General features: G+C 58.5%; 56 protein-coding genes and 1 pseudogene (2 of these 57 running past the window's edge). 30 read left to right on the top strand and 27 right to left on the bottom strand.

All coding sequences use genetic code 11. The annotated features are described in order from the left end of the window. On the bottom strand, positions 1-110 hold the 5' portion of the coding sequence (locus tag OQ460_RS06265) for a CsbD family protein (RefSeq protein WP_410020998.1). Its footprint begins 76 nt before the window's first position; 110 of the gene's 186 nt are visible here — the first part of the coding sequence; its start codon is at positions 108-110; its stop codon lies beyond the left edge, outside the window. Between the two features lie 199 nt (positions 111-309). Here OQ460_RS06265 and OQ460_RS06260 point away from each other — a divergent pair, with 199 nt between their 5' ends. Then, entirely contained in the window at positions 310-687 is a 378-nt protein-coding gene (locus OQ460_RS06260) for a hypothetical protein (protein WP_410020997.1), read from the top strand. A 56-nt stretch (positions 688-743) separates the two neighbouring features. Here the strand turns inward: OQ460_RS06260 and fadD1 are convergent, their stop codons facing one another. Continuing rightward, positions 744-2,435, bottom strand: coding sequence for a long-chain-fatty-acid--CoA ligase FadD1 (gene fadD1, locus OQ460_RS06255; protein ID WP_410020996.1), 1,692 nt, complete (start codon positions 2,433-2,435; stop codon positions 744-746). Positions 2,436-2,820: 385 nt separating this feature from the next. Beyond that, positions 2,821-4,509, bottom strand: coding sequence for a long-chain-fatty-acid--CoA ligase FadD2 (gene fadD2 / locus OQ460_RS06250; RefSeq protein WP_410020995.1), 1,689 nt, complete (start codon positions 4,507-4,509; stop codon positions 2,821-2,823). A gap of 210 nt (positions 4,510-4,719) precedes the next feature. Here fadD2 and OQ460_RS06245 point away from each other — a divergent pair, with 210 nt between their 5' ends. Continuing rightward, complete coding sequence (locus OQ460_RS06245) at positions 4,720-5,664, top strand: alpha/beta hydrolase (RefSeq protein ID WP_410020994.1); 945 nt, start codon at positions 4,720-4,722, stop codon at positions 5,662-5,664. A 68-nt stretch (positions 5,665-5,732) separates the two neighbouring features. After that, entirely contained in the window at positions 5,733-6,203 is a 471-nt protein-coding gene (locus tag OQ460_RS06240; RefSeq protein WP_410020993.1) for a MaoC family dehydratase, read from the top strand. Between the two features lie 55 nt (positions 6,204-6,258). Here OQ460_RS06240 and OQ460_RS06235 read toward each other — a convergent pair whose 3' ends face one another. After that, the gene (locus OQ460_RS06235; RefSeq protein ID WP_410020992.1) at positions 6,259-6,726 is read right to left on the bottom strand and encodes a ferritin-like domain-containing protein; all 468 of its coding nucleotides are present in this window, start codon (positions 6,724-6,726) and stop codon (positions 6,259-6,261) included. Between the two features lie 207 nt (positions 6,727-6,933). On the opposite strand from OQ460_RS06235, the gene OQ460_RS06230 reads away from it, so the two are divergent. Next, the gene (locus OQ460_RS06230; RefSeq protein ID WP_003213031.1) at positions 6,934-7,170 is read left to right on the top strand and encodes a DUF3820 family protein; all 237 of its coding nucleotides are present in this window, start codon (positions 6,934-6,936) and stop codon (positions 7,168-7,170) included. A gap of 11 nt (positions 7,171-7,181) precedes the next feature. Further along, on the top strand, positions 7,182-8,354 hold the full coding sequence (locus tag OQ460_RS06225) for an aminotransferase class V-fold PLP-dependent enzyme (RefSeq protein ID WP_410020991.1): 1,173 nt from the start codon (positions 7,182-7,184) through the stop codon (positions 8,352-8,354). 140 nt (positions 8,355-8,494) lie between these two features. On the opposite strand, the gene OQ460_RS06220 is transcribed toward OQ460_RS06225, so the two are convergent. From OQ460_RS06220 to zwf, 3 genes are read right to left on the bottom strand one after another with little or no spacing between them, the layout of a single operon-like run. Further along, positions 8,495-9,160 carry a bifunctional 4-hydroxy-2-oxoglutarate aldolase/2-dehydro-3-deoxy-phosphogluconate aldolase gene (locus tag OQ460_RS06220; RefSeq protein ID WP_410020990.1) on the bottom strand — a complete coding sequence of 222 codons (666 nt, stop codon included), beginning with the start codon at positions 9,158-9,160 and terminating at the stop codon, positions 8,495-8,497. A 17-nt stretch (positions 9,161-9,177) separates the two neighbouring features. Beyond that, on the bottom strand, positions 9,178-9,891 hold the full coding sequence (gene pgl, locus OQ460_RS06215; RefSeq protein ID WP_410020989.1) for a 6-phosphogluconolactonase: 714 nt from the start codon (positions 9,889-9,891) through the stop codon (positions 9,178-9,180). Then, positions 9,878-11,344 carry a glucose-6-phosphate dehydrogenase gene (zwf, locus tag OQ460_RS06210; RefSeq protein WP_410020988.1) on the bottom strand — a complete coding sequence of 489 codons (1,467 nt, stop codon included), beginning with the start codon at positions 11,342-11,344 and terminating at the stop codon, positions 9,878-9,880. The genes pgl and zwf overlap by 14 nt, the downstream gene beginning before the upstream one ends. A 218-nt stretch (positions 11,345-11,562) precedes the next feature. On the opposite strand from zwf, the gene OQ460_RS06205 reads away from it, so the two are divergent. Further along, the gene (locus OQ460_RS06205) at positions 11,563-12,423 is read left to right on the top strand and encodes a MurR/RpiR family transcriptional regulator (protein WP_169851198.1); all 861 of its coding nucleotides are present in this window, start codon (positions 11,563-11,565) and stop codon (positions 12,421-12,423) included. Positions 12,424-12,538: 115 nt separating this feature from the next. Here OQ460_RS06205 and OQ460_RS06200 read toward each other — a convergent pair whose 3' ends face one another. From OQ460_RS06200 to OQ460_RS06155, 10 genes are all read right to left on the bottom strand, one after another. After that, on the bottom strand, positions 12,539-13,384 hold the full coding sequence (locus OQ460_RS06200) for a D-hexose-6-phosphate mutarotase (protein ID WP_410020987.1): 846 nt from the start codon (positions 13,382-13,384) through the stop codon (positions 12,539-12,541). A 101-nt stretch (positions 13,385-13,485) separates the two neighbouring features. After that, a complete protein-coding gene (locus OQ460_RS06195) occupies positions 13,486-14,832 on the bottom strand; it encodes a carbohydrate porin (RefSeq protein WP_410020986.1) in 1,347 nt (448 codons plus the stop codon). A gap of 84 nt (positions 14,833-14,916) precedes the next feature. Beyond that, positions 14,917-16,077: an ABC transporter ATP-binding protein gene (locus tag OQ460_RS06190; protein ID WP_410020985.1), complete on the bottom strand. Its 1,161-nt coding sequence runs from the start codon at positions 16,075-16,077 to the stop codon at positions 14,917-14,919. A gap of 2 nt (positions 16,078-16,079) precedes the next feature. Beyond that, positions 16,080-16,922, bottom strand: a complete 843-nt coding sequence (locus tag OQ460_RS06185) for a carbohydrate ABC transporter permease (protein WP_410020984.1) — start codon at positions 16,920-16,922, stop codon at positions 16,080-16,082. Further along, positions 16,915-17,823, bottom strand: coding sequence for a carbohydrate ABC transporter permease (locus OQ460_RS06180; protein WP_410020983.1), 909 nt, complete (start codon positions 17,821-17,823; stop codon positions 16,915-16,917). The genes OQ460_RS06185 and OQ460_RS06180 overlap by 8 nt, the downstream gene beginning before the upstream one ends. Before the next feature lie 165 nt (positions 17,824-17,988). Then, positions 17,989-19,275, bottom strand: coding sequence for an ABC transporter substrate-binding protein (locus OQ460_RS06175; protein WP_410020982.1), 1,287 nt, complete (start codon positions 19,273-19,275; stop codon positions 17,989-17,991). Positions 19,276-19,379: 104 nt separating this feature from the next. After that, the gene (locus OQ460_RS06170) at positions 19,380-20,639 is read right to left on the bottom strand and encodes an AGE family epimerase/isomerase (RefSeq protein WP_410020981.1); all 1,260 of its coding nucleotides are present in this window, start codon (positions 20,637-20,639) and stop codon (positions 19,380-19,382) included. A 123-nt stretch (positions 20,640-20,762) separates the two neighbouring features. Beyond that, entirely contained in the window at positions 20,763-21,605 is an 843-nt protein-coding gene (locus tag OQ460_RS06165; RefSeq protein WP_410020980.1) for an ATPase, read from the bottom strand. A gap of 120 nt (positions 21,606-21,725) precedes the next feature. Further along, on the bottom strand, positions 21,726-22,724 hold the full coding sequence (locus OQ460_RS06160; RefSeq protein WP_410020979.1) for an NAD-dependent epimerase/dehydratase family protein: 999 nt from the start codon (positions 22,722-22,724) through the stop codon (positions 21,726-21,728). A 103-nt stretch (positions 22,725-22,827) separates the two neighbouring features. Further along, a complete protein-coding gene (locus OQ460_RS06155) occupies positions 22,828-23,718 on the bottom strand; it encodes a LysR family transcriptional regulator ArgP (RefSeq protein WP_410020978.1) in 891 nt (296 codons plus the stop codon). Positions 23,719-23,813: 95 nt separating this feature from the next. Here OQ460_RS06155 and OQ460_RS06150 point away from each other — a divergent pair, with 95 nt between their 5' ends. The 10 genes from OQ460_RS06150 to OQ460_RS06105 all read left to right on the top strand — a co-directional run bounded on the left by OQ460_RS06150 (position 23,814) and on the right by OQ460_RS06105 (position 33,940). After that, the gene (locus OQ460_RS06150) at positions 23,814-24,416 is read left to right on the top strand and encodes a LysE/ArgO family amino acid transporter (protein WP_410020977.1); all 603 of its coding nucleotides are present in this window, start codon (positions 23,814-23,816) and stop codon (positions 24,414-24,416) included. Between the two features lie 186 nt (positions 24,417-24,602). Then, on the top strand, positions 24,603-25,199 hold the full coding sequence (locus OQ460_RS06145; RefSeq protein ID WP_210014206.1) for a superoxide dismutase: 597 nt from the start codon (positions 24,603-24,605) through the stop codon (positions 25,197-25,199). Between the two features lie 562 nt (positions 25,200-25,761). Then, a complete protein-coding gene (locus tag OQ460_RS06140) occupies positions 25,762-25,983 on the top strand; it encodes a hypothetical protein (protein WP_410020976.1) in 222 nt (73 codons plus the stop codon). Between the two features lie 221 nt (positions 25,984-26,204). Further along, a complete protein-coding gene (locus tag OQ460_RS06135; RefSeq protein WP_410020975.1) occupies positions 26,205-28,256 on the top strand; it encodes a putative bifunctional diguanylate cyclase/phosphodiesterase in 2,052 nt (683 codons plus the stop codon). Positions 28,257-28,417: 161 nt separating this feature from the next. Continuing rightward, entirely contained in the window at positions 28,418-29,761 is a 1,344-nt protein-coding gene (locus OQ460_RS06130) for an imelysin family protein (protein ID WP_410020974.1), read from the top strand. Between the two features lie 181 nt (positions 29,762-29,942). After that, positions 29,943-31,397: a TrkH family potassium uptake protein gene (locus OQ460_RS06125; RefSeq protein ID WP_410020973.1), complete on the top strand. Its 1,455-nt coding sequence runs from the start codon at positions 29,943-29,945 to the stop codon at positions 31,395-31,397. Positions 31,398-31,680: 283 nt separating this feature from the next. Then, complete coding sequence (locus OQ460_RS06120) at positions 31,681-31,992, top strand: Mpo1-like protein (protein ID WP_410020972.1); 312 nt, start codon at positions 31,681-31,683, stop codon at positions 31,990-31,992. Positions 31,993-32,182: 190 nt separating this feature from the next. Next, the gene (locus OQ460_RS06115; protein WP_410020971.1) at positions 32,183-32,311 is read left to right on the top strand and encodes a hypothetical protein; all 129 of its coding nucleotides are present in this window, start codon (positions 32,183-32,185) and stop codon (positions 32,309-32,311) included. A gap of 82 nt (positions 32,312-32,393) precedes the next feature. Further along, on the top strand, positions 32,394-32,576 hold the full coding sequence (locus tag OQ460_RS06110) for a hypothetical protein (protein ID WP_410020970.1): 183 nt from the start codon (positions 32,394-32,396) through the stop codon (positions 32,574-32,576). Between the two features lie 164 nt (positions 32,577-32,740). After that, positions 32,741-33,940: an MFS transporter gene (locus tag OQ460_RS06105; protein ID WP_410020969.1), complete on the top strand. Its 1,200-nt coding sequence runs from the start codon at positions 32,741-32,743 to the stop codon at positions 33,938-33,940. Here OQ460_RS06105 and arfB read toward each other — a convergent pair. The 3 genes from arfB to OQ460_RS06090 form a co-directional block, all read right to left on the bottom strand. Next, positions 33,937-34,350: an alternative ribosome rescue aminoacyl-tRNA hydrolase ArfB gene (gene arfB / locus OQ460_RS06100; protein WP_339530897.1), complete on the bottom strand. Its 414-nt coding sequence runs from the start codon at positions 34,348-34,350 to the stop codon at positions 33,937-33,939. The two genes, OQ460_RS06105 and arfB, sit on opposite strands and share 4 nt — an antisense overlap. A gap of 73 nt (positions 34,351-34,423) precedes the next feature. After that, entirely contained in the window at positions 34,424-35,608 is a 1,185-nt protein-coding gene (locus tag OQ460_RS06095; RefSeq protein ID WP_410020968.1) for a hypothetical protein, read from the bottom strand. Between the two features lie 192 nt (positions 35,609-35,800). Then, on the bottom strand, positions 35,801-37,222 hold the full coding sequence (locus OQ460_RS06090) for an amino acid permease (protein WP_410020967.1): 1,422 nt from the start codon (positions 37,220-37,222) through the stop codon (positions 35,801-35,803). Between the two features lie 657 nt (positions 37,223-37,879). Here OQ460_RS06090 and OQ460_RS06085 point away from each other — a divergent pair. Continuing rightward, positions 37,880-38,017, top strand: coding sequence for a hypothetical protein (locus OQ460_RS06085; protein WP_003175756.1), 138 nt, complete (start codon positions 37,880-37,882; stop codon positions 38,015-38,017). 73 nt (positions 38,018-38,090) lie between these two features. Beyond that, on the top strand, positions 38,091-39,050 hold the full coding sequence (locus OQ460_RS06080) for a leucyl aminopeptidase (protein WP_410020966.1): 960 nt from the start codon (positions 38,091-38,093) through the stop codon (positions 39,048-39,050). Between the two features lie 130 nt (positions 39,051-39,180). On the opposite strand, the gene rluB is transcribed toward OQ460_RS06080, so the two are convergent. The 6 genes from rluB to OQ460_RS06050 all read right to left on the bottom strand — a co-directional run bounded on the left by rluB (position 39,181) and on the right by OQ460_RS06050 (position 44,096). Continuing rightward, positions 39,181-40,428 (bottom strand): 23S rRNA pseudouridine(2605) synthase RluB, encoded by a 1,248-nt coding sequence (gene rluB, locus OQ460_RS06075; RefSeq protein ID WP_410020965.1) that lies wholly within the window; start codon positions 40,426-40,428, stop codon positions 39,181-39,183. Between the two features lie 144 nt (positions 40,429-40,572). Continuing rightward, entirely contained in the window at positions 40,573-40,764 is a 192-nt protein-coding gene (locus OQ460_RS06070) for a DUF1289 domain-containing protein (RefSeq protein WP_410020964.1), read from the bottom strand. Between the two features lie 64 nt (positions 40,765-40,828). Further along, entirely contained in the window at positions 40,829-41,758 is a 930-nt protein-coding gene (gene scpB, locus OQ460_RS06065) for an SMC-Scp complex subunit ScpB (RefSeq protein WP_410020963.1), read from the bottom strand. Between the two features lie 12 nt (positions 41,759-41,770). Then, on the bottom strand, positions 41,771-42,469 hold the full coding sequence (locus OQ460_RS06060) for a segregation and condensation protein A (protein WP_181883260.1): 699 nt from the start codon (positions 42,467-42,469) through the stop codon (positions 41,771-41,773). A gap of 120 nt (positions 42,470-42,589) precedes the next feature. Further along, a complete protein-coding gene (locus OQ460_RS06055) occupies positions 42,590-43,219 on the bottom strand; it encodes an L-threonylcarbamoyladenylate synthase (protein ID WP_410021937.1) in 630 nt (209 codons plus the stop codon). Between the two features lie 13 nt (positions 43,220-43,232). Further along, entirely contained in the window at positions 43,233-44,096 is an 864-nt protein-coding gene (locus OQ460_RS06050) for a PHP domain-containing protein (RefSeq protein WP_410020962.1), read from the bottom strand. 87 nt (positions 44,097-44,183) lie between these two features. Between OQ460_RS06050 and OQ460_RS06045 the strand changes: the two genes are divergently transcribed. From OQ460_RS06045 to OQ460_RS06020, 6 genes and pseudogenes are all read left to right on the top strand, one after another. Further along, positions 44,184-44,780: a septation protein A gene (locus OQ460_RS06045; RefSeq protein ID WP_410020961.1), complete on the top strand. Its 597-nt coding sequence runs from the start codon at positions 44,184-44,186 to the stop codon at positions 44,778-44,780. A gap of 1 nt (position 44,781) precedes the next feature. Further along, positions 44,782-45,081, top strand: a complete 300-nt coding sequence (locus OQ460_RS06040; RefSeq protein ID WP_410020960.1) for a YciI family protein — start codon at positions 44,782-44,784, stop codon at positions 45,079-45,081. Positions 45,082-45,262: 181 nt separating this feature from the next. Next, a complete protein-coding gene (locus OQ460_RS06035; RefSeq protein ID WP_410020959.1) occupies positions 45,263-45,940 on the top strand; it encodes a response regulator transcription factor in 678 nt (225 codons plus the stop codon). A gap of 176 nt (positions 45,941-46,116) precedes the next feature. Then, positions 46,117-46,578 (top strand): Spy/CpxP family protein refolding chaperone, encoded by a 462-nt coding sequence (locus OQ460_RS06030; RefSeq protein ID WP_410020958.1) that lies wholly within the window; start codon positions 46,117-46,119, stop codon positions 46,576-46,578. Positions 46,579-46,643: 65 nt separating this feature from the next. Beyond that, the gene (locus OQ460_RS06025) at positions 46,644-47,987 is read left to right on the top strand and encodes a sensor histidine kinase (protein WP_410020957.1); all 1,344 of its coding nucleotides are present in this window, start codon (positions 46,644-46,646) and stop codon (positions 47,985-47,987) included. A gap of 40 nt (positions 47,988-48,027) precedes the next feature. After that, positions 48,028-49,378, top strand: a pseudogene (locus tag OQ460_RS06020) (CoA transferase). A gap of 13 nt (positions 49,379-49,391) precedes the next feature. Here OQ460_RS06020 and arcD (OQ460_RS06015) read toward each other — a convergent pair. Next, complete coding sequence (gene arcD, locus OQ460_RS06015; protein ID WP_410020956.1) at positions 49,392-50,819, bottom strand: arginine-ornithine antiporter; 1,428 nt, start codon at positions 50,817-50,819, stop codon at positions 49,392-49,394. Between the two features lie 449 nt (positions 50,820-51,268). On the opposite strand from arcD (OQ460_RS06015), the gene arcD (OQ460_RS06010) reads away from it, so the two are divergent. The 6 genes from arcD (OQ460_RS06010) to OQ460_RS05985 form a co-directional block, all read left to right on the top strand. Next, a complete protein-coding gene (arcD, locus tag OQ460_RS06010) occupies positions 51,269-52,696 on the top strand; it encodes an arginine-ornithine antiporter (protein ID WP_410020955.1) in 1,428 nt (475 codons plus the stop codon). A 24-nt stretch (positions 52,697-52,720) separates the two neighbouring features. Then, positions 52,721-53,977, top strand: a complete 1,257-nt coding sequence (gene arcA / locus OQ460_RS06005) for an arginine deiminase (protein ID WP_410020954.1) — start codon at positions 52,721-52,723, stop codon at positions 53,975-53,977. 69 nt (positions 53,978-54,046) lie between these two features. Further along, positions 54,047-55,057, top strand: a complete 1,011-nt coding sequence (locus OQ460_RS06000) for an ornithine carbamoyltransferase (protein ID WP_410020953.1) — start codon at positions 54,047-54,049, stop codon at positions 55,055-55,057. A 98-nt stretch (positions 55,058-55,155) separates the two neighbouring features. Next, a complete protein-coding gene (gene arcC, locus OQ460_RS05995; protein WP_410020952.1) occupies positions 55,156-56,085 on the top strand; it encodes a carbamate kinase in 930 nt (309 codons plus the stop codon). A 42-nt stretch (positions 56,086-56,127) separates the two neighbouring features. After that, on the top strand, positions 56,128-56,490 hold the full coding sequence (locus OQ460_RS05990; protein WP_410020951.1) for a DUF5064 family protein: 363 nt from the start codon (positions 56,128-56,130) through the stop codon (positions 56,488-56,490). A gap of 209 nt (positions 56,491-56,699) precedes the next feature. Then, positions 56,700-57,479, top strand: partial view of a sigma-54-dependent transcriptional regulator gene (locus tag OQ460_RS05985; protein WP_410020950.1) — the 5' portion only. It continues 729 nt past the right edge of the window; 780 of the gene's 1,509 nt are visible here — the first part of the coding sequence; it begins with the start codon at positions 56,700-56,702; its stop codon lies beyond the right edge, outside the window.

Genomic DNA, 57,479 nt, shown 5'->3' with positions numbered 1-57,479 from the left:
ACGCCTTCAGCGCGTAACTTGTCGTTGTCCGTGGCTTTGCCGACGCCTTGCTTGATATTGCCGACAGCTTCGTTCGCCAAACCTTTTGCCTTATCCGCTGTACTGCCCATGGTATTTCTCCGTAAGAACAATCAAGGGTTTTTATCGTTACGTAGAATTGACCCAAGGCTTCAAGACAGAGTTTCAATTATTTTGCGCCAGGCATTTCATCACCCGGTAAAGGTTTGGCTTTATGTTTTGCTGCCAACCCACGAGAATGCCCGGCACATTCAGGCTCATACGCTGAATAACAGATCCCGTAGGAAGGTTATGAAACTCAATAAAACACAGGCCATCGCCCGCAGAAACCTGGAACTGGGCGGCGCCGTGCTCGGTGTCAACAACTGCCACTTCACCGACCTGGACCGCAAGCGCAATATCTGGTGGTTCGACCTGCCATTGGCGCGCATTGGTGTCGGTCAATACGAGTGGATTCACTTGTTGATGCACGACGCCGAATCCGACCGGTTGCTGCACTTGAAAGTGCCAACGGTGTACCTGCGCGAGAAACTTGAGGGGTTGGTGGTGCGTAATGCGAACAAGCGCAAGCCGGAAATCACCCTGGAGCTGAGCGCAGACAAGGATTCGTTCCTCAAGGACGTGCGCCCTACCGGCGCAGGTGTAAGCTTCGCGCAGTTTGCCCTGTAGGCGCCTCGCCAGCCAACAAAAAGCCCCGCAGTGCGGGGCTTTTTGTTGGGGCCAGGTTACTTTTTCAGACCCAGCTTCTTCAACTCTTCATCGCGCAACTCACGGCGCAAGATCTTGCCGACGTTGGTGGTCGGCAACGCCTCGCGGAACTCCACGGCCTTGGGCACCTTGTAGCCGGTGACATTGGCGCGCATATGTTCCATGACTTGCTCTTTGGTCAACGTCGCGCCCGGCTTTACCACGATAAAGAGCTTGATGTGTTCGCCCGATTTCTCGTCCGGTACACCGATGGCCGCGCATTGCAGCACGCCCGGCAGCCCCGCCAACACATCTTCCAGCTCGTTGGGGTAGACGTTGAAACCGGAGACCAGAATCATGTCTTTCTTGCGGTCGACGATACGCATATAGCCGTCCGGCTGGATGATCGCGATATCACCGGTCTTCAACCAGCCTTCGCTGTCGAGGATCTCGGCAGTGGCGTCCTCACGCTGCCAGTAACCCTTCATCACCTGCGGGCCCTTGACGCACAGCTCGCCGATTTCCCCCAGCGGCAACTCGACGCCTTCATCGGAGATGACTTTGCACAGGGTCGACGGCACCGGAATCCCGATGGTACCGATCTGGATGTTCTGGATCGGGTTGACGGTGGCGACCGGGCTGGTTTCGGTCATGCCGTAACCTTCGCAGATGGAGCAACCGGTGACCGCTTTCCAGCGTTCGGCGGCAGCCAGCTGCAAGGCCATGCCGCCGGACAGGGTGACTTTGAGGGCCGAGAAGTCCAGCTTGCGAAAACCTTCGTTGTTGCACAGTGCCACAAACAAGGTATTCAGGCCGACAAAGCCGCTGAACTTCCACTTCGACAATTCCTTGACCATCGCCGGCAGGTCGCGCGGATTGCTGATCAGGATATTGTGATTGCCGATCAGCATCATTGCCATGCAGTGAAAAGTGAAGGCATAGATGTGATACAGCGGCAGCGGCGTGATCAGGATCTCGCAGCCTTCGTGCAGGTTGGACCCCATCAGCGCCTTGCACTGCAGCATGTTCGCTACCAGATTGCGGTGGGTCAGCATTGCGCCCTTGGCCACGCCGGTAGTCCCGCCGGTGTATTGAAGCACCGCCACGTCATTGCTGGCGGGACTGGCGTCGATGACCGGCTGACCGTGCCCCTTGGCCAAGACATCGTTGAACTTGATCGCCTGGGGCAAGTGATAGGCCGGGACCATCTTCTTCACGTACTTGATGACGCTGTTGATCAACAGCCGCTTGAGCGGCGGCAGCAGGTCAGCCACTTCAGTGACGATCACATGTTTGACCGAGGTCTTGGGTACGACTTTTTCCGCCAGATGCGCCATGTTGGCCAGGCACACCAGGGCCTTGGCGCCGGAATCGTTGAATTGATGTTCCATTTCCCGCGCGGTGTACAGCGGGTTGGTGTTGACCACGATCAAGCCGGCGCGGATAGCACCGAAAACGGCGACCGGATATTGCAAGACGTTGGGCAACTGCACGGCGATTCGATCACCGGGCTGCAAGTCGGTATGCTGTTGCAGATACGCGGCAAAGGCACCGGACAGTTCGTACAACTCACCGTAGGTGATTGTCTTGCCCAGGTTGCTGAAAGCCGGTTTGTTGGCGAAGCGCTGGCAGGACTGTTTCAGTACCGCCTGAATATTTGGATACTCGTCTGGATTGATGTCTGCAGCAATCCCGGCGGGGTACTTATCCTTCCAAAAGTCTTCGATCATGGAAGCCCACTCCTCAGCGACGCGAATTCATTCACCGCATTTGATGCGATTATTATTGGTGTGTGTGTTCTAAGGTGAATCTGGCGCTTTCAAGCAGGCCTAGACGTCACAAAGCGCGCCGAGAGTAGCAGCTTTGCCAAGGGCCGCCTAGAGCCAAAAGAGGGCCCTACGGTCATAAACACGACTCAAGAATATCCAATGGTCATTTTTAGAGCAAAAATTCTATATCGCTGAAATCCGCTCTGGAATGGGCCTTACTGGGCGAAAAATAACAAATGAGGGAGCAGGCTTGCTCTCGAATGCGCTGAATCAGTCACCCGATATATCGACTGAACCAACGCATTCGCGAGCAAGCCCGCTCCCACACTTTTGAGCCTATTTCACTTCAGGCGATGTCGCGTAGCTCGCGGCGCAAAATCTTGCCCACCGGTGTCATCGGTAACGACTCTCGTAACACAATGTGCTTGGGTACCTTGTAACCCGTGAAGTTGGCCTTGCAATAAGCCTTCAACTCCTCAAGGCTCACCCCTTCGGCACGGGCCACCACAAACAGTTTCACCGCCTCGCCGGTACGCTCGTCCGGCACGCCAATCACCGCACAGTTGGCAACGGCCGGATGGCCCATCACCACGTCTTCGATCTCGTTGGGATAAACATTAAAGCCCGAGACAATGATCAAGTCTTTCTTGCGGTCGACAATACGGACATAACCATCTGTGTCGATTACCGCTATATCACCGGTCTTGAGCCAGCCTTCGGCGTCCAGGGTCTGGGCAGTGGCATCCGGTTGCTGCCAGTAGCCCTTCATCACCTGTGGGCCCTGGATGCACAACTCGCCGCGCTCGCCCAGGGGCAATTCGTTGCCGTCATCATCGATGACTTTCATCGCCGTGCCAGGCACCGGAATACCCACCGTACCCAGGCGTGACTGACTGCCATAAGGATTAGTGCTGGCCACCGGCGAAGTTTCAGTCAGCCCGTAGCCTTCGCCGATGGAGCAGCCAGTGATTTGTTTCCAGCGCTCGGCAGTGGCCTTGACCAGCGCGGTGCCACCGGAATTGGTGATCTTCAGGTTGGAGAAGTCCAGGGTCTTGAAGTCTGGGTGATCCATCAGCGCGACAAAGAGCGTGTTAAGCCCCAGCAGCCCGGAAAAACGCCACTTCTTCAATTCCTTGATAAACCCGCTGATGTCACGGGGGTTGGTGATCAGGACGTTGTGGTTGCCCGTCACCATCATGCACATGCAGTTCGCCGTGAATGCATAGATGTGGTACAGCGGCAGCGGTGCAATCATCACCTCCTGCCCTTCCTTGATCAGCGGATGGCCGTCATCGCCGACTTGCGACATGCAGGCACGCACCTGCTGCATGTTTGCCACCAGGTTACCGTGGGTCAGCATCGCACCCTTGGCCAGGCCAGTCGTACCGCCGGTGTATTGCAACACGGCTATATCGTCCAGGGTCACCGGATGCCTAGTGACGCTCAGGCCTGCACCCATACGCAATGCCCGCTTGAACGACACTGCCCGTGGCAGGCTGTAGGCCGGAACCATTTTCTTCACTTTGTCGACCACGGTGTTGATCAGCCAGCCCTTGGCGGCGGGCATGAAATCCCCCATCTTCGCCTCGATCAGGTATTCGATCTCAGTGTCAGCGGCCACTTCCTGGACCCGCGAACCGAACAGATTGAGATAGACCAGAGCACGAATGCCCGCGTCCTTGAACTGATGGCGCATCTCCCGCGGGGTGTACAGCGGGTTGGTATTGACCACGATCAGTCCGGCTCGCAGGGCGCCAAACACGGCAATCGGATAATGCAGGACGTTAGGCATCTGCACCGCAATGCGGTCGCCCGGCTTGAGATCGGTCTGGTGTTGCAAGTAACCGGCGAACGCCGCGCTCTGACGTTCAAGCTCGGCGTAGGTCAGCGTAATCCCCATGTTGCTGAATGCCGGACGATCGGAAAAGGCTTTGCAGGAACGCTCGAAAACTTCAATCACTGACTTGAACGCCGTCAGGTCAAGGTCACTGGAAACACCCTTTGCGCGTTTGTCATTCCAGAAATCAGGTTGCATTATTCTTGTCCCCTTACCTGAGTGTGCCCGGCCGCCTCCTGCTGTTTAAGAGAAGCGGAGCTTCGGGGACGTTAGCAGCTATGGCCAAACAGGCAAATACACAAAACCGTGTCATTGATTGTATGAATCTTGCACCTGAGGCCGAGTCTGATCAGACGGTTGTCCAAGCATGAGCTATACACTGCAACGACCCTGAGCAAAGGAAGCGCCATGAACCACTCCACTTTCTGGTTGGCCACCAACGACCGCAGCCGTTTGTTCGTCAATCAATGGCTGCCGGATGGCCCGCCCAAGGCGCTGGTCATGCTGGCCCACGGCATGGCCGAACACAGTGGTCGCTACGCGCGCCTGGCCCAGGCCCTGTGTGATGCGGGTTATGGCCTATACGCCCCAGACCAGCGCGGCCACGGCCGTACCGCCGACGAAGGTACCCTGGGGCTGTTTGCCGAGCGTGACGGCTGGAACAAAGTAGTGGGCGACCTGGCCAGTCTCAATCAGCACATCGGCCAGCAAGCACCTGGGGTGCCGATAATCCTGCTTGGCCACAGTATGGGCAGCTACATAGCCCAGGCTTATTTACTGCACCACAGCGCAAGCCTGCATGGGGCAATCCTCAGTGGCTCGAATTTCCAGCCAGTGGCGTTGTACCGCGCAGCACGCCTGATCGCCCGCGCAGAGCGCCTGCGCCAGGGCCCCAAAGGGCGGAGTACGCTGATTGAGTTCCTGTCGTTTGGCTCGTTCAACAAAGCCTTCAAGCCCAACCGCACCGCATTCGATTGGCTCAGTCGCGACCCGGTCGAGGTCGACCAGTACATCAACGACCCGCTGTGCGGATTTCGCTGCACCAACCAGCTATGGATCGACCTGCTAGGCGGCTTGCAGCAAATCAGCAAAGCGTCCAATCTCGCGCAGATCGACCACGGCCTGCCGATCCTGGTGATGGGCGGAGAATGTGATCCGGTCAGTGAAGGCAAGCGTCTCAGAAGTCTGTCCCAGGCTCTGCGAAACGCCGGTTGCCAGAATCTGCAATTGAACATTTATCCGCACGCGCGCCACGAAGTCTTCAACGAAACCAATCGTGATGCAGTCACCGCCGATGTGCTGGCGTGGCTGGCACAGACCGTGACCCGCCCCCGACAGGCGCGCTGCGAATGAAACAAGATATATTTTCGTTTAAAATCAATAAATTAAAATTATCGATTAGCCACAGGATGTACTCATAGATGACCCAGGTTACCAACACTCCGTACGAAGCCCTCGAAGTTGGCCAGAAGGCCAGCTACAGCAAAACCGTTGAAGAGCGCGATATCCAGCTGTTCGCCGCGATGTCCGGGGACCACAACCCGGTACACCTGGACGCCGAATTCGCCAAGGCCACCATGTTCAAAGAGCGCATTGCCCACGGCATGTTCAGCGGCGCCTTGATCAGTGCAGCCGTAGCGTGCGAGTTGCCTGGGCCGGGTACCATCTATATCGGCCAGCAGATGAGCTTCCAGAAACCGGTGAAAATCGGTGACACCTTGACCGTACGTCTGGAAATTCTCGAGAAACTGCCAAAATTCCGTGTGCGGATTGCCACTCAAGTATTCAACCAGCGCGACGAACTGGTGGTGGATGGCGAAGCGGAGATCCTCGCACCGCGCAAACAGCAGGTCGTGACCCTGACCGAACTGCCACCGATCAGCATCGGCTGATTTCGATCTTTAATGTGGGAGCAAGCCCCCTCCCACATTTGTTACCAAGCAGGACTTAAGACTGCGCGCGTGCCTGGTTACGCAAAGCTTTCACTTGATCGTGGTTGCGTTGTGCACCATGGAACTGACGTTCGACCAGATCACGAATCCCCACCAGGTTGTGCTTGTTGATCTTCTCGATCGCTTCCTTGTAGGCCTTCAATGCGTGGTCCTCACCGCGCTCGGCTTCATTCAACACAGCCTCTTCGTCCTTGCCGGTGACCATCGACTTCACGTCGACCCAGCCACGGTGCAGTGCGCCAGCAACGCTGCCGGAATCTTCCGGATCACCGCCCAAGGCGCGTACGGCAGTCTGCAGTTCAGCCGCAGCGGTAGCACAATCAGCCGAACGTTTTACGAAGAGCGCTTTTAGCTCGGGATGCTTGATGTCTTCAGCACATGTCTTGAAGCCTTCCTGACCGTCTTTGCTGGTCTGGATCAGGTCGTTCAGAACAGCGATCGATTCTTTGTTGATATCAGTCATGTTTCAATTCCTTATGCAGGTTGATGAAGGTTGCAATAGAGATTGCAGCAGCCATGCCAGGTTTATTGATAACAATAAATACCTATAAATCAATAGGTTAATAACAAATACCATCTTTATATACGCGCTATTTGCATGATCTGTCATTTGGCCTTCATGCAGAATGCCTGTATTTTCCCCAGGTCTTCACTCAAACACCCGAAGCCCATGAATCCCGAAAAACTTGAACTGCTGATCACCCGTGAAATGCCTTTTGGCAAGTACAAGGGCCGGATCATTGCCGACCTGCCCGGCCCCTACCTGAACTGGTTTGCGCGTGAGGGTTTTCCCCATGGCGAATTGGGCGGGCTGCTGGCACTGATGCAAGAAATCGATCACAACGGCCTGTCCGAACTGCTGGAGCCACTGCGCGCCAAACATGGCAAGCCCGCCCCCCGCCACTGAGAGAGCCTGTAATGGACAACGCTCGCAACGAACATCATTGGCAGGCGATCGCCCAAGGCTATGACCTGGAGCCCGGCCCGATCAACCTGGAGAACGGCTACTTCGGGCGCATGAGTCGTGCAGTGCTGGAGCAGTATCAAGAGCACGTTGCCTTTATCAATCGCAGCAACTCCGTCTATGTGCGTCAACGTTTCGAGCAGGGCGCGAATGTCGAGATCCGTCGCCAACTGGCCGAACTGATCGGTGCTGATCCAGAAGCTATAGCGTTTACCCGCAATGCCACCGAAGCCTTGCAATCATTGATCCGCAACTACAACCGTCTGCAACCGGGCGATCAGGTACTGATCAGCGATCTGGAGTACGACACGGTCAAGGGCGCAATGCGCTGGTTGGCCGGTCACCGGGGAGTGGAGGTAATCGAAATACCCCACACTCATCCGGCCACCTTCAACAGCCTTGTTCAGACTTATCGCGACACCTTCACCCAATACCCACGCTTGAAGCTGATGGCGCTGACCCACGTCACACACCGTACCGGCCTGGTGATGCCGGTCGAAGCCATCGCCACAGCGGCCAGGGAACACGACATCGACGTGATCCTCGACGGTGCCCACGCCCTGGGCCAGATTGAGTTCAACCTCGCCGAGCTTGGCATTCAGTTTGCCGGCTTCAACCTACATAAATGGATCGGCGCGCCGTTGACCCTGGGTTTTCTGTATATCGCCCCGGAGCGGCTGGCCGATATCGACCCGGACATGGGCGAGTTTCATTACCCCGCTACCGACGTGCGTGCGCGTACGTCCTACAGCACCCCTAATTTTCCGGCATTGATGACCTTGCCATGGGTGCTCGAAGAGCATCGGGCATTGGGTGGCGCGGCGGCCAAAGGTGCGCGGGTGCGGTACTTGCGCGATCTTTGGGTAGGCCAGGTGCGGACATTGCCGGGGATTGAGGTGCTGACCCCGGATGATCCAAGGTTGTATTGCGCGATTACCGCGTTCAAGTTTGTCGGGCGCGATCAACAAGTGATGACGCAGCGTTTGCTCCAGGATTACAACCTGTTCAGCACCACGCGCGTCGGCGCCTCGTTCGGCACCTGTATACGGGTGACGCCAGGGTTGGCGACCTCTACCGCGGACATCAATGTATTGGTTAGGGCGATTACCGAGTTGAACACAGGTTGAACATGTGTGCGGGCAAGCCCGCACACACATTTAGTTTTGTATTGGTCTCAGGTTTTCTATAGGCAAAAAAAAGCGGTACACCGACCAAGTGCACCGCAAAAATGCCGTTAAGCACAGCAACAACGATTCGATGAATCAGATCAATCCAGCAGCGCCAGCGCCTGGGCGGTAACTTCCTGGATGCGGGCCCAATCGCCGTTCTTGATCCACTCGGGATCCAGCATCCAGCTACCGCCCACGCACATCACATTTTTCAACGCCATATAGCTCTTGATGTTGGCTGGGCCGACGCCGCCAGTCGGGCAGAATTTCACTTCGCCAAACGGGCCGCCCAGAGCCTTGATTGCAGCAACACCGCCGCTGACTTCCGCCGGGAACAGCTTGAAGCGACGATAGCCCAGGCCATAGCCTTCCATGATGCCGGAGGCGTTGCTGATGCCGGGTAACAGCGGGATCGGGCTGTGTACCGAAGCTTCCAACAGGTCGCGGGTAATGCCCGGGGTGACGATAAATTGCGAACCAGCCACTTGCGCCGCTTCCAGCATGTGACGATCGAGCACGGTGCCGGCGCCGGTGCACAGCTCCGGGCGTTGCTCGCGCAGTACCTGGATGGCCTTGAGGCCAAGCTCCGAGCGCAGGGTCACTTCCAATGCCGTCAAGCCACCGGCTGCCAGGGCGTCGGCCAGCGGCAGAATGTCCTGTTCGCGGGCGATGGTGATCACCGGCAGAATTCGCGCCTTGGCGCAAAGACTGTCGATCAGGGCAATTTTATCCGCCATGGAAACGGTCGATTGAGGGCTCTTCATAGCGGCTGATCCTTGGCTCATGGGCACCAGTAAATCTCTAGAGTAGGTTGCAAAAACGCGCGAATCGGCATGGCAGCAACATCGTCACTGGCCAGCGCGGCGCTCAAGGTGGTCAATTTCGAACTGCCGGAGATCGACAGCGCGGTGTAGTGGGCGCTCGCCAGCAACGCGCGACTCATGCTCAGGCGCTGGTGCGGCACGGTGGGCGCCAGCATCGGCCAGCAACGGCGGGTGCCGTCGGCCTGCAAGGCTTCACCCAGATTCGGGCTATTGGGAAACAGCGATGCGGTATGGCCGTCATCGCCCATGCCCAGTACCAGCACGTCAATGCCTGGCAGTTCGGCCAGCAGGCGATCGGCCTGCTCGGCAGCGCCTTCCAGATTCGCGGCTGCGCTGTACAAGCTCAAGAACCTGGCCTTGGCCGCCGGCCCTTGCAGCAAATGCTTCTTCAGCAAGCCCGCATTACTGTCGGCGTGCTCTACCGGCACCCAGCGCTCGTCCGCCAGGGTGATCGTCACGTTGGACCAGTCCAGGTCTTGTCTGGCCAGATTCTCGAAAAAGGCCACCGGGCTGCGTCCGCCGGACACCACCAGCGTCGCTTGGCCGCGCGCGCCAATGGCTGCACGCAACTGTTTAGCTACGTCATTGGCCAAACCTTCGGCCAGCAGCACTGGAGAACGGTACTCATGGGCCGTTACACCCTGAGGCAGTTTCAATTCAGATATCGCCATACCACGACCTCCCATCCCGCGTGATCAGTGCAATGGAGCTCATCGGCCCCCAGGACCCTGCCGCATACGGCTTAGGTGCATCACCGGATTTCTTCCACCCGGCGATCAACTGGTCACACCACTTCCACGCGGCTTCGATTTCATCTTTGCGAACAAACAGGTTCTGATTGCCGCGCATTACTTCCAGCAACAACCGCTCGTAGGCATCGGGAATCCGCGCGCTGCGATAGGTGTCGGAAAAATTCAGTTGCAGCGGGCCACTGCGCAATTGCATGCCCTTGTCCAGGCCCTGCTCCTTGGTCATCACCCGCAACGAAATACCTTCGTCCGGTTGCAGACGGATAATCAGCTTGTTACTGATCTGCAGGCGCTGCTCGGGAGCGAAGATGTAGTGGGACGGTTCCTTGAAGTGGATGACGATCTGAGACAGCTTCTGCGGCATGCGTTTGCCGGTACGCAGGTAGAACGGCACCCCCGCCCAACGCCAGTTACGGATATCGGCACGCAGGGCGACGAAGGTCTCGGTGTCGCTCTGGGTGTTGGAATTCTCCTCATCCAGATAGCCCGGTACAGGTTTGCCGGCGCTGTACCCGGCGATGTATTGGCCGCGTACTACCTGGGTGGTCAGGCCTTCCGGGCTGATGGGCGCCAAGGCCTTGAGCACTTTTACCTTCTCGTCGCGAATACTGTCGGCGGAGAGATCAGCCGGCGGATCCATGGCGATCAGGCAGAGCAGTTGCAGCAGGTGATTCTGGATCATGTCCCGCAGTTGCCCGGCCTTGTCGAAATAGCCCCAGCGCCCCTCTATACCGACTTGCTCGGCCACGGTGATTTCTACGTGGGAGATGTAGTTCTGGTTCCACTGGGTTTCGAACAGGCTATTGGCGAAGCGCAGGGCAATCAGGTTCTGGACGGTCTCCTTGCCCAGGTAGTGATCAATGCGGTAGGTGCGGTTTTCCGGGAAGAACTGCGCCACGGCATCGTTGACCTTGCGCGAGGACTCCAGGTCCGAGCCGATGGGTTTTTCCAGTACCACCCGGGTGTTTTCCGCCAGGCCGACCTTGGACAGGTTCTCGCAGATCGCACCATATACCGCAGCAGGCGTGGCGAAATAAGCAATCAGGCGCTGCTCGGCGCTCGCCTGCTCGGCCAGGGCGACATAGTCGTCAGCTTTCATGAAGTCGACATGCAGGTAGGTCAGGCGCGCCAGGAAACGCTGGGCTACGGCTTCATCCAGTTCCTGGCCGACATACTTGCGCAGTTCTTTCTCGATATAGCCCAGATGCTGCTGCTCGGACCCGGCTTCACGGGCCAGGGCCAGGACGCGGGTATCGTCGTGCAAGAGCCCGGCGCCATCGAGTTGATAGAGGGCAGGAAATAACTTGCGCAGCGCCAGATCACCCAAGGCGCCAAACAGGGCAAAGGTGCAGGGTTCTACGGTTATCGAAGGCATGATGTTTGTTCTTTTATCAAGTTAAGCTACAAATACCTTTTTTCAAGGCATCACTCAAGGAAAAATGTAGTAATAACCACAACATTTTGCCGAAATACGCATTCCGAGTGGTGGTGTTCCGCTACGCTCAGTAGGATAGGCCACCGTAAAGGGCCGATCATCAGTTGGTTGCCGGCCTTATTTGCATCGTCGCCCGAAGGAAAGACTGAATGGACCGCGTGCGAAATCTTCTGGAACAGATCCGGAACCGCCTCGAAGAATTGAACAAGGCTGAGAAAAAAGTCGCCGAGGTCATCCTGCTCAACCCGCAGCAGGCGACCCGCTTCTCTATCGCCGCCCTCGCCCAGGCTGCTTCGGTCAGCGAACCGACAGTCAACCGTTTCTGCCGCTCGTTCGGCGTCAGTGGTTACCCTGAGCTCAAATTGCAACTGGCACAAAGCCTCGCCAGTGGCGCCGCGTATGTCAGCCGTGCGGTGGAGGCCGATGATAACCCGGAGGCCTATACCCAAAAAATCTTTGGCAGCGCCATCGCATCATTGGACAGCGCCTGCCAGGCCCTGGATCCAAACCTGATCAGCAAGGCCGTGGACCTGTTGATCCAGGCCAGACAGATCCACTTCTTTGGCCTGGGTGCTTCGGCACCAGTGGCCATGGATGCCTTGCACAAGTTTTTCCGGTTCAACCTGTCGGTAACCGCCCATGCCGATGTGCTGATGCAACGGATGATTGCCTCGGTGGCACACACGGGAGAGCTGTTTGTAATCATTTCCTACACCGGTCGCACCCGCGAACTAGTGGAAGTGGCGCGCATCGCCCGGGAAAACGGTGCATCGGTGCTGGGCGTAACCGCCGAGAACTCGCCGCTGGCCAAGGCCAGTACGGTGAGCCTGAATATTCCGCTGCCGGAAGACACTGACATCTACATGCCGATGACCTCGCGAATCATTCAGTTGACGGTGCTGGATGTGCTGGCGACGGGCATGACCTTGCGCCGTGGCGTGGATTTTCAGCCGCATTTGCGCAAGATCAAAGAGAGTCTGAATGACAGCCGGTATCCGGTTGGGGATGAGTTCAACTAAGTCTGACTCTCTGCCAGTAGTACCGCCGCCATCGCGGGCAAGCCCGGCCCCCACAGGGGAATGTATTCCAAATGTGGGAGCTGGCTTGCCTGCGATAGGGCCATTAGCGACGCGGCTAAACCCCAGCCCTGGCTTGAAGACTCAAATGCGCCCTCTCCCCCGGCGCCAAGCTCCCCCCCGCCATCGCGGACTCGACGCACACAAACCCCGACGCCTCGTTAAAACTCACCCCCAGCAACGGCCGGCTGCCTGGATGCCACACCACCGTGTCCGCACTGTCACCGGTATCGATGCACAGTTCACGCTGCCAGGCGTGGTCCTTGAGTTGCAGTTCTCCTTCGTGCTGAAACACCCGTTGGCAGCCACCCTCGACCCGCAACTCACCTTCCTGCTGACAGGTCTGACGACTCAACTGATCATAGCCGTGCGCTCCGTCGAGCCCAGACAGCGCTATCTCATCGACGTGACCAATACGCCAATAGGCGTGCAGCGCATGGCTCAATTGGCAAGGCAGTTCGTCCTGATGCTCGGTGCTCAAGCGCAGTTCCAGGGTCTCGCCCAGGCGTGCGTGCAAGTCCACCTGCCAATCGCACAGCTGCAATTGCCAGTGCAGGCGCACGCCGTCGTCGTCGGTGCTGCTGTCCAGTAGTTTCCAGTCAATCAGCCGCGCCCAGCCATGGGACGGCCAGGCATTTTCGCTCGGGTGGCGGCCATACCACGGCCAGCACACCGGTACACCGCCACGGATTGCGCCCACCTGCGGCCATTTCGCTGCGCACCACAACCACGGCTTTTGGCCCTTGGGCTGGAAGTGCAACAACTGCGCACCCTGGCGACTGAACACCGCCTGGCATCGCGGATGGTCGATCACCAACACGTCGCGCATCTGAAAGCGCTCCCAGGCGAACACCGGACGCTCGCGCAGGGATTTGAAAAAGCGTTGCAGCGGATGCTCATGCATGTGCCACGGTCCTGAAAATCATCAAGATGCGCGCCAAAAAAAACGGATAGCCATGGCTATCCGCAAAATGCGCACAGAGAGAGGAGCTTATCGCAACCGCGTTAGAACACCGACTGAATTTTCAGGCCGGCGACCAGCGCGTTGTCGACTTTATCCACGCCGCCAGGTTGGACAACGTATTGCAGGTTGGGACGCACAGTCAGCCAGTTGGTGACGTGGAAGCCGTAGTTGATTTCAAAGTTGTACTCGGTTTCGCGTATTGGCGAGAACAGCGGGTTGTCGTAGTCGCTCACGCCGTTGGATACATTGATCAACTGGGCGTTTTTCTTCACGTCATCGTTGACGTGCAGACGCGCGGCACCAATACCGACGTCATCTTTTGGACGCGCATCGAACGGACCTTTGTACACCAGCATGATCGACTGGTAGTTGTCGACAGTGTTGGTTTCCTTGTCGTGGAACGTGGCGTTGGCCGCGATGTTCAGGCCACGGGAAGCGTCGCCGTTATGGGTGGTGAGTTGCTGCTGGGCAACGAACCAGTAGCCTTTTTTGCTGCTGTGGGTGCGGTAGTCGGCACCGGTGGTGGCAGCATCGTTGCCGTTCACATCTTCACGTACATCAGGGGCATCGGCGGCGCTTTTGTAGTAACCCACACGGTATTCGCCCGGCAGGTTATTGACCTTCGGCGACCAGACCAACTCCACCGGAATCACGGTGCCCTTGGTGCCACTGCCGCTGAGCTTGAAGCCATTGCCGTGCTCCAACTGCGATGGGTTCTGGTTGTACGCACCGATTTGCGCATACAGCTCTGGAGTAATGTGGTACTTCACGCGGATAGCCGCCTGGCTGACTGGCCAGTTGTACCAGGTGTTCACATAGTTACCGACCTGGGAACCGCAGAACGACAGGTTCTGGAAGTCGCACGGGAAGGTGTTGAAGTCTTCACCCTCTCCGAAGTAACCCAGCTTCACGTCCAGCTTGTTGTCGAACATCTGGTGCTGGATCCAGAACTGGGTCAGACGCACCATGTGTCCTCGGCCATACACTTCTTGAGACGAGCTCAGGGTGCCGGCACGCGGGTCACCAATACGGTCATTGGAGATGTTCCGGCCATTACGGCTGGTCAGTTGGATCTTGGCCTGGGTGTTATCCCAGCCCCACAGCTTTTGCAGGTCCAGCGCTACGCCCAGACCGAACTGGTCAGCGTAACGACCGGTTTTGTCATCGTTGTAGCCGCCGCGGGCGTTGTAGCCGGCTTCCCCGACATAATCAGCCTTGATGTCGATCCCTTTCTCGATGAGCTTGGTCCGCTCACCGCCCCAATCGCCGGTCATCCATTTGGAATCGGCGCTGAATGCTTCGTCTGCCATCGCATTGGCGGACAAAACCAGGGCTGCTACCGCTGAAAGTTGGCAGATCAGCCGAGTGTTGTTGTGTTGCTTTTTCATCCCTACATCCTCGTCTTTATTGTTATTAAACTGTTTTTATTTAACGCAGGTTACTTTTTTATCTAAAACAACAGGTTATCTGCTTCAACGGCCCTTGAAGAGGGCCACATTGTCGGCATGCCCCTGTGCCGGCAATGAAGAAGCGGTGCCCAGCCGTTCGCCGGTCTTGGCATCAAACAGCAACACCTTGGCCGGGTCGAACTGCAGGGTCAGGGTCTCGCCCACTTGCGGTGCCACATCGGGCGCCAGGCGACAGCAGACCTTGGTGTCATTGAGCTGGACGAACACCAGCGTGTCCGGCCCGGTAGGCTCGGTGACCTGGACTTGCGCACGTATGCTCGATGAGCCGTTGCCCTCGCCCGCTGCCAGGGCGATTTGCTCCGGGCGCAGGCCGAGGATCACGTCACGGTCTTCAAGACCTGCGTCGCTCATGCTCAATGGCAACTCACAACGCGCCTGGCCGCTGTCGAGCAGCGCCACCAGGCGCCCGTCCTTGCGCTGCAGGCGCAGGGGAATGAAATTCATCGGCGGCGAACCGATGAAGCTTGCGACAAACTGATTGGCCGGATTGTTGTAGATTTCTTTTGGCGTACCAAATTGCTGGATGATGCCGTCCTTCATCACCGCCACTTTGTCGCCCAGAGTCATCGCTTCGATCTGGTCGTGGGTCACATAGACCGTGGTGGTTTTCAGACGCTGGTGCATCAGTTTCATTTCGGTACGCATCTCCACCCGCAACTTGGCGTCGAGGTTGGAGAGTGGCTCGTCAAACAAGTAGATCTTGGGTCGACGCGCCAGTGCGCGCCCCATCGCCACGCGCTGTTGCTGGCCGCCCGAGAGCTGGCCCGGCTTGCGATTGAGCAAATGTTCGATCTGCAACAGCTTGGCAACCCGCGCCACTTCCTCGTCGATATCTGCCTGGCTCATCTTGCGAATCTTCAGACCGAATTCGATGTTCTCGCGCACGCTCATGGTTGGGTACAGCGCATAGGACTGGAACACCATGGCGATGTCGCGATCCTTGGGGCTCATGCCGCTGACGTCCTGGTCACCGATCATGATCGCGCCACCGGTAATGTTTTCCAGGCCGGCGATGCAATTCATCAAGGTCGATTTGCCACAACCCGACGGGCCGACCAGGATCAAGAACTCACCGTCCTTGATCGACAGTTCAATGTTCTTCAGGGTGTCCGGCAGGCCGGCACCGTAAGTCTTGTTTACATTGCGAAGTTCGAGCGTTGCCATGATTACCCCTTGACCGCGCCAGCCGTCAGGCCGCGCACGAAATACTTGCCTGCGACCACATAGACCAGCAGGGTCGGCAGCCCGGCGATCATCGCCGCCGCCATATCAACGTTATATTCCTTGGCCCCGGTGCTGGTGTTGACCAGGTTGTTCAGTGCCACGGTAATGGGCTGCGAATCGCCGCTGGAGAACACTACGCCGAACAGGAAGTCGTTCCAGATCTGAGTGAACTGCCAGATCAGGCAGACCATGATGATCGGCGTCGACATCGGCAGAATGATCCGACGGAAAATAGTGAAGAACCCTGCGCCGTCCAGACGAGCCGCCTTGACCAGCGCATCCGGAATGCTGACGTAGTAGTTACGAAAGAACAGCGTGGTAAACGCCAGGCCGTAGACCACATGCACAAGCACCAGGCCGGTGGTGGTACTGGCCAAGCCCAGCTTGCCAAGGGTGAACGAGGCCGGCAGCAATACGGTCTGGAATGGCAGGAAGCAACCGAACAACAGCAGGCCGAAGAACAACTGCGAACCGCGAAAACGCCACATCGACAGCACGTAACCGTTCAACGCACCGATGGTGGTGGAGATCAGCACCGCCGGGATGGTGATCATGAACGAGTTCCAGAAGTAGCCATTGACCGTGGTCCAGGCCTTGACCCAGCCAATGCCACTGACCACCGTGGGCCAGCTCAGCAGGTTGCCGGTACTGATGTCTTCCGGCGTCTTGAAGCTGGTCAACAGCATCACCACCAGCGGCACCAGGTACAGCAGCACAGCCATGAGCAACACCGCATGGATCGCGATGCGGCTCAAGCTGATGGAAGGTTTGGCGAGACTAGTCATTACGCTTGGTCCTCAGCTCGGAATACAGGTAAGGCACAATGATCGCGAGGATCGCGCCGAGCATCAGAATCGCACTGGCCGAGCCCATGCCCATCTGGCCGCGACTGAACGTGAAGGAATACATGAACATTGCAGGCAAGTCGGACGAGTAGCCCGGGCCACCGGCTGTCATCGCGGCGACCAGGTCGAAACTCTTGATCGCGATGTGTGCAAGGATCATCACCGCACTGAAGAACACCGGACGCAGACTAGGCAGCACCACCTTCCAGTAAATGCGCGGCAAGCTCGCACCGTCGATCTGCGCGGCACGGATGATCGATTGATCGACACCCCGCAGGCCAGCCAGGAACATCGCCATGATGAAGCCGGAGGCCTGCCAGACAGCGGCGATCACCAGGCAATACACCACACGGTCCGGATCGATCAGCCAGTCGAGACGAAAGCCTTCCCAGCCCCAATCGCGCATCAATTTGTCCAGGCCCATGCCCGGGTTGAGCAACCATTTCCAGGCTGTACCGGTGACGATCATCGAGAGCGCCATCGGGTACAGGTAAATAGTGCGGATAAAACCTTCACGGCGGATACGTTGGTCGAGAAACACGGCCAGCAGCACGCCGATCACCAAAGTGATGCCGATGAACATGCCGCCAAACAGCGCCAGGTTCTTGCTCGCCACCCACCAGCGGTCGTTGTTGAACAACCGTTCGTATTGCGCCAGGCCAACCCATTTGTAGGTAGGCAGGAACGTCGAGTTGGTGAACGACAGAACGAACGTCCACAAGATATAACCGTAGAAGCCCACCAGTACGACAAACATGCTGGGTGCCAGTACCAGTTTCGGTAGCCAGCGCTGCAGTGCATCGAACGGCGAGGCTTTGCTGAACACAGCAACAGAACTCATGGGAAAATCCAGTACAGGGAAAAAGGGCCGTCAAATTAACTTTGCGGGGCTGGCTCTATGTGGGAACAGGCTTGCTCGCGATGCTGGCGCCTCGGCGTATCAGTTACACCGCGGTGATGCCATCGCGAGCAAGCCCGCTCCCACACAAGCCAGACCTCACGTTCGTTATTTGGCAGACTTGATCGCCGCGCCAAGTTTCTTGGCGGTATCGGCCGGGTCGGCTTTCGGGTCGTTGATGTAGTTGGTCACGACGTCAAAGAACGCACCCTGTACGGCCAGCGTGGTCGCCATGTTGTGCGCCATGCTCGGCTGCAGGCCGCCAGTCTTGGAGTCCGCGAGGAAGTCCTTGGCAGCAGTCTGAGCGCAACTGTCGAAGCCGTATTTGCCCATATCGGCCAGCATGTCATTGCGAACCGGGATCGAACCTTTGTTGATGCTGAAGACTTTCTGGAAGTTCTCACCCAGCACAACCTTGGCGATATCCTGCTGGCCCGCCGAAGTGCCTGCATCTTTCTGCTTGAACACCGCCAGGGAGTCGATGTTGTAGGTGAAAGCCTTATCGGTGCCCGGGAAAGCTACGCACTCGTAGTCCTTGCCGGCAACTTTGTTGGCGGCGGTCCACTCGCTCTTGGCCCAGTCACCCATGATCTGCATGCCGGCCTTGCCGTTGATGACTTTGGCCGCTTCCAGGTTCCAGTCCTGGCCCTTGCCGTCGGCGTCCATGTAGGTCGCGACTTTCTTCAGCTCGGTGAGAGCCTTGACCATTTCCGGGCCGGTCAGCGCGTCATTGTCCAGGTCTACCAGGGCTTTCTTGTAGCCATCCACCCCCATGACCGAGAGCACGACAGCCTCAAACACAGTGCTGTCCTGCCACGGCTGGCCACCGTGGGCCAAGGGAATGAAACCCGCAGCCTTGAGTTTGTCAGCGGCTGCGTAGAATTCTTCCAGGGTGGTCGGGTTCTTTTCGATACCGGCTTTCTTGAAGACCTGCGGGTTGATCCATAGCCAGTTGACCCGGTGGATATTCACCGGCACAGCCACGTAATCACCGTCGTACTTCACGGTATCAGAGACTTTCTTGTCGAGCAGGCTGTCCCACTTCTCGGCTTTGGCAACGTCCTTCAGGACGTCGGTATCGAGGAGCCCGGTGGATGCCCACTCCTGGATATCAGGGCCTTTGATCTGGGCAACGCCGGGTGGATTGCCGGCAACCGCGCGGCTTTTCAGCACGGTCATGGCAGTGGCGCCACCACCACCTGCAACGGCTCCGTCTTTCCAGGTAAAGCCGTCTTTCTCAACTTGGGCCTTCAGGACATCCACTGCCGCCTTCTCACCGCCAGAAGTCCACCAATGCACAACTTCAACCGTACCTTTCGAGTCGGCGGCAATAGCACTGAGGGGAAACAACGAGGCAATGGAAATAGCGACGGCGAGGCGATTAATCGCGTTCATCTGAGTACCTTTTCTTGTTGTTATGCATGCAAGTCTAGAGCTTGCGCTGCACGGATTTTAAACAGGGATCTTTGACCAGCAGGTAACAAAGGGATGGGCAAATGTCACCAAACGGTGACATTTGCCCCTGCAGCCAACGCGCTGGCCATGCTTGGCGCCAACGGCAAGCCGGGCAGCAATACCGCTTGCCAGGCGTGGTACAGGTCAGGCTTGCCACCCCAGATGTTGCTGCTGGGTTGGTTATGCAGGTTGAGTTCGTGGTGCCAACTGCCATGGACGCGGTCGATGAAATGAGTTTCGCAAAACTCCCAGAAGCGCCGGTACCAGATTTCGTAATGCAACTCGCCCGTGCGCTTTAGCAGCGCCTGGGCAGCAGCGCTGGCCTCGGCGTGAGTCCAATGCAGACGTTCGCGTACCACCGGGCGCTGATTCCAGTCCAGGGTGTAGACGATGCCGGGCGCGCCGTCCACGGCCCAGGCGTATTCACAGGCGCTGGCAAACAAACCCTTGGCGTCGCTCAACAACCAGTGCGGTGTCGCCAGCCCAGCCTGCAGGCGCGCGGCTTCCAGGTGCAACACCAGCCGCGCCCACTCGAAACCGTGACCTGGGGTGATGCCATAGGGGCGGAAGCCATCGGCGGGGTTGTCTTCGTTGTAACCGGGCAGCGGTTGCCATTGGCGGTCGAAATGCTCGATCACCATGAACTGATTGCCCGCTGCATGGCCGTGGATCACTCGCTCGACAATACGCAGTGCACGGTCCAGCCAGCGGGTATCCCCGGTGACATCCGCGAGGGCGAGAAAGGCCTCGGTGGCGTGCATGTTGCTGTTGGCGCCGCGATACGCTTCTTCGCCGGTCCAGTCCTGGGCGAAGGACTCAAGCATGGCGCCCTCCTCTTCACTCCAGAAAAACTGATCGATAATGTGGATCGCGTCATTTAACAGGGTCTGTGCCCCGGGAGCCCCGACCACCACCGCAGAACTGGCAGCCAGGGCCACAAAGGCGTGCAGATAGGCGGCCTTGGTGCTGTTGCCATCCTGGGCGCATGGCGCGGCGAACCAACCGCCATGCTTGCTATCGCGCAACGGGCCGGCCAGTGCCGCCACTCCGTGGGCTACCAAGTCGGCATACCCCGGCAATCCCATGGCATGGGCCATGGCAAAGCTGTGGGTCATGCGGGCCGTGTTCATGGTTTCGGCGCGGGCATCGGCGGGCAAGCGGCCCTGATCATCCAGGTTGCCAAAGCCCTCAGGCAGCCTGGAAGCCCTGGCGAACATCAGCAGGCGCTGCCCTTCGGCGCCAAGCCATGTGTGATGGGCAGGTGCGTTCAGCCAACTGCTGGCAGGCAGTAGTTGCATGGTCATGATTGGCCCTTATTTGTTTTTGTGGGATGACGGAAGTCTAAACAAGCGCCAGGCCAGGCCACGTAACGAAGGGGGTGATAAATGTCACCAGGCGGTGACATTCCAGGATACGAGGGCCATCAATCATTGCCCGAGGGAAGCGCCCGTCGCCGACGCACCGACCTTGCGCTGCAAATTCTGCATCTGGGTCTGCAAGGTGGTGATATTGCGAGTGGTCTGGATGCGGAACACATCAAACTCTTTATTCGTAGGGCCCTCGGTGGCGGCGCGATTATCCAACTCGCTCTTGACCACCAGCAGATCCTGCTCCAGACGGGCGATAGCAGTGGCCGGGTTGCCCTGCTTTTTTAACGCCCCTACATCGGTCCCAAGAGTCTTGACCTCGGTGTTGAGCCTGGCCGTTTCGGCCTGCGCGGCCTTGAGCGTGGTCAACTCACCGATCAGTGTCTGAACCTGCGCTTGCAACTGCGTATTGACGCTCGCCAGTTCCGTTGTGCTTGCACTCATTTGTGCCAGGCGCTTGTCCAGGTCAGTGGCCTGCCCGGCCACGCCCATCTGCTGTTTGCCTTGCTCAAGCAACTGGGTTTCCAACTGCTTGATCTGCATCTTCAATGCTTCACTGCCGGTACTGACGCTGGCCTCACTAGCCACCACCTTGCCGGAAATAGCCTGCAGGCGTCCGGCGGCCTCCTCGCTGATACGCGCAAAGCTTTCCTGGGTCGCCACCAGTTGCTGTCCCATCAAGGAAATCTGCTGGAAACTCCACCAGGCCAGACCGGCGAAAGCAAACAGCAGCGCCCCCACCAACGCCCATAAAGGACCGGTACTGGCACTCTTGACCTTCACCACAGGTGCGGGACGCGAGCGCACGGACGTGGCAGGAGTTGGCACAAAATCATCGTCATTGCCCAGGTCCGCGCGAAGGCTCGGTACCGTGTCGAAGTCATCATTAGCATCGTTACGCATGAATCAACCTTAAATCCTGAGGTAGCCACATGGAAAGCCAAGCGGCGCGAGTATAAACCCCTTGCATGTCGCGTTGATTGATCCGCAATCGGATAATCGGTTGCGCATATGTTGCCGATTCTAACGCCCAGCCGGCTCCTGGGCCTTCCACCAATGGCAGAACTCGTCAAGGGCCGTCCACAGGCTGACCTTGGGCTGATAATCAAGGTAATGCCGGGCACGGCTGATATCGAGGGTGAAATCCTTGTTCATCACCTGCATCCCCAACCGCGACAGCGACGGCTCCGGGCGCCCTGGCCACAATGCGCAACACGCCTCATTGAGCGCCGCAATGCTGTAGGACAAGCCGTAGGAGCGATAACGCGTGACCTGAGGCATCTGCATTTGCCGCATGACATAGTTGACAACATCCCATACCGGCACCGGCGTGCCGTTACTGATGTTGTAAGCCTTGCCCAGCGCCGAGCCGGTGGCCAGCAGGCTGCTGAGCAACGCTTCGTTGAGGTTGTGGATGCTGGTGAAATCAACCTTGTTCAAACCATCGCCGACAATCGCCAGGCGATTCTTGCGCTGCATGTTCAGCAAGCGCGGAAAGATACTCATGTCACCAGCACCCGTGACAAAACGCGGACGCAGGGCCAGCACTTCCAAACCAAATTCCTGGGCGCCGAAAACCTTTTGCTCGGCCAGGTACTTAGTGGCTGCATAAGGGTGCTTGAAGCGTTTGGGGACTTGTTCCTCAGTCAGGCCAAGGTGATCGCGCCCATCAAAATAAATCGAGGGTGAGGACAAGTGCACCAGTCGCCCGACCCGTTGCTTGAGACATGCTTCGACGACGTTCTCTGTTACCAGCACGTTGCCTTGGTGAAATTCCTGATAACGCCCCCAGAGCCCCACGGCACCGGCGCAGTGCACCACGGCTTCGACATCGCGGCACAGATCGCGAACCAGGTCAGGTTCAATCAAGTCACCCTGGATAAACTCGGCACCTCGCCGAATCAGGTGCTCGACCCCTTCTGCCCGCCGCCCGTTGACCCGCACGTCCAGGCCTTGCTCCAGGGCGAAACGCGCAAAGCGCCCGCCGATGAAGCCGCTTGCGCCGGTGACCAGAATTTTCATGGTGCCTCCTTCGGATGCAGCTCCAAGCGTCAAGCTACCAGCTGCAAGTTAAAATCGATCCGCAAGCGCTAACTTGCAGCTGGTAGCTTGACGCTTGGCATTGCTAATGCGGCACCAACAATTGGCCGGTAGCCCGCGCCAGATGCTCGGTCAACAAGCCGAGCAATTGCCCGCCGCTGCGCCAATGATGCCAGTACAACGGCACATCGATTGGCTTATCTGGCAATAACTCAACCAGAACGCCCTTCTGGAGTTGGTCGCGAACCTGTAATTCCGGCACCAGCCCCCAACCCAGTCCGGCTTCGGTCAAGCGGATAAAACCCTCGGAAGACGGGCATAAATGGTGCTCGAAACCGCCATCGACACCCAGCGATGCCAGGTAGCGATGTTGCAGGAAGTCGTCGGGACCAAACACCAATGCCGGAGTACGGGCCAATTGATCGGCCCGTACTCCGTCCGGAAAGTGCCGGGCGACAAACTCCGGACTGGCCAGCGCCCGGTAGCGCATGGCGCCCAGCAACAAGCTGCGGGCTCCGGCGACAGGACGCTCGCTGGCGCACACGCAGGCCGCCACTTCACCGGCACGCATGCGCTTGAGGCCAACAGTCTGGTCCTCCACTACCAGATCCAGCAATAAATTCTGGTCTGCGCAAAAGTCGCTTACCGCCTGTGCCCACCACGTGGCCAGGCTGTCAGCGTTCAAGGCAATGCGCAGACGCTCGGGCAGGCCCTCCTCATCCAGGGCCGGGACCTGGCTTTGCAGATCTCGCTCCAGCAACCGCACCTGTTGCACATGATTAAGCAGGCGCCGGCCGATCTCCGTCGGCGTCGGTGGCGTTACCCGTACCAGCACCGGCTGCCCGATTCGCGCTTCAAGTAATTTGATGCGCTGGGATATGGCCGATTGCGAGACACCGAGCACCTGGGCGCCGCGTTCGAAGCCGGCCTGTTCCACAACCGCCGCCAGGGCAGAAAGCAATTTATAGTCGAACATCAGTTTCCCTAATGAGCGATCAGCAATATTTGTTTTTCTTATACAGCTTCACTCGCGACAATCGCCAGTATTGATTGGCAAGCAGAGTAAATTTTATGTGGCAGAGTTATGTGAACGGCCTATTGGTCGCCTTGGGACTGATCATGGCTATCGGTACACAAAACGCCTTTGTCCTGGCGCAAAGCCTGCGTCGCGAACACCATTTGCCGGTAGCGGCCCTGTGTGTGGTGTGTGATGCATTGCTGGTCGCTGCCGGAGTGTTTGGGCTGGCAACTGTACTGGCGCACAACCCGGTGTTGCTGGCGATTGCTCGCTGGGGTGGCGCGGCATTCCTGTTGTGGTATGGCGCCCTAGCGCTGCGCCGTGCCTGCTCGCGGCAAAGCCTGGAACAAGGAGAGGGGCAAAAGGTGCGTTCGCTGCGTGCGGTGATGCTCAGCGCCCTGGCCGTCACCCTGCTCAATCCCCATGTATATCTGGACACCGTGCTGTTGATCGGCTCTTTGGGTGCCCAGCAAACCGAGCCCGGAGCCTATGTGGCAGGCGCCGCGAGCGCTTCATTGCTGTGGTTTTCCGCCCTGGCCCTCGGCGCGGCCTGGCTGGCACCCTGGTTGGCACGGCCGGCCACCTGGCGTTTACTGGACCTGTTGGTGGCGTTGATGATGTTCTTTGTGGCTTACCAATTGATAAGCACCAGTTGACTGATTTGAAGAGCAGCCAAAAGTCTTTGGAACCTCTATCCCACACAGTTGTTGCGTGGTTTTGCCGCCCCCCCGGTGCTATGATCCTGCACCTGCGCCGCAAAGAGTACAAACTCCCCGGCGCTTGTCTGGCCGCCCGTGATCGGCCTTGCGCTCACCGCAACTGACCTGATTAGGAGAATTATCATGGCTTTCGAATTGCCGCCGCTGCCGTACGCACACGATGCCCTGCAGCCGCACATCTCCAAGGAAACCTTGGAATATCACCACGACAAGCACCACAACACCTATGTCGTGAACCTGAACAACCTGGTGCCTGGCACTGAGTTCGAAGGCAAGACCTTGGAAGAGATCGTCAAAACCTCTTCGGGCGGTATCTTCAACAACGCCGCTCAAGTCTGGAACCACACCTTCTACTGGAACTGCCTGGCGCCAAACGCCGGCGGCCAACCGACCGGCGCATTGGCGGAAGCCATCAACGCAGCCTTCGGTTCGTTCGACAAGTTCAAGGAAGAGTTCACCAAGACGTCCGTCGGCACCTTCGGTTCCGGTTGGGGCTGGCTGGTGAAAAAAGCTGACGGTTCCCTGGCCCTGGCCAGCACCATCGGCGCCGGCAACCCGCTGACCAGCGGCGACACTCCGCTGCTGACCTGCGACGTCTGGGAACACGCTTACTACATCGACTACCGCAACGTGCGTCCAAAGTATGTAGAAGCGTTCTGGAACCTGGTCAACTGGAAGTTTGTTGCCGAGCAGTTCGAAGGCAAGACCTTCACTGCCTAAGCAACCCTTGCAGTAGAAAGAGCCCGGCAATTGCCGGGCTTTTTCATGGGTCCGGAACTGAACGACTGAATGCTGCCACGAAGGCGGGGAGAGGAATTCACCTCTTTCCCATGTCGGAGAAATTACGATGGCTATCATGGCACTCGCTGCAGTCCTACCTATGCTTGGTGACCTTTCCAAAACCATTGGAGATGCTGCCAAGTCTGCGTCCCCGCTCGGTCAAGTCATGAATGGCCTCGGCGGAGCGAAAAACCAAGGCGTGAACTTCGCCAACCCGCAAGATGCTTCAAAATCCCCCATGAAGTATTGAGGCACAACGTTATCTTGCGTACATAAGGCAGCGTTGCACCAGATAGGCGGATGCCCGTCCGCCCTATCCCGCCGTCCCCTCCAATCATGCTTTTATCCGGTACAGACTGCGCTTTCCCACAAACTGGATGCCGGGCTAATGTGATCGATTGAACAATCAAACCAATGCAGGAAGGACGGAACCCGCTGACATGAATTTGCCACGCAGCAAGTGAGAGAAACAACTCTTTCAGTTCATGTAGGAGAGTCCATAATGGATCCGTTATCGATAGGTATGTCAGCCGCTACAGCACTCCTGCCACTGGCAGAAAAAGGCCTGGACCTTGCGGGAAAAGGTCTTGACTTGGCGGGAAAAGGCCTGGATTTGGTAGGTAAGATGCTAGATTTAAAAAAGCCTGCCGGGGAGGGGGATCCCGGAAAAATCTGCAAAGATGTCCACCAGAATAATTCCATTAAAATTACTTACAACGCATAAAATATTCGACGACCCTTCGCGAGATGCCAAAAAGGCTATTGCCTTCACTCCCGCGCACGGTACACGAGGGCGGTGAATATCCCCGCCCTCTTCCTTCCCAGCCACCCGCCACTCAACAGCTTCCAGATTTCTCAAGCCCCAATGTTCCTTTGACTGCCATCACCAGATTGCCAATACTCATGGCATCTTGAGGCTACCCGAATGGAACAAGGAATGACCCTTTGAAGCTGGAACTCAAAAACAGCTTGTCGGTGAAGTTGCTCCGAGTTGTGCTGCTTTCGGCATTGATCGTCGGAGTGGTACTGAGCGCGGCCCAGATTGTCTTTGACGCCTACAAAACGCGCCAGACCGTGGCGGCGGATGCCCAGCGCATCCTGGATATGTTTCGCGACCCTTCCACCCAGGCGGTCTACAGCCTGGACCGCGAAATGGGTATGCAGGTCATAGAAGGCCTGTTTCAAGATGATGCCGTGCGCGTGGCATCCATTGGTCATCCCAACGAACCCATGCTCGCGGAAAAGCACCGCGATCTGCAGCAATCCTCCAGTCGCTGGCTCACCGACCTGATCCTCGGCCAGGAACGCACATTCACCACTCCACTGGTTGGACGCGGGCCCTACAGCGAATACTACGGTGACCTGAGCATCACCCTCGACACCGCCGTGTATGGCAAGAGCTTTATCGTCAGCTCCGTGATCATCTTCATCTCCGGCGTCTTGCGCGCCATGGCCATGGCCCTGGTGTTATACCTGGTCTATCACTGGCTGCTGACCAAGCCGCTGTCGCGAATCATCGGGCACCTGAGCTCAATCAACCCCGACCGCCCAAGCGAGCACAAGATCCCGCTGCTCAAAGGCCATGAAAAAAACGAACTGGGCCACTGGATCAACACCGCCAACCAGCTGCTGGCCTCCATCGAGCGCAACACCCATCTGCGGCACGAAGCTGAAAACAGTCTGCTTCGCATGGCCCAATACGATTTTCTGACTGGCCTGCCGAACCGCCGCAAACTTCAGGAACAACTGGACAGAATCCTCATCGATGCGGGACGTAGGCAACGCCGGGTCGCAGTGTTATGCGTAGGCCTGGACGATTTCAAAAGCGTCAACGAGCAGTTCACCTATCAGGCGGGCGACCAACTGCTGCTGGCCCTGGCTGATCGTCTGCGCGCCCACAGTGGCCACCTCGGCGCCCTCGCCCGCCTGGGAGGGGATCAGTTCGCCCTGGTCCAGGCAGACATCGAGCAACCCTACGAAGCGGCCGAACTGGCACAAAGCATCCTGGATGAGCTGGAAGCCGAATTTGCCCTTGAACACGAGAAAATCCGCCTGCGGGCCACCATTGGCATTACGTTGTTTCCCGAAGACGGCGACAGCGCCGAGAAACTGCTGCAAAAAGCCGAGCAGACCATGACCCTGGCCAAGAGCCGCTCGCGCAGCCGTTACCAGTTCTATATCGCCAGCGTCGACAGTGAGATGCGCCGTCGCCGCGAGCTGGAAAAAGACCTGCGCGACGCCTTGAGACGCGGTCAGTTTCATCTGGTGTATCAACCGCAAATCAGTTATCACGACCACCGTGTAGTCGGAGTTGAAGCACTATTGCGCTGGCAGCACCCGGAACACGGCCTGGTGCCGCCTGACTTGTTCATCCCCCTGGCAGAACAGAGCGGCACAATTATTTCGATTGGCGAATGGGTGCTGGACCAGGCTTGTCGGCAACTACGTGAATGGCATGACCTGGGGTTCACCGCTTTGCGCATGGCAGTGAACCTGTCCACGGTGCAACTGCACCATGCCGAGCTGCCGCGAGTGGTCAACAACTTGCTGCAGATCTACCGCCTGCCCCCCCGCAGCCTTGAGCTGGAAGTGACCGAAACCGGCCTGATGGAAGACATCAGCACTGCCGCCCAACATCTGCTCAGCCTGAGGCGGTCAGGGGCACTGATTGCCATTGATGACTTCGGTACCGGTTACTCATCCCTCAGTTATTTGAAAAGCCTGCCCCTGGACAAGATCAAGATCGACAAGAGCTTCGTCCAAGACCTGCTGGATGACGACGACGATGCCAGCATCGTGCGGGCGATCATCCAACTGGGCAAGAGCCTGGGCATGCAGGTGATCGCCGAAGGGGTGGAAACTGCCGAGCAGGAAGCATATGTCATCGCCGAAGGCTGCCATGAAGGTCAGGGCTATCACTACAGCAAACCACTGCCGGCACGGGAACTGGTGGCCTATCTGAAACAATCCGAACGCGATAACGCCGCGATCCTGTAGTGCCATGATGGCCAGCCGAGGCGCGCCCTTGGGCCGTCGGCACCTGAATATGAAATTTTTGCTGCGTTAACCCTTTACAGAAAATGCAAATCTTTCGCATTATGTTGCAGTTTTGCGCACTCCAGTGCGCCCCAGTCATCTACCGAAGCAGGATGTTCGCCATGATTCGTATGCCCCTGGCCACCGCAAGTCTGCTGGCCATCGCCATTTCTCTCGCCGGTTGCGGCGAGGGCAAAGACAAGGCTGCCGCTCCTCAGGCACCTACGCCAGCTGCCAGCACTACCGCTCCAGCAGCTGCCGCAACCGCGGGCCAGGTGGATGAGGCCGCCGCCAAGGCGGTCGTCGCGCATTATGCAGACATGGTATTTGCTGTTTACAGCGACTCCCTGTCCACCGCGAAAACCCTGCAGGGCGCTATCGACGCATTCCTCGCCACGCCCAATGACGAGACCTTGAAAGCTGCCCGTACCGCCTGGATCGCTGCGCGTGTACCTTACCTGCAGAGCGAAGTGTTTCGCTTCGGCAATACCATCATTGATGATTGGGAAGGCCAAGTGAATGCCTGGCCGCTGGACGAAGGCCTGATCGACTACGTCGACAAATCCTACGCCCATGCACTGGGCAACCCGGGCGCCACCGCCAACATCATCGCCAATACCGAGATTCAGGTCGGCGAAGACAAGATCGACGTCAAGGACATCACTGCGGAAAAACTCGCCAGCCTCAATGAGCTGGGAGGCTCCGAAGCCAACGTCGCCACCGGCTACCATGCCATCGAATTTTTACTCTGGGGCCAGGACCTGAACGGTACCGGCCCTGGCGCCGGTAACCGTCCGGCTTCGGACTACCTGCAAGGCGAAGGCGCAACTGGTGGCCACAACGAACGCCGCCGCGCCTACTTGAACGCCGTGACCCAATTGCTGGTCAGCGACCTGGAAGAAATGGTCGGTAACTGGAAGCCCGACGTCGAAGACAATTACCGCGCCACCCTGCAAGCAGAACCTGCGACCGACGGCCTGCGCAAGATGCTGTTCGGCATGGGCAGCCTGTCCCTGGGCGAACTGGCAGGCGAGCGGATGAAAGTGTCCCTGGAAGCCAACTCGCCAGAAGACGAGCATGACTGCTTCAGCGACAACACCCACAACTCGCATTTCTACGATGCCAAAGGCATTCGCAATGTGTACCTGGGCGAATACACCCGCGTTGATGGCACCAAGCTGACCGGCGCCAGCCTGTCGTCGCTGGTGGCCAAGGTCGACCCGGCCGCCGACGAAGCCCTCAAGGCTGACCTGGCGGCTACCGAAGCCAAGATCCAGGTCATGGTTGACCACGCCAACAAGGGTGAGCACTACGACCAGTTGATTGCTGCCGGTAACGAAGCAGGCAACCAGATAGTGCGCGACGCCATTGCCTCGCTGGTCAAGCAGACCGGCGCGATCGAGCAGGCTGCCGGCAAGCTGGGTATGGGCGACCTGAACCCGGATAACGCTGAACACGAGTTCTGATCCACGCGGTTGGAATGAGGCGGCCTTCTGGTCGCCTTTTTTGTACCTGTACAGACACCACCAAGCCCGCACCCACACAAGCCCGCTTTGCATTTCAGCCGTAGAGCCTTTGCAGCCCCCGGTTTACAAGCCCTGCGTCGCAGGTAGAATGGCGCCTCTTCCTGTTACCCGAGCGGAATTCATGGCGCTGCCGACCTTGCGGATCATTGGTTTCATCATCGGCATCTTCCTGATCACCCTCGCGATCGCCATGGTGGTGCCGATGGCGACCCTGGTGTTTTTCGAACGCACCAGCGATCTGCCGTCCTTTCTTTGGGCCAGCATGATCACGTTTATCGCAGGCCTGGCCCTGGTGATCCCCGGCCGGCCGGAGCATGTCAATCTACGCCCCAGGGATATGTACCTGCTGACTGTCAGCAGTTGGGTGGTGGTCTGCATCTTCGCCGCGCTGCCGTTCCTGCTGACTCAGCACATCAGCTACACCGACTCCTTCTTCGAAAGCATGTCCGGCATCACAGCCACCGGTGCCACAGTGCTCAGCGGCCTGGACACCATGTCACCGGGCATCCTCATATGGCGTTCGCTGCTGCACTGGCTCGGCGGCATCGGCTTTATCGCCATGGCGGTAGCGATCCTGCCGCTGCTGCGGATCGGCGGTATGCGCTTGTTCCAGACCGAATCCTCGGACCGCTCGGAAAAGGTCATGCCTCGCTCCCATATGGTGGCGCGGCTGATTGTCGCGTCGTATGTCGGGATTACCATCTTGGGCAGCCTGGCCTTCTGGTGGGCCGGCATGGGCCTGTTCGATGCGATCAACCATGCAATGTCGGCAATTTCCACCGGTGGTTTCTCCACCTCGGACCAATCCCTGGCCCACTGGCAACAGCCTGCAGTGCATTGGGTGGCCGTGGTGGTGATGATTCTGGGCAGCTTGCCATTCGCCCTGTATGTCGCCACCTTGCGCGGCAATCGCAAGGCGCTGATCAAGGACCAGCAAGTACAAGGCTTGCTCGCCATGCTGCTTGTAACCTGGCTGGTGCTTGGCAGTTGGTACTGGTGGACTACAGACCTGCATTGGCTGGAAGCCTTGCGCCACGTAGCGCTGAACGTCACGTCCATCGTGACCACCACCGGCTTCGCGCTTGGGGACTACAGCCTGTGGGGCAACTTCTCACTAATGTTGTTTTTCTACCTGGGTTTTGTCGGCGGCTGCTCGGGGTCTACAGCAGGCGGGATCAAGATCTTTCGCTTCCAGGTTGCCTATATCCTGCTCAAGGCCAACTTGAATCAACTGATTCACCCTCGGGCCGTGATCAAGCAGAAATATAATGGCCATCGCCTGGATGAAGAAATCGTCCGTTCGATCCTGACCTTCTCGTTCTTCTTTGCCATCACCATCTGCGTGATCGCCCTGGCCCTTTCGCTATTGGGCGTGGACTGGATGACCGCCCTGACCGGCGCAGCCAGCACTGTCTCCGGTGTGGGCCCGGGGTTGGGCGAGACCATCGGCCCGGCCGGCAACTTTGCCACTTTGCCGGACGCAGCCAAGTGGATTCTGTCCCTGGGCATGCTGCTGGGGCGACTGGAGATCATTACCGTGTTTGTGTTGTGTATCCCGGCATTCTGGCGGCACTGAGCCACAGCGCATGGAAGGCATGCCCGCAGGGCTTCAGATCCACCGGCTGATCACCCTGCGTCAGACATTGCACGGCTGCAAAACACGACCGGTCAACCAGTACCAATGCGCTGGCCAGAGAGGTCTCGGCGTTTTCAATGAAAGGCTTAAACGGCAGCCAGGAACCCAAGGGTACTAAACTGGCATCTATTGTCACTGGCCGTTACCGAGGATGACTCTAGACTCAGATAAGCTCCCCACCGAATATCGATTGGGTGGAACAACAAGCAGAGGGCAATCCGCTATGGAAAATGTCAGAAAGTTCAAAAGCTTCGCTGAGTTCTATCCGTATTACCTGAGTGAACACGGCAACAGCACTTGCCGACGCCTGCACTTTATCGGCACCAGTCTGGTGATTTTCATTTTTGCCTTCGCCGTCGGCAAAGGTGCCTGGTGGTTGCTACTGGCACTGCCGCTGGCTGGCTACAGTTTTGCGTGGGCAGGCCACTTCTTTTTTGAAAAGAACCGTCCGGCGACCTTTCAGCATCCGTTCTACAGCCTGCTGGGCGACTTCGTCATGTACCGCGACATGATCCTGGGCAAAGTACAGTTTTAAGCCCGTCACGCCATCAGTGAGCCGGCAGACCGTCGTGTGACGTTATGCCCCTTGCGCCTCATCGATGAAGGTTGATCCAGTGGGCGATAAAAAGTCTTTTTGTCATTTACAGTGCTGTATGCTGCCCGGGCTTTGTTAAAAGCGTGGAATACCTGCAATTCATCACCAGACCTTGCGAGGAGCGACGACGATGCACGAGATCCCTAATCTCCCCTTCCCAAGCCTGCACGAGACCGAGCAGCCAACCCCGCAACAGGCGAACGGCGACAAGCCAATGCCACAAGAAGCAGCACCCGTCGACAGCGAAAGCCAAGACTGACCGCATGACCCAGACCGTGTGGAAAGCGTGACATTGCGCGTTTTCCACACCGCCTGAAACACTCGCAGCAGAGACTCGCAACATGACCGACAACCCACAAACCAACCCTGACGACGCCTTGCTCGGCGCAGCCATGCAAATGGTCGATGTGTGGAGTCGCCTCAGCCCCGAAAAACAAGCGTTGCTGCTTAAACGCTTCGGTACCCAGGAAAATGCCCTGGCCGCCCTGGTCACTACCCGCCTGCTCAACCCCAGCGATAGCTGACAGCCGTCCTGACCTGGACGCCGGCGCAATCGCCCCTCTGCTGCACCAGCACTTGATCCCGTCACCGCTGATCCAGAGTTTTGTGTTTTACCGCGCGGCACAGTCCAAAGCGCCGGTATCATAAGCAGCCTATCTTTTTCTGCCGCGACAGTGGACCTTTCACCATGCCAGAAACCCAGCGCCCCATGGCGGTCACACTACAAGTCATTTCCATCGTTTTATTCACCTTTATCGGTTACTTGAATATCGGCATTCCCCTGGCCGTACTGCCAGGCTACGTCCACAGCGACCTTGGGTTTGGCGCAGTGGTGGCCGGCCTGGTGATCAGCGTGCAATACCTGGCCACGCTGCTGAGCCGACCTTACGCCGGCCGGATCATCGATAACCGTGGCAGCAAGCGCGCAGTGATGTATGGCTTGGCCGGCTGCGGCTTGAGCGGCGTGTTCATGCTGCTTTCGGCCTGGTTGACGAGCCTGCCCGCACTGAGCCTGGCCAGCCTGTTGATTGGCCGTCTAGTGCTGGGCAGCGCCGAAAGCCTGGTGGGTTCGGGGTCGATTGGCTGGGGCATCGGTCGGGTCGGTGCAGCTAACACCGCCAAAGTCATTTCCTGGAATGGCATCGCCAGCTACGGCGCCCTGGCCATTGGCGCACCGTTGGGGGTGCTGCTGGTCAGCCAACTGGGGCTGTGGAGCATGGGCGTGAGCATTATCTTGCTGGCGCTGCTGGGCTTGCTGCTAGCGTGGCCGAAGCTTGCGGCGCCGTTGGTCTCGGGCGAACGCTTGCCGTTCATGCATGTGCTGGGCCGTGTCCTGCCCCACGGCTGCGGACTGGCGTTGGGCTCCATTGGTTTTGGCACCATCGCCACCTTCATCACCCTGTACTACGCCACCCAGCACTGGGACAACGCCGTCCTGTGCCTGAGCCTGTTCGGTGCCAGCTTTATCGGCGCGCGTTTGTTGTTTGGCAGCCTGATCAACCGGATTGGCGGCTTTCGCGTGGCCATCGCCTGCCTGGCGGTGGAGACCCTGGGCCTGTTGTTACTGTGGTTGGCGCCGAGCGCTGAATTGGCGCTGGCCGGTGCAGCCTTGAGCGGGTTCGGCTTTTCCCTGGTGTTTCCTGCACTGGGCGTGGAAGCGGTCAACCTGGTACCGGCTTCCAGCCGTGGTGCGGCGGTGGGGGCCTATTCGCTGTTTATCGACCTGTCGTTGGGCATCACCGGACCGTTGGCCGGCGCAGTTGCGGCAGGCTTTGGCTTTGCTTCGATCTTCTTGTTCGCCGCTCTGGCCGCCTTCGGTGGGCTATTGCTGAGCGTGTATCTATACCGACAGGCGCCCAAGTACCGCAAAGAACGCGACACCGGCTAGAAGTCCACCTTGCCACGCCCGGCCTTGATGCTGCCGCGCTTGGTCTTGGATTCCAGGCGCCGCTTTTTCGACCCCAGGGTCGGTTTGGTGGGACGACGTTTTTTCTCCACCTTGGTCGCGCTGAGAATCAACTCCACCAAGCGCTCCAGGGCATCGGCGCGGTTCTGCTCCTGGGTCCGGTATTGCTGGGCCTTGAGCACCAGCACCCCTTCGCTGGTGATACGACTGTCGCGCAGCGCCAGCAATCGCTCCTTGTAGAACGGTGGCAGAGATGACGCCGGGATGTCGAACCGCAGGTGCACCGCGCTGGAAACCTTGTTGACGTTCTGGCCGCCGGCGCCCTGGGCGCGAATGGCCGTCAACTCGATCTCGGCGTCGGGCAGATGCACGTTGTTGGAAATCACCAGCATGGAAAGCAGGTCCGCGATTCGATAGGGTCAATCAGGATACGCGAATGAACCCCTGCCATGTATGGGCTTGCGGTTAGCGCTGCTTATCCACGTCTGACAGGCGCTCTTGCTTGAAGGCCGTCTCCAGCATCACTTGCGCCAGCCGGGTCGAACGGATCATGGCGTTGCGATCCGTGGGTTTTTCATCGTTCAGTGTCATCTCGACCCCCGTCACGACTTCAGGAAAGGAGTGGGAAAAGATCATCACAGGCTCGACTTTCTTCGCGGACAGACCGTGTAATTCTCCCCTCATCTTGTCGTAGAACGACTGGGCATTGTCTGTGACCTGTTGGCGCATCAAGTGAAATACCAATCCCATCATTGCCGCCCGACCTTCTTTTGCCTCCATTCCATTCGGCCACATCGGTTGTTGTTGCAATTCGGCGGCATGCCGAAGCGTAGACGCAACATCCGAAGCGCCACCCGATGTTCCCAGCATGACCGGCACGCCTAACTGATCGCGAATCCGAGTGCCCAGATCGTTACGCAGGTCCGTACCGTGGGGACTGGTGAAATGATGGGTCTTCACACCATCGACGACTCTGTTGGAGCCAACTCGGTGCGTGACGGTGTAGGTGTCCAGGTCGGCAAGCATCGCATCCTGGCCCTTCATCGCCTCGGCCATGGCTTTTATGCCAAACGCCATTTCCGCCCCTTGCTGCGCATCCTCACGGGTCAGTGGCCCTTGCTCGCCCTTGACCAGCATGGCGTGCAGTTGTTTCATCCCCAGATACAATCCACCTTTGCCCTCACCCGCCAATAAAACGCGGTTTGGGTCATTGCTTGGGGCCAACAGCTCTTTATGCAATTGCTCGCGAAATGCCGGATCGACCTGGGCATTCATCCACAACCCGCGAACCAGATGAACCATGTGCGAAGACAGCTGTGACACCTTCGAGTCGTCACGTTGCAGATCTTTTTCAACACCCAGGCAAATCGCCATTTCGGACTCTATGTGTTTGAAGAAATGCTTTGCCCGACGCTCAAGGCTCTCTTTATTCTCATAGTTCGAATTTTGCAGCGTGTGTTTGACGAATGCCTGTACCAACGAGTTTGCATCGGCAGCGGAGTAGTTTTTCCCGGCGATGGACACACCGGTATGGGGTGTTTCCTGCGCAGATTCGGCGTCCTGATCCTGCTTGCGGGCATGAGTGAGTGAAAGCTGGTCTATATCGGCAGAAAAAGCAGGCTGGTTCGACACGCAAGCAGAAACACGCATAACTCAACTCCCGAACTATCAAATAGGAAAAGTCCGGCCCACGAGGCCAGTTCTCCTATGTGGCTCACGTCGGTACGCGGTTCCTCAACTCACAATACAAGCTGTAACAACAGGCCAGGGCGGCGCAGAAGTTTTGGTCGGCCCCAAAAAAACCCGGGACATGCCCGGGTTTTTTTCTTTATTGGCAGTGACTTACTTTACCGCCTGACTCTGTACAGAGAGATAGGCTCGAGACTTTTGCTTGCTCTTGAAGTAGTAGCACACCCCCATGAACACCACCCACACCGGGATCGCATACACCGAGATCCGGATCCCCGGAATCATCAGCATGACACCCAGGATAAACACCACGAATGCCAGGCATACGTAGTTGCCATAGGGGTACCACAACGCCTTGAACAACGGCACCTGGCTGGTGCGGTTCATGTGCTGGCGGAACTTGAGGTGAGAAAAGCTGATCATTGCCCAGTTGATCACCAACGTGGCCACCACCAGGGACATCAGCAGTTCCAACGCGTGTTGCGGGATCAGGTAGTTCAACAGCACCGCCACCAACGTGACCGCCGCTGATGCCATGATCGAGCGCACCGGCACGCCGCGCTTGTCGATCTTCGCCAACGCCGCCGGCGCATCACCCTGCTCGGCCATGCCCAGCAACATGCGGCTGTTGCAATACGTGCCGCTGTTGTACACCGACAGCGCGGCGGTCAGGACCACGAAGTTGAGGATGTGCGCGGCGGTGTTGCTGCCCAGCATCGAGAACACCTGGACAAACGGGCTGCCGCTGTAGGCGTCGCCGGAGGCGTTCAAGGTTACCAGCAGGCTGTCCCAGGGGATCAGCGACAACAACACCACCAGGGCGCCGATGTAGAAAATCAGAATGCGGTAGATCACCTGGTTGATGGCCTTGGGGATAACGGTGCGTGGCTTGTCGGCTTCTGCGGCCGTAAAGCCGAGCATTTCCAGGCCTCCAAAGGAGAACATGATGAATGCCATGGCCATCACCAAACCGCCGACGCCATGGGGGAAGAACCCGCCGTGCTCCCACAGGTTGCTCACCGAAGCCTGGGGCCCGCCGGTGCCGCTGACCAACAGGTAGCTGCCCAGGGCGATCATGCCGACGATGGCCACGACCTTGATGATCGCGAACCAGAATTCAGCTTCGCCGAACACCTTGACGTTGGCCAGGTTGATCACATTGATCAGCACGAAAAACGCTGCGGCCGAGACCCAGGTCGGAATCTCCGGCCACCAGTAATGCACATACTTGCCGACGGCCGTCAGCTCTGACATACCCACTAGGATGTACAGGATCCAGCAGTTCCAGCCTGACAAAAAGCCAGCGAAACCGCCCCAGTATTTGTGGGCAAAGTGGCTGAACGAACCAGCCACCGGCTCTTCGACGATCATCTCGCCCAACTGGCGCATGATCATGAAGGCGATGAAGCCGCAAATGGCATACCCCAGGATCATCGACGGGCCGGCTGACTTCAGCACCCCCGCCGAGCCCAGGAACAGGCCGGTACCGATCGCGCCACCGAGGGCGATCAATTGGATATGACGATTCTTAAGGCCGCGCTTCAGTTCGCCTGAATGCGAGTTGGGTCCACTCATGAAAAGGGTCTCACGCAAGGTTTGATGATGTTCATTGCACGTTGCTGCTTTGACAGTCGACTCAAGCAGCGCCGATCAAACCCCAGCGCAGGCACCAGGAGTCCAGCGTTTCTCTAACGGTCATGCGTCACCTGTTTGTTTTTATCTGTGACGAAATCGAACCCGTCCGGCTTATGGCCAGGCGGAGTTAACAAGGCGGATAGCCTTGAAGGTTGGCCTTTTGCGTAGATACGCAAGGGGGTCACAGTAAAACGCGGCGCATTGTACACCGCTCGACCGGTTCGGGCCGAGCCTCTACCGGATCGTCCGTCTGATGTCAGGTTTTTCTTACAGCAACAACAGGTTGACGTTGACCCTTTGATCACGGGTGAGATTCGTCAACTTTACGTTACAGCGCGGCATATATCCCTGACACCTGAGCCAAAGACTTCAGATAACGAGAAATTGACAGTAGGTCTTTGCCTAGTGATAAACCCCGACAGTTGACTGTTTTCCCTTGATAAAAAATATCGGCAAAAGAACAGAACAAAAAATCCAAATGAAACCATGTCAATAAATTTTTTGCATTTGGAAACACTCTCACCTAGGTTCTTTCCACTTGCCTGGCGAAGCCGCCAGCAAGGTTTCTCTCAAACAACGTCCTCTAGGAGATTCACCATGCAAGCACTGGAAAACGACCTGGAAACCGAACTGCAACTCGACGATTGGTTTGAAGCGCCGACCCATGAGGCCGCCGTTGAAATGATGCAAGCCGATGCCGTCGTACCTTTCGGCACCGCGATGTGGCCTTTCTAAAAAACCGGCAGGAATTCGGCAGGTGCAGTGCACTGCATCTGCCTCCTTACCCAGGCACAAAAGGACACACGTCATGGACAAGGCCCGCGCCGTCGAACATTTTCTCTACTACCTCGCCCATCACCCGGCTCTCAGCGGCCTGAGCCGCCCCTCAGTGCTGCTGGGCCATACCGAACGCTACGACGCCATCGCCCAGGCGATCACCCACGGTAGCGCAGCCCGCTTCAATTTCCAGGTGAAGCGTCTGGACCTGGCCTCCAGCCCAAGCCTGGTCCAGGCCATTGAAGACTGCGACCTGTACCTGTTTATGTATGACGCCTCGACCTTGCCCAACCCACGTGCCGAAGGGCCGGATTTTATCCGCGCCTTACAAGGGGTGATGGCCGAGCACTGGAAGAAATCCCTGCTGCTCAAGGATTACGGCGATTACTTCTACGACACTTTCAGCGTCGAGCCCCAGCGGATTGCCGACCTGAACGCCACGCTGATCCGCCGTATGTCCCAAGCCACGCGGCTAAGCTTTACCGATCAGCACGGCTCGTGCCTGGAAGCGCCGATGAGCAGCATCAAGAAGTGGACCAATATCAACGGCATCGGCAACCACGACCTGGCGCCCGGCGAAATTGCCACCCATAGCGAAGCCATCAACGGTCAGGTCAGGTTTGTCGGTACTTTTCTCAGCACCATTCCCTTTGCGCGCAAATACGGCGTGCTGCAATCACCGCTGGAACTGTGGATCGAGAACTCAACGATTTGCAGTGTGTCCAGTGAAGTACCGGGGTTGGCGGATGACTTCAACAAATACCTGAACGCCAACCCGTCCAACCGTCGTGTGGAGGAGTTGGGGATTGGCACCAATGAAGGGGTCAAGGACCTGTATGCGCGCAATGCCGGGTTTGAAGAGCGCCACTGTGGTTTGCACCTGGGTTTGGGCGGCGGGCAGAAAGGCAGTCATCACCTGGATTTGATCTTTGCCAGTGGTGTATTGGCGCTGGATGACAAACCGGTATTTGATGGGGCGTTTGTGTTCTAGACACTGATTTCAAGACCAATGGAGACCAAATATGGGAGCGGGATTGCACGCTCCCACATTTTTGACCTTATTCCAAGGCATAAAAAAACGCCAACCCGAGGGTTGGCGTTTTTGTGCCGCGCTTAAAACATCACTGCGGCTTCTTGCGACCAAAACCAGGACGCTGACCGGAACCGGCCGGTGCGCCACGGCGCTTGCCCGACGGCTCGTCTGCTACCAGTTTCAGGCCTGGGCGCTTTTTCGGCGCAGGCTTGGCTGGGCGCTTGGTGTTGGCGCTGTCGGCCGGACGATCCGTCGCCGGTGCACCACGGCCTGACTCACCACGGTTACTGCGACCACCGCTTGGCGCCTCACCACGAGCCGCAGGGCGCGGCGTGCGTGGAGCACGTTCGCCGTCCTGGCGTGCAGGTGCCGATGGACGACGCTCGCCTTCAATATGCGGCTGACGGGAAATACGCCCGCCAGTAGCCGGCGCATCCAGCGCCGGACGCACAGTGCGAGCCACGCGTTCAGTACGGGCCACTGGGCGCGACGACTTACGCTGCATGCGCTCCAGCTTGTCTTTGCTCTTGGCATTCATCTGCGGCATGGCCACAGGCGTCAGGCCAACTTCAGCACTCAGAATGTCGACTTCGTACTGGCTCATTTCGCGCCAGCGGCCCATCGGCAGGTCGGAGTTGAGGAATACCGGACCAAAACGCACACGCTTCAGGCGGCTGACCACCAGGCCCTGGGACTCCCACAAGCGACGCACTTCACGGTTACGGCCTTCCATCACCACGCAGTGGTACCAATGGTTGAAGCCTTCGCCGCCTGGCGCCTGCTTGATGTCGGTAAAGCGAGCCGGGCCGTCTTCCAGTACAACACCGGCCTTGAGGCGCTCGATCATCTCGTCATCGACTTCGCCACGAACACGCACGGCGTATTCGCGATCCATTTCGTAGGACGGGTGCATCAGACGATTGGCCAGTTCACCGTCAGTGGTGAACATCAGCAAACCGGTGGTGTTGATATCGAGACGGCCGATGTTGATCCAGCGACCTTCTTTGGGCTTAGGCATCTTGTCGAACACGGTCGGACGGCCTTCCGGGTCGTCACGTGTGCAGATCTCGCCGTCGGGCTTGTTGTACATGATGACGCGGCGCACCGACTCGGCGGCCTCTTCACGCTTGATGACCTTGCCATCAATGGTGATCGCATCATGCAGATCGACGCGCTGGCCCAAGGTGGCTTCGACGCCATTGACCTTGATGCGCTTCTGGGTGATCCAGGCTTCTACGTCACGGCGCGAGCCGACGCCGATACGGGCGAGGACTTTCTGCAGCTTTTCGCCTGCGGGGCCGATTTCCTGGCTGTCGTTCTGGTCTTGGTCAATCATCTTAAGCACCTCCCGGTGTGTCGATTCAGGCGTGGCCTGAAGAGTATTCAAATCTGGGTCTTGGGCGAACGCATCGCCAAAGGGTCGCGAATCATACGCTCATGCCGCGCTTTGCGCATCAGAGAGTAGTCGATATGTGCCCGCTCATTTGCTTTTCCGCCGACCGGTGGCGCCCAGGGCGATCAATCGCAGATGGGCCTCGGCGAGAACCGCGCGCTTGTCGGTCTTGTCGAGCTTCTTCCAGGCGCGAATCTCGCGCTTGCTGCGACCGCAGCCGACGCAGATGTCGTCGCTGAATTTGCAGATGCTGATGCAGGGGTCTTTGGTCGAACTCATATGCATTCTCCCTGGCGACGGCAATCAAATGTGTGGGCTTGCTCGCTCCCACAGGGGTCCGGCATTAGTCTTCCTGCTGGCGCCGCTCGGCCTCGATCGCTTCAGCCAGCGCCCGGGCTTCATCTTCTTCGTCGCTCAGCGGCGGCTGTTCGAGGGCGGCGACGGCGGCCAGCAGTTTTTCGCGGGCCTGGGCAGCGCCGAGGATATCTTCCTCGGGTTCAGGCTCTGAGATGGTTGGCAGCGCTTCAACGTTCATCTGCGTTTCAGGCTCGGCCGCACCATCTCGCAACAGGTCATCAAAATCAGTCTTGAGCCCCTCCTCCATATCATCGAGCTCCAGCAATAACGTGTGGAAGCTGGTTTCATCCTTGGGTTCTTCCGGCTCGGCGCTGGCATCAGCCAGTTCCTGCAGCCCGGCCGGCACCGGCGCATCGTCGAAATCCAGGACCGGTTCGGCCTCGATCTCACGCAGTTCGGCCAAGGGTGGCAGATCGTCGAGGTTTTTCAGGTTGAAGTGGTCTAGAAACACTTTGGTGGTAGCAAACATTGCCGGTTTACCGGGCACATCGCGGTAACCGACGATGCGGATCCACTCACGCTCAAGCAGCGTCTTGACGATATGACTGTTGACTGCCACGCCCCGCACATCTTCGATCTCGCCACGGGTGATGGGTTGGCGGTAGGCAATCAACGCCATGGTCTCGAGCATCGCCCGCGAATAGCGTTGCGGGCGCTCTTCCCACAAGCGCCCAACCCAAGGCGAAAATTTCTCGCGAATTTGCAGGCGGTAGCCCGAGGCGACTTCCCTCAACTCAAACGCACGACCATCGCAGGACTTGCGCAGGATCTCCAGCGCCTTCTTGAACACCGGTGGTTCCGGACGCTCGGCCTCCTCGAACAGTTCGAACAGGCGCTCCAGTGATTGCGGTTTGCCCGAGGCCAACAGGAAGGCTTCCAGCAACGGAGCCAGTTCGCGGGGTTCAGTCAGATTCATCGATTCAGCTCTTTATTCGGCTCGCGCCCGCACGTGGATAGCTGCGAAAGGCTCATTCTGCACCAGCTCGACCAAGGATTCCTTGACCAACTCGAGGACTGCCATAAATGTCACCACTACCCCCAGGCGCCCTTCCTCGGCCGTAAACAGCTCGACAAACGGCACAAAACCGCCGCCCTTGAGGCGCTCCAGGACGTCGCTCATACGCTCGCGAGTGGATAAGGCTTCGCGGCTGACCTGGTGGCTTTCAAACATATCTCCACGGCGCAGTACCTCGGCCATGGACATCAGCAATTCTTCCAGACTCACGTCCGGCAGCAATTTACGTGCGCGCGCTTCAGGTGCGTCAAGCTTGGGCACTACCACATCCCGACCAACCCGGCTCAAGCCGTCAATACCTTCGGCGGCGGCCTTGAAACGCTCGTACTCCTGCAAGCGGCGGATCAGTTCGGCTCGCGGATCGTCTTCTTCCGCTTCCACGGTCTCCGAGCGCGGCAACAGCATTCGCGACTTGATCTCCGCAAGCATTGCGGCCATCACCAGGTATTCGGCGGCCAGTTCCAGGCGCACCGACTGCATCAACTCGACATAGCCCATGTACTGGCGGGTGATTTCCGCCACCGGGATATCGAGGATGTTGATGTTCTGCTTGCGAATCAAATACAGCAGCAAGTCCAGCGGGCCTTCAAACGCCTCAAGAAACACTTCCAGGGCATCCGGCGGAATGTACAGGTCCAGCGGCATTTCCATGACCGCCTGGCCGTAGACCATGGCAAAAGGCAGTTCCTGCTGGGCACCAGCCTGGCTGTCGACGGTTTCAACGACCGACATTCAAGCCTCGACCATGAATGGAGCCGGATCGCCACAACCTACACGCACCACTTCGGGCTCGCCATCGGACAGGTTGATCACGGTGGAGGCCTTGCCGCCGCCGAAACCGCCGTCGATGATCAGGTCCACCTGCTTCTCCAGCAGTTGGCGCATTTCGTAGGGGTCCTCAAGTGGCTCGGCGTCACCAGGCATGATCAGCGATACGCTCATCAGCGGTTCACCCAGCTCTGCCAGCAATGCCAGGGCAATCGGATGCTCCGGCACGCGCAGGCCTATCGTGCGTTTCTTGGGGTGCAGCAGCAGGCGCGGGACTTCCCGGGTGGCGTTCAGGATAAAGGTGTAAGGCCCCGGCGTGTGCGCCTTGAGCAGGCGGAAAGTACCGGTGTCGACCTTGGCGAACAAGCCCAACTGCGACAGATCGCTGCAAATCAGTGCAAAGTTGTGATTCTTGTCCAGGTCCCGCAAGCGTCGTACTCGCTCCACTGCATTCTTGTCGCCAATCTGGCAACCGATTGCGTAGGAGGAGTCTGTTGGATAGATCACCACGCCGCCGGCGCGAATAATCTCAACCGCCTGTTTGATCAGGCGCGCTTGTGGGTTTTCCGGATGAATCTGGAAAAATTGACTCACGTTCTCTACCTGTTCAAACGCTGGGAGTAATGGGGTCATGCTTGAATCGCCCCGACAAGAGCGGCAAATCGTCCGGGACCGGACGATATTCGCCAATCTCGGACCAGCCACCCGGGCCATGAAAATCACTGCCGGCAGTCACCAGCAGGCCAAATTCACGGGCAAGTATCGACAGACTGCCAACCTGCTCGGCAGGTTGATGCCCGTTGACCACCTCGATGGCGTGGCCACCCGCTTCAATATAGTCGCCAATCAGTTTTCGGCGCTTGCTGCGGGTGAAATCGTAATGCCAGGGATGCGCCAGGCTGACCCAGGCCCCAGACGCCCGCAGGGTAGCAACGGTGTCCTCCAGGGTCGGCCAATGCAGCTTGACGTCTCCCAACTTGCCGGCCCCCAGCCATTTACGGAACGCCTCGGCCCGATCCTTCACATAACCTTCGCGCACCATCCAGTCTGCAAAATGCGGACGGGCCGGGGCATTGCCGCTGTCACCCAGCTCCTGCTGGATGGCACGTGCGCCGGCAAGCGCGTCGGGCATGCCCTTGAGGGCCAGCTTGCGACTTATTTCTTCGGACCGCAGCCAGCGGCCATCGTGCAATTTGGCGATGGCCTCCACCAGCGGCGGGGACTTGACGTCGAAGCCGTAGCCCAGGACATGAATGGTGGCGCCGCCCCAAGTGCAGGACAGCTCAACGCCGTTGACCAGTTGCATTCCCAACTCGGCGGCGGCAATACGTGCCTCCGCCAGGCCCTCAAGGGTATCGTGATCAGTCAGCGACAAGACTCGCACGCCTTTTTCAAATGCACGCGCAACCAATACCGCTGGCGCCAGGGCGCCGTCGGAGGCCGTGCTGTGGCAGTGCAGATCGACATTCACGGAAGTGTGTAACCTCAAGTCAGCTGGCGCTTTCGCTACCAAGGATGTTTGGTATTATGCCGTCACATCCGGCTTCTGGCTCTTACTGTGAAACAATTCATCGACTTCATCCCGCTGTTGCTGTTCTTCATTGTCTACAAACTCGACCCACGAATCATCGATATCGGTGGCCACGAGCTATCGTTCGGTGGCATCTACAGTGCCACGGCGATGCTGATCATCAGCTCCTTGGTGGTCTACGGTGCAATCTTCATCTCCCAGCGCAAGCTGGAAAAAAGCCAATGGCTGACCCTGATCGCGTGCCTGGTCTTTGGCAGCCTGACCCTGGCGTTCCACAGCGAAACCTTCCTTAAATGGAAAGCCCCAGTGGTCAACTGGCTGTTCGCCCTGGCCTTTATTGGCAGCCACTTCGTCGGCGATCGCCTGCTGATCAAGCGAATCATGGGCCACGCATTGACCCTGCCGGAGCCGATCTGGACCCGCCTGAACATTGCGTGGATCGTGTTTTTCCTGTTCTGCGGTGCGGCCAACCTTTTCGTTGCCTTTACTTTCCAGAGCTACTGGGTCGACTTCAAGGTCTTCGGCAGCCTGGGCATGACCGTGGTATTCCTGGTCGCGCAAGGCATCTACCTGTCGCGCCATCTGCATGACACCGATGCAACCACGCCAAAAACCGAGGACTGACATGCTCTACGCCATCATTGCCACCGACGTCGCCAATTCCCTGGAAAAGCGCCTGTCCGTACGTCCGGCTCACGTCGAGCGCCTGAAGCAACTACAGGCCGAAGGGCGCATCGTGCTGGCCGGCCCTCACCCCGCCGTCGACAGCAATGACCCGGGAGAGGCCGGTTTCACTGGCAGCCTGATCGTTGCCGAGTTTGCGTCCCTGGCCGATGCCCAGACCTGGGCCAAGGCCGACCCCTATGTGGCGGCAGGCGTGTATGCCGAAGTCATGATCAAACCGTTCAAACAAGTCCTGCCTTGATCTGGATGACGCCGGGCTTACCCGGTCCGGCGCACTCCTGATCGTTCAATGTTCCCGGTGGTCTGGTCACGACATTCTGAATGTTCGTGTGGCATCAGGTGCTCCGATGCGCTTGAGTCAGTTATGTCTGTGGGCAGTGGCGGGCACCGGCGTCGTCGACAATGGCTAAATCGAGTGAGTCATGAGCGAGCTGTTACTGATAGATGATGACCAGGAGCTGTGTGAGCTGCTGACCAGTTGGCTGAACCAGGAAGGCTTCCAGGTGCGTGCCTGCCATGATGGCGTGAGTGCTCGCAAGGCCCTGGCCGACGCGGCACCCGCGGCGGTGGTACTGGACGTGATGCTGCCCGACGGCAGCGGCCTGGAACTGCTCAAGCAACTGCGTGCCGACCACCCTGACCTGCCGGTGCTGATGCTCTCGGCCCGCGGCGAGCCGCTGGACCGGATTCTCGGCCTGGAACTGGGAGCCGACGATTACCTGGCCAAGCCGTGCGATCCTCGCGAACTGACTGCGCGTTTGCGGGCGGTATTACGCCGTAGCCATCCGCCCGCCGTCTCGACCCAACTGGAGTTGGGTGACCTGTGCTTCAGCCCGGTTCGCGGCGTGGTCACCATCGACAACCAGGAGCTGACCCTCACGCTTTCCGAAAGCCGTCTGCTGGAAGCCTTGCTGCGCCAGCCGGGCGAGCCGCTGGACAAACAGGAACTGGCGCAAATCGCCCTGGGCCGCAAGCTGACCCTGTACGATCGCAGCCTGGACATGCACGTCAGCAACCTGCGCAAGAAAATCGGCCCGCACCCCGATGGCCGCCCCCGTATCGTCGCGTTGCGCAGCCGCGGTTATTATTATTGCCTTTGAAGAAGCGGCAAGGTTCAAGCCGCAAGTTGGAGCGACTCGCTTGCAGCTTGCCGCTTGAACCTTACAACTGCCCCCTTCCCTTACCAAAACTTTACGCTGCGCTGACGGCGGCTGACCTTGATCTCCTTAATCTACTCACATCCGGACTCACCGGAACCGAGACAAGGAGAAATACCATGCGCAAGACCCTGATCGCTCTGATGTTCGCTGCAGCCCTGCCAACCGTTGCCATGGCCATGCCTGAAGGTGCGGGCCACAAAGGTGGCCCTGAAGGGCACATGATGGGTGGCCCGGCTCACGCTGGTGAACACGGCATGCGCGGCAAAGGCGGCCCTTTCGGTCAACTGGACCTGAGCCGCGAACAGCGCCAGCAGATCGGCAAATTGATGGGCGAACAACGTGAAGGTCGCCAACAACTGGTCAAGAAATACCTGGATAAACTACCGACCGCCGAGCAAAAAGCCATGAAAGACGAAATGGCCGCAGCCAAGCAGAAAACCCAGGCGGATATCCGCGCCCTGCTTAAACCTGATCAACAGAAGAAATTCGACGAGATCGCCAAGAAACGCGCCGAGCGTCGTGCTGAATGGCAACAGTTCCAGGCCTGGAAGGCGCAACAACCGCAAAAAGCGCAATAATGGGTTAGCTATCTCCCAGCCCAGCGGCCCGAGCCGCTGGGCTTTTTCTGTCTGAGGGTTTTCCTGTGCGTTCACTTTTCTGGCGCATTCTTGCCAGCTTCTGGCTGGCTATCGCCCTGGTTGCCGGGCTATCGATCTTGCTGGGGCACATGCTCAATCAAGACGCCTGGATCCTCAGCCGCCATCCTGGTCTCAAGGACCTTGCCCAAGAGTGGACCCAGCTTTACGAAACCCAAGGCGAAGACGCTGCGCAAGAGTTGCTGCGACAGCGCAAGCGCCAGTACCACGTCGATGTACAGGTGCTGAACGAAAGCGGTGATCCAGTGGTGCGTGGCACCTTCCCGCGCCGGGCCGCCGCGTTCGAGGCCCGGCAAGGCGACAGCCATGACAGACCCTTGCCCTGGCGGCGCCTGACGGCTGAATACACCAGTGAAAAAACCGGTGAAACCTACCTGCTGATCTATCGGATTGCACACCCGGAGCTGGATGCCTGGCACCGCAGCAGCCTGCTTTGGCCGTTGAGCGCGCTGGCCATTGCATTGGTGGTGCTGACGCTGTTCAGCCTGCTGGTGACACTGTCGATCACCCGCCCCCTCAGCCGTTTGCGCGGCGCGGTACACGACCTCGGCCAGGCCACTTATCAGCAAAACAGCCTGGCACGCCTGGCCAACCGTCGCGATGAGTTCGGCGTATTGGCCACCGATTTCAACCGCATGGGCGCACGCCTGCAAAGCCTGATCGGCAGTCAACGCCAGTTACTGCGCGATGTTTCCCACGAACTGCGCTCGCCGCTGGCACGCTTGCGTATCGCCTTGGCCCTGGCGGAACGCGCCACTCCCCAGGCACGGGAGAAGCTCTGGCCACGCCTGACCCTTGAATGTGACCGGCTGGAGGCTTTGATCAGCGAGATTCTGGTGCTGGCCAGGGTCGACGCCGACAATGCCAGCGCCGAAGAAATTGACCTGACCCTGCTGCTCAAGACCCTGCAAAAAGACGCTCGACTCGGCGCGCCGGACCAGGTGGTGCAGCTTCACGCCGAGCCCGCGCTGGCACTCAAGGGCTGGCCACACATGATCGAACGAGCGCTGGATAATCTGCTGCGCAATGCCCAGCGTTTCAACCCACCAGGCCAGCCGATTGAAGTACACGCCCGGCGCCAGGATGAACACATTGTGGTCAGCGTGCGCGATCATGGTTCTGGCGTAGAAACCGCGCACCTGAGCCAATTGGGCGAACCGTTTTACCGCGCCCCAGGGCAAACCGCCCAAGGCCACGGCCTGGGCCTGGCCATTGCCCGGCGTGCGGCGGAGCGCCACGGCGGTATTCTGATCCTGGCGAACCATGCCGATGGCGGATTTATCGCCACCCTGGATTTGCCGCTGGAACCTGGGGTTGCCGCACACCCCTGAAGATCTTCTATGATGGCCCTTCTCTTACGGAGGGCCTTCGATGACTGACCTGCTCACTCCCATCCAAGCTGCACTCGATCTGCCCATCTGCGCACTGACCACCACCGAAGCCGGCGCCCTGTCCTCGAGCTTTGCGGTAACCGATCTGGCCTGCGCCAGTATCGGCGCGGCAGGCCAGGCCGTCGCCCAACTGCTGCGCCAGGAAACCGGACGTTTGCCTGCGGTCTCGGTGGATCGACGTCTGGCGTCGTTCTGGTTCTCCAGTTCATTGCGCCCCGTTGGTTGGACAGTGCCGCCATTGTGGGACCCGATCGCCGGCGACTATGCCACCACCGACGGCTGGATTCGCCTGCACACCAACGCCCCCCCATCATCGTGCCGCCGCCGAAAAGGTGCTGGGGGAACTCGCTGACCGTCAGGCCACGGCCCGCCAAGTTGCCAAATGGAACGCCGCCGAGCTGGAACAGGCAGTTATCGATGTCGGTGGCTGTGCGGCGCAGATGCGTACATGGCAAGACTGGCAGGCTCATCCCCAAGGACGCGCAGTCAGTCAGGAACCCTTGGTCGCGCGACAGACCTTTGATGCCAACCGCGAACAGCCCTGGCTCGGCTCCGTGGCCAGGCCTTTGACGGGTATCAATGTGCTGGACCTGACTCGCGTATTGGCCGGCCCCGTAGCCAGTCGATTCCTCGCCGGCCTTGGCGCCAACGTACTGCGCATCGACGCCCCTGACTGGAACGAACCAGGGGTGATACCCGAAATGACCCTGGGTAAACGCTGCACCCGCCTGAACCTGAAAAAGCCCGACGACCGGAGAATCTTCGAAGGCCTGCTCAAGCACACCGACATTCTGCTCCACGGTTACCGCGCCGATGCCCTGGAGCAACTCGGCTACGGCGCTGCACAGTTGCAACAGCGCGCTCCCGGCCTGATCGACATCAGCCTCAACGCTTATGGCTGGAGCGGCCCGTGGCGCAATCGCCGCGGCTTCGACAGCCTGGTGCAGATGAGCTGCGGTATCACCCACGCAGGCATGCAGTACAAACTGGCCGACAAACCCGTCCCGCTGCCCCTGCAGGCGCTGGACCACGCCACCGGCTACCTGATGGCAGCCAGTGCAATACAGGCACTGAGCGAACGCTTGAAAACCGCACGCGGCGGTTCAGCGCAGCTATCGCTGGCCCGCACCGCCAAACTGTTGGTGGCGGCCGGACAAGGTGTCGAGCAACCGCTGCTGCGAGCCGAAGAACCGGTCGATCAGGGCATGCTGGTGGAGCAAACCGCCTGGGGCCCCGCCCATCGATTGTTGGCCCCGGTGACCATTACAGGTACGCCGCTGCAATGGGATTTGCCGGCAGGCGAACTGGGCTCACACCGACCCCAGTGGTGAGCGCCCAGTGCTGTCAAAACGTCAACATGCCGTTGTACAGCCCGTACGCTGCCAGGCACGCTCCGACAATCACACAACTGAAGATGCCTTTTTCCAGCGCGGTAAACACCGGCAGGCCCTGCTCGCGCTTGGCCTGGGCAAACAGAATCACGCCCGGCGCGTACAGCAAGGCCGACAGCAGCAAGTACTTCAAGCCACCGGCATACAACAGCCACACGGCGTACCCCAGCGCAATGACGCCAATCAGTAAATCCTTGAGTCGCTCACCCTGGGCGTTCTCGTAGGTTTCACCGCGTCCACAGAGCAACACCGCATAAGCCGCCGACCATAGATACGGCACCAGGATCATCGATGAAGCCAGGTAAATCAGCGTGGTATAGGTGCTGGCCGAAAACAGGGTGATCACCAGGAAAACCTGGATCATCACATTGGTCAACCACAAGGCATTGACCGGCACATGGTTGGCGTTGGCCTTTTTCAGGAATGCCGGCATCGTCTTGTCATGGGCTGTCGCATACAGAATTTCGGCGCAGAGCAACGCCCAGGACAACAGCGCGCCAAGCAGCGACACCGCCAGGCCGATACTGATCAACAACGCCCCCCAGGGCCCGACGATATGCTCCAGCACACCGGCCAAGGATGGGTTTTGCAAGTTGGCCAGCTCTGGCTGGCTCATGATCCCCAACGACAGCACATTGACCAGCACCAACAGCGCCAGCACACCGAGAAAACCGATCAGCGTGGCCCGCCCGACATCCGAGCGTTTCTGCGCCCGCGCCGAGTAAACACTGGCGCCCTCGATGCCGATGAAGACAAACACCGTGACCAGCATCATGTTGCGTACCTGGTTCATTACGCTGCCCAAATCCGGGTTGCCCAGGCCCCAGATATCGCGGGTAAATACCTCGGCCTTGAACGCCACTGCGGCGATAACGATGAACATCAGCAACGGCACGACCTTGGCCACGGTGGTGATCTGGTTGATAAAGGCCGCTTCCTTGATCCCGCGCACCACCAGAAAATGCACAGCCCATAACAACAGCGACGCGCAACCGATGGCCACCGGCGTATTGCCTTGGCCGAATACCGGAAAGAAATAGCCCAGCGTGCTGAACAGCAGCACGAAGTAGCCGACGTTGCCCATCCAGGCACTGATCCAGTAGCCCCAGGCGGACGAAAAACCCATGTAGTCGCCAAAACCTGCCTTGGCGTAGGCGTACACACCAGCATCCAGATCCGGTTTGCGATTGGCCAGGGTCTGGAACACAAACGCCAGGGTCAACATGCCCACGGCGGTGATTGCCCAGCCGATCAGCACCGCCCCCACTTCCGCCCGGGCCGCCATGTTCTGCGGCAGGGAAAAGATCCCGCCACCAATCATCGAACCCACGACCAGGGCGACAAGGGCACCGAGTCGAAGCTTTTGCACCGGTTGCGACATGCAAACTCCTGGGATTAATGACCGTTATAAAGTTAACAATCGCGCGCGCTAGTTTAGCGATAACGCCGGGCGTTTATTAGCTACAGCGAATAAAAATGAATGCCTCATAACTCAATGGCATTAAAGTTATTCGAGTCTAGACAAATTTGATTTTTAGATAGGGAGCATCGGAGACCTAAATAAGAGCTCGCGGGCAAAACAGGTTCAGAAAACTTGCGTATTACACAAAGCGGTCTAGCGTCAAACCTCCATCGTTCTGCGAAAGCTGTCTGACAATAATAAAGGAGACGCTCTGCAACAAGCTTTTCCAGAAACTCACTTGCACCCGATGCTTAACCGCAAGTCATTAATTCACAATGGAATGTGCCAATGAAGTGATCTGAGTCAGCTGTTTGAATAGCGCACGGATTTATTCTGTGGTCTCTCTTCTCCTGCATTGGAGTCACGCAATGTCTGATTCTCCCGGAAAACTTCGATTAGGCGCTCTGGTTGCACTTGTCGTGGGTTCGATGATTGGTGGCGGGATCTTTTCCCTGCCGCAAAACATGGCCGCCAGTGCCGATGTAGGCGCGGTGTTAATTGGTTGGGTCATCACAGCGGTGGGTATGTTGACCCTGGCGTTCGTGTTCCAGACCCTGGCCAATCGCAAACCGGATCTGGACGGCGGCGTCTATGCCTACGCCAAGGCCGGCTTTGGCGACTATATGGGCTTTTCGTCCGCCTGGGGCTACTGGATCAGTGCCTGGCTGGGCAACGTTGGCTATTTCGTGCTGCTGTTCAGCACCCTGGGCTACTTTTTTCCGATCTTCGGTGAAGGCAACACCCCGGCGGCGGTGATCGGCGCCTCGATATTGCTGTGGGCCGTGCATTTTCTGGTGCTGCGCGGGATCAAGGAAGCGGCCTTTATTAACCTGGTGACCACCGTCGCCAAAGTCGTACCGCTGGTACTGTTTGTGTTGATCGCGCTCTTCGCGTTCAAGTTGGACATCTTCACCGCTGACATCTGGGGCATGAAAAACCCGGATCTGGGCAGCGTAATGGACCAGGTGCGCAACATGATGCTGGTCACCGTCTGGGTATTTATCGGTATCGAAGGCGCAAGTATTTTCTCGTCCCGTGCCGAAAAACGTTCCGACGTCGGCAAGGCCACGGTCATCGGTTTTATTACCGTGTTGTTGTTTCTGATGCTGGTGAACGTCTTGTCCCTGGGGATCATGACCCAGCCGGAATTGGCCAAGCTGCAGAACCCGTCGATGGCAGCCGTGCTGGAACATGTGGTCGGCCACTGGGGCGCGGTGCTGATCAGCGTCGGCTTGATCATCTCGCTGTTGGGTGCGTTGCTGTCTTGGGTGCTGCTGTGCGCGGAGATCATGTTCGCCGCCGCCAAGGACCACACCATGCCGGAGTTCCTGCGCAAGGAGAACGCCAACCATGTACCGGTCAATGCCCTGTGGCTGACCAACGCGATGGTGCAGATTTTCCTGGTGATCACCCTGTTTTCCGCCAGCACCTACCTGTCACTGATCTACCTCGCCACCTCGATGATCCTGGTGCCCTACCTGTGGTCGGCAGCCTACGCGCTGCTGCTGGCAGTGCGCGGCGAGACCTACGAAACCGCCCTGGCCGAACGCAGGAAAGACCTGTTGATCGGCGCCATTGCGTTGGTCTACGCGGTCTGGCTGTTGTACGCCGGCGGCACTAAATACCTGCTGCTGTCCGCCCTGCTCTATGCCCCTGGCGCGATTCTGTTCGCCAAGGCCAAGCGTGAACTGGGCAAACCGATTTTCACCAACGTCGAGAAGCTGATTTTCGCCGCAGTGGTCATTGGCGCCCTGGTGGCGGCCTATGGGCTCTACGACGGTTTCCTGACTTTATAACTTTCGTTCATTGGAGGATCTGTAATGACCACCGAAAAAGTTAAGTACGGCGTACATTCCGAAGCCGGCAAACTGCGCAAAGTCATGGTGTGCTCCCCAGGGTTGGCCCATCAGCGGCTGACCCCCAATAACTGCGACGAGCTGTTGTTCGATGACGTGCTCTGGGTCGCCCAGGCCAAGCGTGACCATTTCGACTTCGTCACCAAGATGCGTGAGCGGGACATCGATGTGCTGGAGATGCACAACCTGTTGACCGACATCGTCGCCATCCCTGAAGCGCTGGACTGGATCCTGGAGCGCAAGGTCACTGCCGACATGGTCGGCCTGGGCCTGGTCAACGAAGTGAGTTCGTGGCTGCGCAGCCTGGAACCACGCAAGATCGCCGAGTTTTTGATCGGTGGCGTCTCCGCCGATGACCTGCCGGACAGCTTTGGTGGCAAGACTATCGAGATGTTCCGCGACTTCCTCGGCCACTCCAGCTTCATTCTGCCGCCGCTGCCCAACACTCAGTTCACCCGCGACACCACGTGCTGGATCTATGGCGGGGTAACGCTCAACCCCATGTACTGGCCAGCGCGACGCCAGGAAACCCTGCTGGCCGCCGCCATCTACAAATTCCATCCTGAGTTCACTAACGCAGACTTCCAGATCTGGTACGGCGACCCCGACGAGCAGCACGGCAACGCCACCCTTGAGGGCGGTGACGTAATGCCAATTGGCAATGGCGTGGTATTGATCGGCATGGGCGAGCGTTCGTCCCGCCAGGCCATCGGCCAACTGGCGCTGAATCTGTTCAAGAACAAGGCAGTGGAACGCGTGATCGTCGCCGGCCTGCCAAAATCCCGCGCCGCCATGCACCTGGACACCGTATTCAGTTTCTGCGACCGCGACCTTGTGACCATCTTCCCTGAAGTGGTCAGCCAGATCGTCGCCTTCAGCCTGCGCCCTGACGAAAGCAAACCCGGCGGCATCGACGTGCGCCGCGAAGACACGAGCTTCCTCGACACCGTGGCCGCCGCGCTGAACCTGAAAACCCTGCGCGTGGTCGAGACCGGCGGCAACAGCTTCGCCGCCGAGCGCGAACAATGGGATGACGGCAACAACGTGGTGGCCGTGGAGCCTGGCGTCGTGATCGGTTACGACCGCAACACCTACACCAACACTCTGCTGCGCAAGGCCGGCGTGGAAGTCATCACCATCAGCGCCGGCGAACTGGGTCGTGGCCGTGGCGGCGGCCACTGCATGACCTGCCCGATCATCCGCGACCCGATCGACTATTGATTTCCAGACCTTGGCCGCCGCTCATAAGGCGCCGGCCAAGGGGATAACCTAAACAGAAGGAGATCCACCATGGCTTTTAACATGCGTAACCGCAGCCTGCTGTCGCTGATGCACCACACCACTCGCGAGCTGCATTACCTGCTGGACTTGTCCCGTGACCTCAAGCGCGCCAAATACACCGGCACCGAACGTGCGCACCTGAAAGGCAAGAACATCGCGTTGATCTTCGAGAAAACCTCGACCCGTACCCGTTGTGCATTCGAAGTGGCGGCCCACGACCAGGGTGCCCACGTCACCTACATCGACCCGGTATCGTCGCAGATCGGCCACAAAGAAAGCATGAAAGACACCGCCCGCGTTCTGGGTCGGATGTTCGATGCCATTGAGTATCGCGGCTTCGAACAGGAGATCGTCGAAGAACTGGCCAAGTTTGCCGGCGTGCCAGTGTTCAACGGCCTGACCGCTGAATTCCACCCGACCCAGATGATCGCCGACACCCTGACCATGCGCGAACACAGCGACAAGCCGCTGCATGACATCAGCTACGCCTATCTGGGTGATGCGCGCTACAACATGGGCAACTCGTTGCTGATGATCGGCGCGAAACTGGGCATGGACGTGCGCATCGGTGCACCAAAAGCCTTGTGGCCCCACGAGGACTTCATCAAGCAGTGCCAGGCTTTTGCCGAAGAAAGTGGCGCGCGCATCACCATCACCGAAAACCCTGAAGAAGCAGTCAAGGGCGTGGACTTCATCCATACCGATATCTGGGTGTCCATGGGCGAGCCGGTGGAGGCGTGGGACGAACGCATCGAGCAACTGCTGCCGTATCAGGTCAATGCCAGGATGATGAAAGCATCGGGCAACCCCCGGGTGAAGTTCATGCACTGCCTGCCAGCGTTCCATAACAGCGAAACCAAAGTCGGCAAGGACATCGCTGCGCGGTATCCGCACCTGGCCAATGGCGTGGAAGTGACCGAAGAGGTGTTCGAATCCCCGGCCAACATCGCCTTCGAACAGGCGGAAAACCGCATGCACACCATCAAGGCGATCCTGGTGTCGGCACTCGCCGATATCTGAATCTCAAGGTTAGATCTCGGCCAATGTGGGAGCGGGCTTGCTCGCTTTCACATTTGGTCTTGTGTTCACAAGTCTGAACTTTATAAGGAATGCACACTATGCGTATCGTCGTCGCACTGGGCGGTAACGCTCTCCTGCGCCGTGGTGAACCCATGACCGCAGACAATCAACGTGCCAATATCCGAATCGCTACCGAGCAGATCGCCAGGATCCACCCCGGCAACGAGTTGGTCATCGCCCATGGCAATGGCCCGCAAGTCGGTCTGCTGTCGCTGCAAGCGGCGGCCTATACCAGTGTTTCGCCGTACCCGCTGGACGTGCTGGGCGCCGAAACCGAAGGCATGATCGGCTACATCATCGAACAGGAACTGGGCAACCTGTTGGACTTCGAAGTGCCGTTCGCCACGTTGTTGACCCAGGTGGAAGTGGATGCCAACGACCCGGCCTTCAAGCACCCGACCAAACCTATCGGTCCGGTGTATTCCAAAGCCGAAGCAGAACAACTGGCGGCTGAAAAAGGCTGGGCAATTGCACCCGATGGCGATAAATACCGTCGAGTCGTGGCCAGCCCACGTCCCAAACGCATCTTTGAAATCCGCCCGATCACCTGGTTGCTGGAAAAAGGCAGCATCGTGATCTGCGCGGGCGGCGGCGGGATTCCAACGATGTACGGCGAAGACGGCAAACTCAGGGGCGTTGAAGCAGTGATCGACAAAGACCTGTGTTCGTCGCTATTGGCCGCACAGTTGAAGGCCGATTTGCTGGTGATCGCCACCGACGTCAACGCAGCCTTTATCGACTATGGCAAGCCCACGCAAAAAGCCATTGGCCAAGCCCACCCCGACGAAATGGAGAAACTCGGCTTCGCCGCAGGCTCCATGGGCCCCAAGGTGCAAGCCGCCTGCGAGTTTGCCCGCCAGACTGGCAAAACCGCGGTGATCGGTTCACTCTCGGACATCGACGCTATTGTCCAGGGTACCGCCGGCACGCGCATCAGCACGGCAACAGCCGGGATCCAGTACCAGTAGATATTCCACGCCCCATCTGCATGCCTTGAAGGAGAAACGCCTATGGCCATGTTCGAACCCGGTCACTTGCACATCGAGCGACACGCGCTGAATGCCCAGGACTTCAGCTACAACCTGTGTATCGACTATGAAGTCAGCCAGGATCCCAAGGAAGGCAAGGGAATGCTGTTCAAAATGCATGGCTCGGTGCAGGGCAAAGACCTGAAGGAGGAGTTTTTCCTACCCAAGGACCAGGCCTTTGACTTCGCCCGGCATGCGATGAAGATTGCGCAGAAATATGGCATGCCGAAGATGGCTGTGCTCAACGGCGGCATGCACAAGCAGTACGACTTGATGTTCGAGGATGTGCGACATAAGTTGGATGTGAAATCGGGCGATCCGGTCAAACCCGAACACCTGGAATAAGAGCAGCGCATATCCCTTGTGGGACGGTTTTGTGTGGGAGCGGGCGTGCTCGCGATAGCGGTGGATCAGTCACCTGATGCGTGTCTGGTACACCGCTATCGCGAGCACGCCCGCTCCCATATTTTGATCTCCATCACCTGCCAGATTTCACCTGTACCCTCCTACAAGGCATACTGGCCACCCTCTGCATTCCAGAACCAAAACCGTCCATGCGTATCCACGTCAGCTTCATCGACCGCGTCGGCATCACCCAGGAAGTCCTGGCCTTGCTCGGTGGACGCAATCTCAACCTGGATGCGGTGGAAATGGTCCCGCCCAACGTCTATATCGACGCGCCGACCCTCAGCGCCGAGGTTCTGGAGGAGCTGCGCGATGCGCTGTTCAGCGTGCAGGGCGTGCAAGCGGTGACCGTGGTCGACATCCTCCCCGGCCAGCGCCGGCACCTGCAACTCGACGCGCTGCTGGCGGCCATGACTGACCCAGTACTGGCCCTGGACAGCGCCGGCAAGGTGCTGCTGGCCAACCCGGCGTTGATCGCCCTCTACGGTCGCGAGCCAGCCGGAGAAAGCCTGGCCGAACTGTTTGACGATCCGGCATTGCTGGACGCCTTGCTCGAGCATGGTTTCCGTCTGCCGCTGCGGGAGATCAACGTCAATGGCCAGACCCTGTTGCTCGACGCCACCCCCATCACTGACGCCGGCGCATTGCTCACCTTGTATCCACCCAACCGCATCGGCGAGCGCCTGTCGGCGTTGCACCACGACCATGCCGAAGGTTTCGATGCGCTGCTGGGTGAGTCCCCTGCGATTCGCACCCTCAAGGCGCGCGCGCAACGGGTGGCGGCTCTGGACGCTCCGTTATTGATCCAGGGAGAAACCGGCACCGGCAAGGAACTGGTCGCCCGCGCCTGCCACGCCATCAGTGCGCGCCACAGCTCGCCCTTCCTGGCATTGAACTGTGCAGCACTCCCGGAAAACCTGGCCGAGAGC

It is taken from the genome of Pseudomonas imrae (assembly GCF_046352735.2).
Classification (GTDB): Bacteria; Pseudomonadota; Gammaproteobacteria; order Pseudomonadales; family Pseudomonadaceae; genus Aquipseudomonas; species Aquipseudomonas imrae.
The sequence above is the reverse complement of the archived record's forward strand: the minus strand, read 5'-3'. Positions and strand labels throughout refer to the sequence as shown.

Bases quoted from the DNA above. Each gene is read 5' to 3' on its own strand.
- OQ460_RS06260 (WP_410020997.1), top strand. From the start codon at position 310: ATGAAACTCAATAAAACACAGGCCATCGCCCGCAGAAACCTGGAACTG.
- fadD1 (WP_410020996.1), bottom strand. From the start codon at position 2,435: ATGATCGAAGACTTTTGGAAGGATAAGTACCCCGCCGGGATTGCTGCA.
- fadD2 (WP_410020995.1), bottom strand. From the start codon at position 4,509: ATGCAACCTGATTTCTGGAATGACAAACGCGCAAAGGGTGTTTCCAGT.
- OQ460_RS06245 (WP_410020994.1), top strand. From the start codon at position 4,720: ATGAACCACTCCACTTTCTGGTTGGCCACCAACGACCGCAGCCGTTTG.
- OQ460_RS06240 (WP_410020993.1), top strand. From the start codon at position 5,733: ATGACCCAGGTTACCAACACTCCGTACGAAGCCCTCGAAGTTGGCCAG.
- OQ460_RS06235 (WP_410020992.1), bottom strand. From the start codon at position 6,726: ATGACTGATATCAACAAAGAATCGATCGCTGTTCTGAACGACCTGATC.
- OQ460_RS06230 (WP_003213031.1), top strand. From the start codon at position 6,934: ATGAATCCCGAAAAACTTGAACTGCTGATCACCCGTGAAATGCCTTTT.
- OQ460_RS06225 (WP_410020991.1), top strand. From the start codon at position 7,182: ATGGACAACGCTCGCAACGAACATCATTGGCAGGCGATCGCCCAAGGC.
- OQ460_RS06220 (WP_410020990.1), bottom strand. From the start codon at position 9,160: ATGAAGAGCCCTCAATCGACCGTTTCCATGGCGGATAAAATTGCCCTG.
- pgl (WP_410020989.1), bottom strand. From the start codon at position 9,891: ATGGCGATATCTGAATTGAAACTGCCTCAGGGTGTAACGGCCCATGAG.
- zwf (WP_410020988.1), bottom strand. From the start codon at position 11,344: ATGCCTTCGATAACCGTAGAACCCTGCACCTTTGCCCTGTTTGGCGCC.
- OQ460_RS06200 (WP_410020987.1), bottom strand. From the start codon at position 13,384: ATGCATGAGCATCCGCTGCAACGCTTTTTCAAATCCCTGCGCGAGCGT.
- OQ460_RS06195 (WP_410020986.1), bottom strand. From the start codon at position 14,832: ATGAAAAAGCAACACAACAACACTCGGCTGATCTGCCAACTTTCAGCG.
- OQ460_RS06190 (WP_410020985.1), bottom strand. From the start codon at position 16,077: ATGGCAACGCTCGAACTTCGCAATGTAAACAAGACTTACGGTGCCGGC.
- OQ460_RS06185 (WP_410020984.1), bottom strand. From the start codon at position 16,922: ATGACTAGTCTCGCCAAACCTTCCATCAGCTTGAGCCGCATCGCGATC.
- OQ460_RS06180 (WP_410020983.1), bottom strand. From the start codon at position 17,823: ATGAGTTCTGTTGCTGTGTTCAGCAAAGCCTCGCCGTTCGATGCACTG.
- OQ460_RS06175 (WP_410020982.1), bottom strand. From the start codon at position 19,275: ATGAACGCGATTAATCGCCTCGCCGTCGCTATTTCCATTGCCTCGTTG.
- OQ460_RS06170 (WP_410020981.1), bottom strand. From the start codon at position 20,639: ATGACCATGCAACTACTGCCTGCCAGCAGTTGGCTGAACGCACCTGCC.
- OQ460_RS06165 (WP_410020980.1), bottom strand. From the start codon at position 21,605: ATGCGTAACGATGCTAATGATGACTTCGACACGGTACCGAGCCTTCGC.
- OQ460_RS06160 (WP_410020979.1), bottom strand. From the start codon at position 22,724: ATGAAAATTCTGGTCACCGGCGCAAGCGGCTTCATCGGCGGGCGCTTT.
- OQ460_RS06155 (WP_410020978.1), bottom strand. From the start codon at position 23,718: ATGTTCGACTATAAATTGCTTTCTGCCCTGGCGGCGGTTGTGGAACAG.
- OQ460_RS06150 (WP_410020977.1), top strand. From the start codon at position 23,814: ATGTGGCAGAGTTATGTGAACGGCCTATTGGTCGCCTTGGGACTGATC.
- OQ460_RS06145 (WP_210014206.1), top strand. From the start codon at position 24,603: ATGGCTTTCGAATTGCCGCCGCTGCCGTACGCACACGATGCCCTGCAG.
- OQ460_RS06140 (WP_410020976.1), top strand. From the start codon at position 25,762: ATGGATCCGTTATCGATAGGTATGTCAGCCGCTACAGCACTCCTGCCA.
- OQ460_RS06130 (WP_410020974.1), top strand. From the start codon at position 28,418: ATGATTCGTATGCCCCTGGCCACCGCAAGTCTGCTGGCCATCGCCATT.
- OQ460_RS06125 (WP_410020973.1), top strand. From the start codon at position 29,943: ATGGCGCTGCCGACCTTGCGGATCATTGGTTTCATCATCGGCATCTTC.
- OQ460_RS06120 (WP_410020972.1), top strand. From the start codon at position 31,681: ATGGAAAATGTCAGAAAGTTCAAAAGCTTCGCTGAGTTCTATCCGTAT.
- OQ460_RS06115 (WP_410020971.1), top strand. From the start codon at position 32,183: ATGCACGAGATCCCTAATCTCCCCTTCCCAAGCCTGCACGAGACCGAG.
- OQ460_RS06110 (WP_410020970.1), top strand. From the start codon at position 32,394: ATGACCGACAACCCACAAACCAACCCTGACGACGCCTTGCTCGGCGCA.
- OQ460_RS06105 (WP_410020969.1), top strand. From the start codon at position 32,741: ATGCCAGAAACCCAGCGCCCCATGGCGGTCACACTACAAGTCATTTCC.
- arfB (WP_339530897.1), bottom strand. From the start codon at position 34,350: ATGCTGGTGATTTCCAACAACGTGCATCTGCCCGACGCCGAGATCGAG.
- OQ460_RS06095 (WP_410020968.1), bottom strand. From the start codon at position 35,608: ATGCGTGTTTCTGCTTGCGTGTCGAACCAGCCTGCTTTTTCTGCCGAT.
- OQ460_RS06090 (WP_410020967.1), bottom strand. From the start codon at position 37,222: ATGAGTGGACCCAACTCGCATTCAGGCGAACTGAAGCGCGGCCTTAAG.
- OQ460_RS06085 (WP_003175756.1), top strand. From the start codon at position 37,880: ATGCAAGCACTGGAAAACGACCTGGAAACCGAACTGCAACTCGACGAT.
- OQ460_RS06080 (WP_410020966.1), top strand. From the start codon at position 38,091: ATGGACAAGGCCCGCGCCGTCGAACATTTTCTCTACTACCTCGCCCAT.
- rluB (WP_410020965.1), bottom strand. From the start codon at position 40,428: ATGATTGACCAAGACCAGAACGACAGCCAGGAAATCGGCCCCGCAGGC.
- OQ460_RS06070 (WP_410020964.1), bottom strand. From the start codon at position 40,764: ATGAGTTCGACCAAAGACCCCTGCATCAGCATCTGCAAATTCAGCGAC.
- scpB (WP_410020963.1), bottom strand. From the start codon at position 41,758: ATGAATCTGACTGAACCCCGCGAACTGGCTCCGTTGCTGGAAGCCTTC.
- OQ460_RS06040 (WP_410020960.1), top strand. From the start codon at position 44,782: ATGCTCTACGCCATCATTGCCACCGACGTCGCCAATTCCCTGGAAAAG.
- OQ460_RS06035 (WP_410020959.1), top strand. From the start codon at position 45,263: ATGAGCGAGCTGTTACTGATAGATGATGACCAGGAGCTGTGTGAGCTG.
- OQ460_RS06030 (WP_410020958.1), top strand. From the start codon at position 46,117: ATGCGCAAGACCCTGATCGCTCTGATGTTCGCTGCAGCCCTGCCAACC.
- arcD (WP_410020956.1), bottom strand. From the start codon at position 50,819: ATGTCGCAACCGGTGCAAAAGCTTCGACTCGGTGCCCTTGTCGCCCTG.
- arcD (WP_410020955.1), top strand. From the start codon at position 51,269: ATGTCTGATTCTCCCGGAAAACTTCGATTAGGCGCTCTGGTTGCACTT.
- arcA (WP_410020954.1), top strand. From the start codon at position 52,721: ATGACCACCGAAAAAGTTAAGTACGGCGTACATTCCGAAGCCGGCAAA.
- OQ460_RS06000 (WP_410020953.1), top strand. From the start codon at position 54,047: ATGGCTTTTAACATGCGTAACCGCAGCCTGCTGTCGCTGATGCACCAC.
- arcC (WP_410020952.1), top strand. From the start codon at position 55,156: ATGCGTATCGTCGTCGCACTGGGCGGTAACGCTCTCCTGCGCCGTGGT.
- OQ460_RS05990 (WP_410020951.1), top strand. From the start codon at position 56,128: ATGGCCATGTTCGAACCCGGTCACTTGCACATCGAGCGACACGCGCTG.